Source organism: Flavobacterium laiguense (assembly GCF_003097655.1).
Lineage (GTDB): Bacteria > Bacteroidota > Bacteroidia > Flavobacteriales > Flavobacteriaceae > Flavobacterium > Flavobacterium laiguense.
On the sequence record NZ_QCZH01000001.1, the window covers coordinates 57,672 to 115,342 of the forward strand.

55 protein-coding genes and 1 tRNA gene (2 of these 56 cut by a window edge) are annotated in these 57,671 nt (G+C 34.1%); 24 read left to right on the plus strand and 32 right to left on the minus strand.

What is annotated here, in order from left to right; all coding sequences use genetic code 11:
- Nucleotides 1-1,610, minus strand: partial view of a DNA polymerase III subunit alpha gene (dnaE, locus tag DB891_RS00270; RefSeq protein WP_116759431.1) — the start only. The gene continues 2,914 nt to the left of window position 1, outside the view; the window shows 1,610 of its 4,524 coding nt (coding positions 1-1,610); its start codon is at nucleotides 1,608-1,610; its stop codon lies beyond the left edge, outside the window.
- Between the two features lie 652 nt (nucleotides 1,611-2,262).
- On the opposite strand from dnaE, the gene leuC reads away from it, so the two are divergent.
- The 7 genes from leuC to leuB all read left to right on the plus strand — a co-directional run bounded on the left by leuC (nucleotide 2,263) and on the right by leuB (nucleotide 8,966).
- Nucleotides 2,263-3,657, plus strand: coding sequence for a 3-isopropylmalate dehydratase large subunit (gene leuC, locus DB891_RS00275; RefSeq protein ID WP_116759433.1), 1,395 nt, complete (start codon nucleotides 2,263-2,265; stop codon nucleotides 3,655-3,657).
- 193 nt (nucleotides 3,658-3,850) lie between these two features.
- Nucleotides 3,851-4,447, plus strand: coding sequence for a 3-isopropylmalate dehydratase small subunit (gene leuD, locus DB891_RS00280; RefSeq protein WP_116759435.1), 597 nt, complete (start codon nucleotides 3,851-3,853; stop codon nucleotides 4,445-4,447).
- Between the two features lie 77 nt (nucleotides 4,448-4,524).
- Entirely contained in the window at nucleotides 4,525-4,827 is a 303-nt protein-coding gene (locus tag DB891_RS00285) for an antibiotic biosynthesis monooxygenase family protein (protein ID WP_116759437.1), read from the plus strand.
- Nucleotides 4,828-4,840: 13 nt separating this feature from the next.
- On the plus strand, nucleotides 4,841-5,632 hold the full coding sequence (locus DB891_RS00290; RefSeq protein ID WP_116759439.1) for a methyltransferase domain-containing protein: 792 nt from the start codon (nucleotides 4,841-4,843) through the stop codon (nucleotides 5,630-5,632).
- Between the two features lie 11 nt (nucleotides 5,633-5,643).
- Entirely contained in the window at nucleotides 5,644-6,150 is a 507-nt protein-coding gene (locus tag DB891_RS00295) for a GNAT family N-acetyltransferase (protein WP_116759441.1), read from the plus strand.
- A 46-nt stretch (nucleotides 6,151-6,196) separates the two neighbouring features.
- Complete coding sequence (locus DB891_RS00300) at nucleotides 6,197-7,720, plus strand: alpha-isopropylmalate synthase regulatory domain-containing protein (RefSeq protein WP_116759443.1); 1,524 nt, start codon at nucleotides 6,197-6,199, stop codon at nucleotides 7,718-7,720.
- 184 nt (nucleotides 7,721-7,904) lie between these two features.
- A complete protein-coding gene (gene leuB / locus DB891_RS00305) occupies nucleotides 7,905-8,966 on the plus strand; it encodes a 3-isopropylmalate dehydrogenase (RefSeq protein ID WP_116759445.1) in 1,062 nt (353 codons plus the stop codon).
- Nucleotides 8,967-9,095: 129 nt separating this feature from the next.
- On the opposite strand, the gene DB891_RS00310 is transcribed toward leuB, so the two are convergent.
- A complete protein-coding gene (locus DB891_RS00310) occupies nucleotides 9,096-9,461 on the minus strand; it encodes an RNA recognition motif domain-containing protein (protein ID WP_116759447.1) in 366 nt (121 codons plus the stop codon).
- A gap of 474 nt (nucleotides 9,462-9,935) precedes the next feature.
- Between DB891_RS00310 and DB891_RS00315 the strand changes: the two genes are divergently transcribed.
- The 3 genes from DB891_RS00315 (at nucleotide 9,936) to DB891_RS00325 (ending at nucleotide 11,847) form a co-directional block, all read left to right on the plus strand.
- A complete protein-coding gene (locus DB891_RS00315; RefSeq protein WP_116759449.1) occupies nucleotides 9,936-10,493 on the plus strand; it encodes a 30S ribosomal protein S16 in 558 nt (185 codons plus the stop codon).
- Between the two features lie 14 nt (nucleotides 10,494-10,507).
- Entirely contained in the window at nucleotides 10,508-11,032 is a 525-nt protein-coding gene (gene rimM / locus DB891_RS00320) for a ribosome maturation factor RimM (protein WP_116759451.1), read from the plus strand.
- Between the two features lie 107 nt (nucleotides 11,033-11,139).
- A complete protein-coding gene (locus tag DB891_RS00325) occupies nucleotides 11,140-11,847 on the plus strand; it encodes a tRNA1(Val) (adenine(37)-N6)-methyltransferase (protein ID WP_116759453.1) in 708 nt (235 codons plus the stop codon).
- A gap of 10 nt (nucleotides 11,848-11,857) precedes the next feature.
- On the opposite strand, the gene DB891_RS00330 is transcribed toward DB891_RS00325, so the two are convergent.
- The 10 genes from DB891_RS00330 to DB891_RS00365 all read right to left on the minus strand — a co-directional run bounded on the left by DB891_RS00330 (nucleotide 11,858) and on the right by DB891_RS00365 (nucleotide 20,862).
- A complete protein-coding gene (locus tag DB891_RS00330) occupies nucleotides 11,858-13,111 on the minus strand; it encodes a carboxypeptidase-like regulatory domain-containing protein (RefSeq protein ID WP_116759455.1) in 1,254 nt (417 codons plus the stop codon).
- A gap of 282 nt (nucleotides 13,112-13,393) precedes the next feature.
- On the minus strand, nucleotides 13,394-13,804 hold the full coding sequence (locus DB891_RS00335) for a hypothetical protein (protein WP_116759457.1): 411 nt from the start codon (nucleotides 13,802-13,804) through the stop codon (nucleotides 13,394-13,396).
- A gap of 159 nt (nucleotides 13,805-13,963) precedes the next feature.
- Nucleotides 13,964-15,280, minus strand: coding sequence for an HlyD family secretion protein (locus DB891_RS00345; RefSeq protein WP_116759461.1), 1,317 nt, complete (start codon nucleotides 15,278-15,280; stop codon nucleotides 13,964-13,966).
- Nucleotides 15,281-15,364: 84 nt separating this feature from the next.
- Entirely contained in the window at nucleotides 15,365-17,557 is a 2,193-nt protein-coding gene (locus DB891_RS00350; RefSeq protein ID WP_116759463.1) for a peptidase domain-containing ABC transporter, read from the minus strand.
- Between the two features lie 118 nt (nucleotides 17,558-17,675).
- Nucleotides 17,676-17,867, minus strand: coding sequence for a hypothetical protein (locus DB891_RS00355; RefSeq protein ID WP_124019475.1), 192 nt, complete (start codon nucleotides 17,865-17,867; stop codon nucleotides 17,676-17,678).
- 20 nt (nucleotides 17,868-17,887) lie between these two features.
- Nucleotides 17,888-18,082 carry a hypothetical protein gene (locus tag DB891_RS00360; protein WP_124019476.1) on the minus strand — a complete coding sequence of 65 codons (195 nt, stop codon included), beginning with the start codon at nucleotides 18,080-18,082 and terminating at the stop codon, nucleotides 17,888-17,890.
- Between the two features lie 201 nt (nucleotides 18,083-18,283).
- Nucleotides 18,284-18,439, minus strand: a complete 156-nt coding sequence (locus DB891_RS17515; RefSeq protein WP_189337070.1) for a hypothetical protein — start codon at nucleotides 18,437-18,439, stop codon at nucleotides 18,284-18,286.
- A gap of 76 nt (nucleotides 18,440-18,515) precedes the next feature.
- Nucleotides 18,516-18,692, minus strand: a complete 177-nt coding sequence (locus DB891_RS17520) for a hypothetical protein (RefSeq protein ID WP_189337071.1) — start codon at nucleotides 18,690-18,692, stop codon at nucleotides 18,516-18,518.
- 339 nt (nucleotides 18,693-19,031) lie between these two features.
- The gene (locus tag DB891_RS17525) at nucleotides 19,032-19,208 is read right to left on the minus strand and encodes a hypothetical protein (RefSeq protein WP_189337072.1); all 177 of its coding nucleotides are present in this window, start codon (nucleotides 19,206-19,208) and stop codon (nucleotides 19,032-19,034) included.
- Nucleotides 19,209-19,296: 88 nt separating this feature from the next.
- Nucleotides 19,297-20,862 carry a vitamin K epoxide reductase family protein gene (locus DB891_RS00365; protein WP_116759469.1) on the minus strand — a complete coding sequence of 522 codons (1,566 nt, stop codon included), beginning with the start codon at nucleotides 20,860-20,862 and terminating at the stop codon, nucleotides 19,297-19,299.
- 242 nt (nucleotides 20,863-21,104) lie between these two features.
- On the opposite strand from DB891_RS00365, the gene DB891_RS00370 reads away from it, so the two are divergent.
- The 3 genes from DB891_RS00370 to DB891_RS00380 all read left to right on the plus strand — a co-directional run bounded on the left by DB891_RS00370 (nucleotide 21,105) and on the right by DB891_RS00380 (nucleotide 23,632).
- Nucleotides 21,105-21,494 (plus strand): helix-turn-helix domain-containing protein, encoded by a 390-nt coding sequence (locus tag DB891_RS00370; RefSeq protein ID WP_189337073.1) that lies wholly within the window; start codon nucleotides 21,105-21,107, stop codon nucleotides 21,492-21,494.
- A gap of 82 nt (nucleotides 21,495-21,576) precedes the next feature.
- Nucleotides 21,577-22,755, plus strand: a complete 1,179-nt coding sequence (locus tag DB891_RS00375) for an acyl-CoA dehydrogenase family protein (protein WP_116759473.1) — start codon at nucleotides 21,577-21,579, stop codon at nucleotides 22,753-22,755.
- Nucleotides 22,756-22,846: 91 nt separating this feature from the next.
- On the plus strand, nucleotides 22,847-23,632 hold the full coding sequence (locus tag DB891_RS00380) for a DUF3050 domain-containing protein (RefSeq protein ID WP_116759475.1): 786 nt from the start codon (nucleotides 22,847-22,849) through the stop codon (nucleotides 23,630-23,632).
- A 47-nt stretch (nucleotides 23,633-23,679) separates the two neighbouring features.
- On the opposite strand, the gene DB891_RS00385 is transcribed toward DB891_RS00380, so the two are convergent.
- The 9 genes from DB891_RS00385 to DB891_RS00430 form a co-directional block, all read right to left on the minus strand.
- Entirely contained in the window at nucleotides 23,680-23,997 is a 318-nt protein-coding gene (locus DB891_RS00385) for a 2Fe-2S iron-sulfur cluster-binding family protein (RefSeq protein WP_035668621.1), read from the minus strand.
- A 46-nt stretch (nucleotides 23,998-24,043) separates the two neighbouring features.
- Complete coding sequence (locus DB891_RS00390; protein WP_116759477.1) at nucleotides 24,044-24,517, minus strand: hypothetical protein; 474 nt, start codon at nucleotides 24,515-24,517, stop codon at nucleotides 24,044-24,046.
- Nucleotides 24,518-24,833: 316 nt separating this feature from the next.
- Entirely contained in the window at nucleotides 24,834-25,073 is a 240-nt protein-coding gene (locus tag DB891_RS00395) for a NifU family protein (RefSeq protein WP_116759479.1), read from the minus strand.
- A gap of 34 nt (nucleotides 25,074-25,107) precedes the next feature.
- Complete coding sequence (locus tag DB891_RS00400; protein ID WP_116759481.1) at nucleotides 25,108-26,238, minus strand: Mrp/NBP35 family ATP-binding protein; 1,131 nt, start codon at nucleotides 26,236-26,238, stop codon at nucleotides 25,108-25,110.
- A 332-nt stretch (nucleotides 26,239-26,570) separates the two neighbouring features.
- On the minus strand, nucleotides 26,571-26,903 hold the full coding sequence (locus DB891_RS00410) for an MGMT family protein (protein WP_116759485.1): 333 nt from the start codon (nucleotides 26,901-26,903) through the stop codon (nucleotides 26,571-26,573).
- Nucleotides 26,904-26,906: 3 nt separating this feature from the next.
- Complete coding sequence (locus DB891_RS00415; protein ID WP_116759487.1) at nucleotides 26,907-27,542, minus strand: LysE family transporter; 636 nt, start codon at nucleotides 27,540-27,542, stop codon at nucleotides 26,907-26,909.
- Between the two features lie 111 nt (nucleotides 27,543-27,653).
- Nucleotides 27,654-28,328 carry a tRNA (guanosine(46)-N7)-methyltransferase TrmB gene (trmB, locus tag DB891_RS00420; RefSeq protein ID WP_116759489.1) on the minus strand — a complete coding sequence of 225 codons (675 nt, stop codon included), beginning with the start codon at nucleotides 28,326-28,328 and terminating at the stop codon, nucleotides 27,654-27,656.
- Nucleotides 28,329-28,414: 86 nt separating this feature from the next.
- Nucleotides 28,415-28,921: a nuclear transport factor 2 family protein gene (locus tag DB891_RS00425; protein WP_116759491.1), complete on the minus strand. Its 507-nt coding sequence runs from the start codon at nucleotides 28,919-28,921 to the stop codon at nucleotides 28,415-28,417.
- A gap of 81 nt (nucleotides 28,922-29,002) precedes the next feature.
- Nucleotides 29,003-31,480, minus strand: a complete 2,478-nt coding sequence (locus DB891_RS00430) for an AsmA family protein (protein WP_116759493.1) — start codon at nucleotides 31,478-31,480, stop codon at nucleotides 29,003-29,005.
- A gap of 325 nt (nucleotides 31,481-31,805) precedes the next feature.
- Here DB891_RS00430 and DB891_RS00435 point away from each other — a divergent pair, with 325 nt between their 5' ends.
- A complete protein-coding gene (locus tag DB891_RS00435) occupies nucleotides 31,806-32,351 on the plus strand; it encodes a porin family protein (RefSeq protein WP_116759495.1) in 546 nt (181 codons plus the stop codon).
- A 180-nt stretch (nucleotides 32,352-32,531) separates the two neighbouring features.
- Nucleotides 32,532-34,115, plus strand: coding sequence for a L,D-transpeptidase family protein (locus tag DB891_RS00440; RefSeq protein ID WP_116759497.1), 1,584 nt, complete (start codon nucleotides 32,532-32,534; stop codon nucleotides 34,113-34,115).
- Nucleotides 34,116-34,722: 607 nt separating this feature from the next.
- On the opposite strand, the gene DB891_RS00445 is transcribed toward DB891_RS00440, so the two are convergent.
- The 10 genes from DB891_RS00445 to DB891_RS00490 all read right to left on the minus strand — a co-directional run bounded on the left by DB891_RS00445 (nucleotide 34,723) and on the right by DB891_RS00490 (nucleotide 46,403).
- Nucleotides 34,723-35,037: an HPF/RaiA family ribosome-associated protein gene (locus DB891_RS00445; protein WP_116759499.1), complete on the minus strand. Its 315-nt coding sequence runs from the start codon at nucleotides 35,035-35,037 to the stop codon at nucleotides 34,723-34,725.
- Nucleotides 35,038-35,234: 197 nt separating this feature from the next.
- Nucleotides 35,235-35,753, minus strand: coding sequence for an ORF6N domain-containing protein (locus tag DB891_RS00450; RefSeq protein ID WP_116759501.1), 519 nt, complete (start codon nucleotides 35,751-35,753; stop codon nucleotides 35,235-35,237).
- Nucleotides 35,754-35,910: 157 nt separating this feature from the next.
- Nucleotides 35,911-36,336 carry a very short patch repair endonuclease gene (locus DB891_RS00455; protein ID WP_116759503.1) on the minus strand — a complete coding sequence of 142 codons (426 nt, stop codon included), beginning with the start codon at nucleotides 36,334-36,336 and terminating at the stop codon, nucleotides 35,911-35,913.
- A 97-nt stretch (nucleotides 36,337-36,433) separates the two neighbouring features.
- Nucleotides 36,434-36,889 (minus strand): hypothetical protein, encoded by a 456-nt coding sequence (locus DB891_RS00460; protein WP_116759505.1) that lies wholly within the window; start codon nucleotides 36,887-36,889, stop codon nucleotides 36,434-36,436.
- A complete protein-coding gene (locus DB891_RS00465; protein WP_116759507.1) occupies nucleotides 36,886-40,341 on the minus strand; it encodes a DUF3427 domain-containing protein in 3,456 nt (1,151 codons plus the stop codon). Before DB891_RS00465 ends, DB891_RS00460 begins: the two co-directional genes overlap by 4 nt.
- Complete coding sequence (locus DB891_RS00470; protein WP_116759509.1) at nucleotides 40,334-40,729, minus strand: (deoxy)nucleoside triphosphate pyrophosphohydrolase; 396 nt, start codon at nucleotides 40,727-40,729, stop codon at nucleotides 40,334-40,336. The genes DB891_RS00465 and DB891_RS00470 overlap by 8 nt, the downstream gene beginning before the upstream one ends.
- Nucleotides 40,730-40,972: 243 nt before the next feature.
- The gene (locus DB891_RS00475; protein WP_116759511.1) at nucleotides 40,973-41,185 is read right to left on the minus strand and encodes a helix-turn-helix domain-containing protein; all 213 of its coding nucleotides are present in this window, start codon (nucleotides 41,183-41,185) and stop codon (nucleotides 40,973-40,975) included.
- Between the two features lie 1,451 nt (nucleotides 41,186-42,636).
- Complete coding sequence (locus tag DB891_RS00480; protein WP_116759513.1) at nucleotides 42,637-43,641, minus strand: Gfo/Idh/MocA family protein; 1,005 nt, start codon at nucleotides 43,639-43,641, stop codon at nucleotides 42,637-42,639.
- A 442-nt stretch (nucleotides 43,642-44,083) separates the two neighbouring features.
- Nucleotides 44,084-46,201 (minus strand): prolyl oligopeptidase family serine peptidase, encoded by a 2,118-nt coding sequence (locus DB891_RS00485; RefSeq protein ID WP_116759515.1) that lies wholly within the window; start codon nucleotides 46,199-46,201, stop codon nucleotides 44,084-44,086.
- A gap of 128 nt (nucleotides 46,202-46,329) precedes the next feature.
- Nucleotides 46,330-46,403, minus strand: a tRNA-Ala gene (locus tag DB891_RS00490).
- A gap of 127 nt (nucleotides 46,404-46,530) precedes the next feature.
- Between DB891_RS00490 and DB891_RS00495 the strand changes: the two genes are divergently transcribed.
- From DB891_RS00495 to DB891_RS00505, 4 genes are read left to right on the plus strand one after another with little or no spacing between them, the layout of a single operon-like run.
- Nucleotides 46,531-47,289 (plus strand): enoyl-CoA hydratase/isomerase family protein, encoded by a 759-nt coding sequence (locus DB891_RS00495; protein ID WP_116760301.1) that lies wholly within the window; start codon nucleotides 46,531-46,533, stop codon nucleotides 47,287-47,289.
- A gap of 2 nt (nucleotides 47,290-47,291) precedes the next feature.
- Nucleotides 47,292-47,462 (plus strand): hypothetical protein, encoded by a 171-nt coding sequence (locus DB891_RS17530; RefSeq protein WP_189337074.1) that lies wholly within the window; start codon nucleotides 47,292-47,294, stop codon nucleotides 47,460-47,462.
- A gap of 20 nt (nucleotides 47,463-47,482) precedes the next feature.
- Entirely contained in the window at nucleotides 47,483-48,487 is a 1,005-nt protein-coding gene (locus DB891_RS00500; protein WP_116760303.1) for a hypothetical protein, read from the plus strand.
- Nucleotides 48,447-50,708: a hypothetical protein gene (locus DB891_RS00505; RefSeq protein WP_116759517.1), complete on the plus strand. Its 2,262-nt coding sequence runs from the start codon at nucleotides 48,447-48,449 to the stop codon at nucleotides 50,706-50,708. Before DB891_RS00500 ends, DB891_RS00505 begins: the two co-directional genes overlap by 41 nt.
- 3 nt (nucleotides 50,709-50,711) lie before the next feature.
- On the opposite strand, the gene DB891_RS00510 is transcribed toward DB891_RS00505, so the two are convergent.
- Entirely contained in the window at nucleotides 50,712-51,395 is a 684-nt protein-coding gene (locus DB891_RS00510) for a ComF family protein (RefSeq protein WP_116759519.1), read from the minus strand.
- A 516-nt stretch (nucleotides 51,396-51,911) separates the two neighbouring features.
- On the opposite strand from DB891_RS00510, the gene DB891_RS00515 reads away from it, so the two are divergent.
- The 5 genes from DB891_RS00515 to DB891_RS00540 all read left to right on the plus strand — a co-directional run.
- The gene (locus DB891_RS00515) at nucleotides 51,912-53,453 is read left to right on the plus strand and encodes a glycine--tRNA ligase (RefSeq protein ID WP_116759521.1); all 1,542 of its coding nucleotides are present in this window, start codon (nucleotides 51,912-51,914) and stop codon (nucleotides 53,451-53,453) included.
- A gap of 460 nt (nucleotides 53,454-53,913) precedes the next feature.
- Nucleotides 53,914-54,888, plus strand: a complete 975-nt coding sequence (locus tag DB891_RS17680) for a LytR/AlgR family response regulator transcription factor (protein WP_223256015.1) — start codon at nucleotides 53,914-53,916, stop codon at nucleotides 54,886-54,888.
- 173 nt (nucleotides 54,889-55,061) lie between these two features.
- Complete coding sequence (locus DB891_RS17535) at nucleotides 55,062-55,322, plus strand: 3-oxoacyl-ACP reductase (protein ID WP_189337075.1); 261 nt, start codon at nucleotides 55,062-55,064, stop codon at nucleotides 55,320-55,322.
- Nucleotides 55,323-55,422: 100 nt separating this feature from the next.
- Complete coding sequence (locus DB891_RS00535) at nucleotides 55,423-57,471, plus strand: ATP-binding protein (protein WP_223256016.1); 2,049 nt, start codon at nucleotides 55,423-55,425, stop codon at nucleotides 57,469-57,471.
- A protein-coding gene (locus DB891_RS00540; protein WP_116759523.1) for a response regulator crosses the window boundary here: on the plus strand, nucleotides 57,468-57,671 show its 5' end (the start). It continues 492 nt past the right edge of the window; only the first 204 of its 696 coding nucleotides appear in the window; its start codon is at nucleotides 57,468-57,470; the stop codon falls past the right edge of the window. The genes DB891_RS00535 and DB891_RS00540 overlap by 4 nt, the downstream gene beginning before the upstream one ends.

Consider the following 57,671-nt stretch of genomic DNA (forward strand, 5'->3'; position numbering starts at 1 on the left):
TCAGCAAAGAGCTGTTTCATCTCCTCTCCCGACTTGAAATAATACTCTTGATTAGGCAAACCATAACGATAGCCGCGACCACGACCTATAGGTGTGGTTTGCTTTTCGCCATCCCGCACACAGAGCAAAATATCGTGTGCGTTGGCATTTTCTTTGTCGATATAAAAAATATTGTTGGTCGCAATCAATTTTACTTCGTGCTTTCTGGCCAAAGTAATCAAAGAGGTATTCACACGATTTTCATCCTCTTGATTGTGACGCATCAACTCAATATACAAATCGTCTTGGAATTCATTTTTCCACCAAAGCAAAGCTTCTTCGGCTTGATTTTCTCCCAGATTTAAGATTTTGCTTGGTATTTCTCCATAAAGATTCCCAGACAAAACAATAATATCTTCCTTATACTGCTGAATAACTTTTCGGTCTATTCTGGGTACATAATAAAACCCTTCGGTATAGGCGATAGAAGACATTTTGGCCAAATTATGATAGCCTTTTTTGGTCTTCGCCAAAAGTACTATTTGGTATCCATTGTCCTTAACCGATTTGTTTTTATGGTCTTCACAGACAAAAAACTCGCAACCTACAATTGGCTTCATAGGAACTTCGGTAGGCTCCTCGCCGTTTTCTATAGCTGCTTTATTTTTGGATTCGGCTGCTTTATTATGGTATAAAATATCACGAACAAAATGGAAAGCTCCCATCAAATTGGCGTGATCGGTCATCGCCACCGCAGGCATTTTTTGTTGTGCCGCCGCTTTGACCAATGCCGCAATACTGATGGTGGATTGCAAAACCGAAAACTGTGTATGGTTGTGTAAATGCACGAAAGGCGCATCGACTAATACCTTTTTGTTCTCATTCAGTTCTTCTTTGGAAACTGAAACCGCTTGTTTTTCCCCAAATTGAAGTCGGATTTTGTCCGAAGCTTCTTTTAGATTGATATGTTTTAAACCAATCAGCTCAATTTCATGTGGATTTTTACTTTTAAAGTCCTTGAAATAACCTACCTCAACATCAAGTTCTTCTTTGGTAAAAATATCTCTACGGATTAATTCCAAGAAACAACGCGTGGTTGCCTCGACATCGGCAGTGGCGTTGTGCGCTTCCCCAAAAGGTTTGTTAAAAAGATAGCTATGTAATTCTGTTAGCGTTGGTAATTTGAATTTCCCACCACGTCCACCGGGTAGTTTTAATAAAGATGCGGTAGCCTCAGTACAGGTATCTAGGATTGGCATTGAACTCATCGGACTTTCAATTCCCATTCTATAGAATTCGCATCCCATAATATTGATATCAAAACCTAGATTCTGACCCACAATAAACTTGGCTTTACCCAAAGCGACATTGAATTTTTCTAAAACTTCGCCCAACGAAATTCCATCGGCTTCGGCCAACTCGGTAGAAATTCCGTGAATACGCTCGGCATCATACGGTATATTAAATCCCTCGGGTTTTACCAAATAATCCTGATGCTCGATGAGTTTCCCCATATCATCGTGCAACTGCCATGCGATTTGTATACATCTTGGCCAGTTGTCTGTGTCAGAAATGGGTGCGCCCCATTTCTTGGGTAATCCTGTGGTTTCGGTATCGAATATTAAATACATAACTGAATGTGAGGTGTTTGCAATTCTAGAAAATCACAAAAAATGAATTTCAAAATTAGGTTATTTTTTGCTGAAATTTATTCTCTTAAAAAAATATTTATCTACAAAAAATTCAATCACAAAATAAAACCTTAGCTCATTTTCAAATTATGCTTGAATAATAAAAAACCCTCAAATATTCATTTCTTCTCCTTTTTGGACGTCGTAGTTTTTACCAAAAAAAAGGTGGCCTCAAATCTCCTATAAAGCTTTATTTACAGCTAAATAAATTGATTATTTAATTCATTTTTATCAAACAGTCAAAATGCAAACCACAACAACAATCACGATTATTAAAGATTTTATGGTTGTTTTTTAAACAAATCTCCGTTTTACATGCTGTTTTTACGATAAATTTACGAATTACAAAAAACACAACAAACAGCATCAAGTCAACTTTGAAAAGAAATTCAAAGTCAAATTGAAAAGAGTGAATTTTAGTCAAAAATGATCAACTAAACCACAATAGAGTTGTAAACACCTTTTGGGTATCGTATATAAGCGCTTTTCGAAATTGACGACTCTCTTTTCTTTTCTAAATTTGTTGCCAATGATATAATTTTAAGGAAAGTATCCTGATTATAAAAGAGAAATACACTAAAAAATAGTTAAAATGAGTACTACATTATTCGACAAAGTATGGGATTCGCACGTGGTGCGTAAAATAGCAGATGGACCAGATGTGTTTTTTATTGACCGTCATTTTATTCACGAAGTAACTAGTCCTGTTGCTTTTTTAGGTTTAAAAGAAAGAGGCATTAAGGTTTTATACCCTGAGCGTACTTTTGCAACTGCCGATCACAATACACCTACTATAAATCAACACTTACCGGTTGCTGATGCTTTATCTGCCAATCAATTGAAAGCACTTGAAGATAATGCAGCTGAATATGGTATTTCACACTGGGGATTGGGACATCAAAAAAATGGTATTGTTCACGTTGTAGGTCCTGAAAACGGAATTACTTTGCCTGGTGCGACTATCGTTTGTGGTGATTCTCACACTTCTACTCACGGTGCTTTTGGAGCTATTGCTTTTGGTATCGGAACTTCTGAAGTGGAAATGGTTATGGCTACTCAATGTATTATGCAGCCAAAACCAAAGAAAATGCGTATCAACGTAAACGGAACTTTGAGCAAAGGTGTTGGACCAAAAGATGTAGCACTATATATTATTGCACAATTGACTACTTCTGGTGGAACTGGATATTTTGCGGAATACGCAGGAAATGTTTTTGAAGAAATGTCTATGGAAGGCCGTATGACGGTTTGCAACTTGAGTATCGAAATGGGAGCTCGTGGTGGTATGATTGCTCCAGACCAAAAAACATTCGATTTCTTGGAAGGCCGTTTGTATGCTCCAAAAGGAGAAGCTTGGACAAAAGCGGTTGAATATTGGAAAACTTTAAAAACAGATACTGATGCTGTTTTTGATGCTGAATTGAACATCGATGCAGCGGATATTGAACCAATGATTACTTATGGAACTAATCCAGGAATGGGAATTGGTATCTCAAAAAATATCCCCTCTGCCAACCAAGTGGAAGGTGGTGAGGAAACCTATAAAAAATCTTTGGCCTATATGGGCTTTCATGAAAATGACGTAATGATTGGGAAACCAATTGATTTTGTTTTCTTGGGAAGTTGTACCAATGGTCGTATTGAAGATTTTAGAGCTTTTACAGAAATTGTTAAAGGAAGAAAAAAAGCAGACAACGTTACCGCTTGGTTAGTTCCAGGTTCTCATGTTGTAGAGGCTCAAATCAAAGAAGAAGGCCTCCTAGATATTCTTACAGAAGCTGGTTTTGTATTACGCCAGCCAGGATGTTCGGCTTGTTTGGCAATGAACGATGATAAAGTTCCTGCAGGAAAATATGCTGTAAGTACATCAAACAGAAACTTTGAAGGTCGTCAAGGTCCTGGTTCAAGAACGTTATTGGCTAGTCCAATTATGGCTGCTGCCGCTGCTGTTACAGGAAAATTGACGGATCCTAGAGATTTGATGTAAAAAAAATTGAGATTGAAGATTAACGATTTTTGAATTCAGATTTCGTCAAATCAAAAGATCTCAGATATGCTTTTTCAACATTCAGTTTACATTATACAATTTATAGATTATAAAAAACATTAGCGTTTCAGATTTACTTTTCTACACAGAAAATCTAAAATCAGAAATCGTTAATCAAAAATCAGAAATCACAATGGCATACGATAAATTTACCATCCTTACGAGTAGTGCAGTGCCACTACCAATAGAAAACGTGGATACCGATCAAATCATTCCAGCTCGTTTCTTGAAAGCTACAAAACGTGAAGCTTTTGGTGACAACCTTTTTAGAGACTGGAGATACAACGGAGATGATACTCCAAAAGCAGATTTCGTTTTGAACGACGCAACATACAGCGGAAAAATATTAGTAGGCGGAAAAAACTTTGGTTCGGGTTCTTCAAGAGAACATGCAGCTTGGGCTGTTTACGATTACGGATTCCGTGCAGTTGTTTCGAGTTTCTTTGCAGACATTTTCAAAGGGAATTGTTTGAACATTGGTGTTCTACCTGTACAAGTAAGTCCAGAATTTGCTGATGTTATTTTCAAAGCTATCGAAGCTGATCCTAAAACAGAATTGGAAATCAATTTACCTGAGCAAACGATTACTTTAAAAGCTACAGGTCAAAAAGAATCGTTTGATATTTCTGGATACAAAAAAGACAATATGATTAACGGATTTGATGATATTGACTACTTGCAAAACATTAAAGAGGAAATCACGGGATTTGCAGACAAACTGCCTTACTAAAAATAAATACAATTAGTTTTAGTTAAGAGACCCGACACATTTTTTTAAATCTGTCGGGTTTATAAATAAAAACAGATATGATTTTAGAAGTGGCTATTCTGCAGGTAATAAAAGAAAAAGAGGCTCATTTTGAAAGAGACTTCGCAATTGCCAGTCAGTTTATAGAATCGATTCCAGGTTATGTAAGCCATAGTTTGAGAAAATGTTTAGAGCAGGAAAACAAATACATATTGCTCGTTGATTGGAAAAAATTGGAAAATCACACCGTTGGATTTAGAGAATCTGAAGCATATTTAGAATGGAAAAAATTGTTGCATCATTATTATAATCCATTCCCTGTTGTGGAGCATTATGAAATGGTTTTGGAGAATAAAAGATAATTTTAAATCATAAATGAAATCAAACAAACACATACAAAGGGACGGACAAGAAGCCACTAAAATATTTGATGACAGAAGTCTGCAAAATGATTACAGAAATCTAACATCAATTTTAAAACCAGGTATGAAAGTTCTGGATGTGGGTTGTGGGACAGGTTCTATTTCAAAAGACATTGCAACCATAGTTGGTAAAAACGGAAAAGTTACAGGAATTGACAATACCGAAAGTTTCATTTTAAGCGGAAGTGAATCTCATCAAAACATTAAGAATTTAGAATTAATTCACGTTGATTTATTTGATTTCAATCCAGAAGAAAAATTTGATTTAATTATTTCTGCTAGAGTATTACAATGGTTGAGTAATCAAAAAGAGGCTTTATTAAAAATGAAATCACTTTTGAAACCAAACGGTCAAATCTCCATTTTGGATTATGACCATACGAATCTAGATTGGAATCCGTCGCCGCCGGAAAGTATGCAGGAGTTTTATAATACTTTCCTAAAATGGAGACAGGACGCCGGAATGAATAATAAAATTGGGGAAGATTTACCTAATTTATTGGAAGAAGCCGGTTTTCATTCGATAGAGAAAATCAATTCGGATGAGTTTTATAATGAAGAGCGAATAGATTACAAATCGAAAATAGGCATTTGGTCGAAAGTGGCAGGTTCTCTTCAAATGGTGGAAGAAGGCTATTTAGAAAATGAATTGCGATTGAAAGCCATAGAAGAATACAACCATTGGATAGAAACAAAAGCAATTTCTATGACCATGAAACTAAATGAAGTGCGAGGAAAAATATAAAATTTATAAAAATGGACTTCAAACCCAGCACGATTGGAGATATAGACAGCATTTTTGAATTTTATGATATGGCGATAGCCTATCAAAAAACCAAGTTCAACAAACAATGGCAAGGATTTGACAGAGCATTGGTAGAAAAAGAAATCTCAGAAAATCGCCAATGGAAAATTACAATTGACGATGAAATTGCCTGTGTCTTTGCTATAACATTCGAGGACAAAAGCATTTGGAAAGAGAAAAACAGTGACAAAGCGGTTTATTTTCATCGAATAGTAACGCATCCTAAATTTAGAGGGCAGCATTTTGTAGAAAAAATAATCGATTGGGGATTGCCCTTTGCAAAAGAAAATAGTTTGGATTTTTTGAGAATGGATACTTGGGGAGATAATGAATCCTTAATTGAATATTATCAAAAATGCGGTTTTAATTTCCTTGGAATTATCACCCCCGATTATGACGGTTTACCCAAACATTATGAAGGAATAACATTGAGTTTATTTCAAATTGAAGTAAAATAATAAAACATACAATACTCCTTAAAAAAAGGATTTATAGAACAGCAATATGGAAAAAAGAAAAATTGAAATAATGGATACTACACTTCGCGACGGTGAACAAACCTCGGGAGTGTCTTTTTCTGCTGCAGAAAAATTAACCATTGCGCAATTATTGCTGGAGGAATTAAATATTGACCGTATCGAAGTTGCCTCTGCTCGTGTAAGCGAAGGTGAATTTCAAGGCGTAAGCGGAATTATGTCCTGGGCTACCGAAAAAGGATATACCGATCGAATTGAAGTCTTGGCTTTTGTCGATGGCGGAATTTCTATCGAATGGATGAAAAAAGCGGGAGCCAAGGTGCAAAATTTATTGACTAAAGGCTCTTTAAATCATTTGACCCATCAATTAAAAAAAACACCGGAACAGCATTTTGCCGAAATCGCTCAATCTATTGCTTTGGCCAATGAAAATGGAATTGCCACCAATGTTTATCTCGAAGATTGGAGTAACGGTATGCGCAATTCTCCTGAGTATGTTTTTCAATATTTGGACTTTTTGGTAACACAGCCCGTTAAAAGAATATTATTACCCGATACTTTAGGCGTCCTTATTCCATCGGATACTTTTGAATTTATATCTAAAATAACAGCAAAATATCCCAATATTCATTTTGATTTTCACGCCCATAATGACTATGATCTAAGTATTGCCAATGTGATGGAAGCTGTAAAAGCAGGTATCAGCGGTTTGCACGTTACGGTAAATGGAATGGGAGAACGCGCCGGAAATGCCCCGCTTGAAAGTACCGTTGCCGTTATTAATGATTTTATGCCCGAGGTAAAAATCAACATCAAAGAATCCTCTTTATACTCGGTAAGCAAACTCGTTGAAACTTTTACGGGCTACAGAATCCCTGCCAACAAACCCATTGTAGGCGATAATGTTTTTACACAAACCGCAGGAATTCATGCTGATGGTGACAACAAAAACAATTTATATTTTAATGATTTACTTCCGGAACGTTTTGGAAGAAAACGAAAATATGCTTTAGGGAAAACATCGGGCAAAGCCAATATCGAAAAAAATCTTCAAGAATTAGGATTAAAACTAAACCCTGAAGATTTAAAATTGGTTACCCAACGAATCATCGAATTGGGAGACAAAAAAGAAACCGTTACCAAAGAAGATTTACCATACATCATTTCGGATGTATTGGACAGTCAATCTTATGAAGAAAAAATTGTAGTCGAATCGTACATATTGGTTCATGCCAAAGGATTACGTCCTTCGACCACGCTTTGTTTAAAAATTGATGGTGAAATTATAGAAGAAAATGCACAAGGTGACGGTCAATTTGATGCTTTTATGAATGCGCTTTCCAAAATTTACAAAACCAAAAAAATGATTTTGCCTAAATTAGTCGATTATGCAGTTCGTATTCCTCCAGGCAGTAGCTCGGATGCTTTATGCGAAACCATTATCACTTGGATCCATAACGGAAAAGAATTTAAAACCAGAGGACTTGACTCCGATCAAACGGTTGCCGCTATTATTGCCACACAAAAAATGCTGAATGTGGTAATTATTTAAATTTTAAAATACAATTTTAAAATATCTTGAACCATTAAGATATTAAGAAAATTAAGGTTTGTAGCTTTTCTTATTAAAACTTAATACCTTAATGGTTTTAAAAAAATAATGAATGTTCACAACATTTCCAGTAGAAGTAAAAAAATTAAAATTCAATTAAAAATATAATTAAAAATTAAGAACAATGAAATTCAATATTGCCCTTTTAGCCGGAGACGGAATCGGACCAGAAGTAATTAACGAAGCAGTTAAAGTTTCGGATGCCATTGCCAAAAAATTCAACCACGAAATCACATGGACACCTGCACTTACAGGTGCTTGTGCCATTGATGCAGTTGGTGTTCCTTACCCAGACGAAACACACGAGATTTGTATGGCTGCCGATGCTGTTCTTTTTGGAGCTATCGGACACCCAAAATACGATAACGATCCAAGTGCACCAGTTCGTCCAGAACAAGGGTTATTGTTAATGCGCAAAAAATTAGGTTTGTTTGCCAATGTACGTCCAACCTTTACTTTCCCTTCTTTAATTGACAATTCTCCGTTAAAAAGAGAACGCATCGAAGGAACGGATTTGGTTTTCTTAAGAGAATTAACTGGAGGAATCTATTTTGGAGAAAAAGGAAGAAGAGACGATGGAGAAACTGCCTTTGATAATTGTGTGTACACTAGAGTCGAAGTGCAACGTTTGGCTAAAAAAGGATTTGAACTAGCCATGACACGTTCTAAAAAATTATGTTGTGTGGATAAAGCCAATGTTTTAGAAACTTCTCGTTTGTGGAGAGAAACGGTTCAAGCTATGGAAAAAGACTATCCAGAGGTTGAAGTATCTTATGAATTTGTTGATGCGGTTGCGATGCGATTGGTACAATGGCCAAACTCTTATGATGTATTAATCACCGAAAATTTATTTGGAGATATTTTGACTGATGAAGCTTCTGTTATTTCAGGATCAATGGGATTAATGCCATCGGCTTCAGTAGGAGAACACACTTCATTATATGAACCAATCCACGGTTCATATCCACAAGCAACTGGATTGAATATTGCTAATCCATTGGCGACTGTTTTATCGGCAGCGATGATGTTTGAAGATGCTTTTGGATTAAAAGAAGAAGCCGAAGCAATAAGAACTGTTGTGAACCAATCATTGGAACAAGGAATTGTAACCGAAGATTTAGTGGCTAAAGGTGTAAAAGCTTATTCTACAAGCGAAGTGGGAGACTGGTTGGTTGCCAATTTGTAAAATCAAAAAATTTGTAGAGTCACACTGCGTTGTGTTTCTACAATAATAATAAATGATTACAAAATAGAATGCAACAAAAAAGGTGTCAATTTACATTGACACCTTTTTAATATATGATTGAAAAGAATATTAATATCTTCCTCCTCTGTCTCCACCTCCACGGTTGTCTCCACCACGGCTGTTTCCACCACCATAACCACCACGGGAATCTCCACCACGGCTGTTATTGTTAAAACTTCTTCTTTCACCTTCTGGTTTTGGTTCAGATTTGTTTACAACGATTGCACGTCCTTGAACAGTAGCTCCGTTCAATTCGTCAATTGCTTTTTGAGCTTCATCATCGTTTGTCATTTCAACAAAACCAAATCCTTTACTTCTTCCTGTAAATTTATCTGTGATAATTTTAACTGAATCAACTGCTCCGTAAGCCTCGAAAGACTCTCTTAAATCTGCTTCCTCAATACTGAATGGAAGGCTTCCAACAAAAATATTCATAAGTACTTATTTATAATAATTGAAGCAAATGTACTCTATTTTTATTCTAAACAACTATAAATTAGCATATTTGTGAAATAATTTATGATATAGAGCCTTTTAACTTTTTAACGAATCACTATTTTATTGTTGACAAACTATCTTTTATCCCTTTATCAACTTCATAATCAGCCTGAATAATACCGTTAAGACCTTCAACTATTTTTTTTTACAGTACTAAAATCCGTTACCATCTTATTATATTACCAAATCTCCCTTCAAAACCAAAAAAAGCTATAATCGAAAAAACTGTACTCATACTCAATTGATTTTAAATAAATTAGTTGCCTTTTCAACAAAAACAAAAGATAGAAACACTCCTAACGTACTATCAATCATTAAAGTAATAATCAAATTAGTTTGTTTCGATAAAAGATGTATCTTTGCACCCTTAATTAATCGAGGTCGAGTACCTCAAAATTTAATCACAAGATTATGTCAGTAAAAATTAGATTACAAAGACACGGTAAAAAACAAAAACCTTTTTACTGGGTTGTAGCAGCAGATGCTCGCTCAAAAAGAGATGGTAAATACTTAGAGAAAATCGGTACTTACAATCCAAATACTAACCCAGCAACTATCGAATTAAACCTTGATAGTGCAGTAAAATGGTTGCACAATGGTGCACAACCTACCGATACTGCTAAAGCAATTCTTTCTTACAAAGGTGCTTTATTGAAACACCACCTTGATGGAGGTATTCGTAAAGGCGCTTTAACTCAAGAACAAGCTGATGTAAAATTAGCGGCTTGGTTAGAAGCTAAAGCTGGAAAAGTTGATGCTAAAAAAGAAGGTTTAACAAAAGCACAAGCTGATGTTAGAGCTAAAGCTTTTAAAGCAGAACAAGACGTAAACGCAAAACGTTTAGCTGCTGCTGCACAAGCAGAAGCGGATGCTATTGCTGCTGCAACTCCTGCTGTTGAAGAAGAAGTTGTTGCTGAAGCTGAAGAAGCTCCTGCTGCTGAAGAAAATAACGAAACAACTGAAGCATAATTTAGAAGGCGAAGATGCGTAAAGAAGATTGTTTCTATTTGGGTAAAATCGCCAAAAAATTTAGTTTCAAAGGAGAAGTTCTGGCTTATTTAGACACGGACGAACCTGAGTTATACGAAAACTTGGAATCAGTGTTTGTTGAATGCAACAAACACTTGGTTCCTTTTTTTATTGAAAATAGCTCGTTGCATAAAAATGACTTCCTTCGAATTCGTTTTGAAGATTTAAATACCGAAGAAGAAGCCGACGCCATTATTGGTAACGACCTTTATCTTCCATTAAAAATGTTACCTAAACTTTCGGGTAACAAGTTCTACTTTCACGAAGTTATTGGCTTTGAAGTAGAAGACAAACGTCTTGGATTTGTTGGAGAAATTCAATCTATCAACGACACCACTGCTCAACCTCTTTTTGAAGTACTCAAAGGAGACACCGAAATTTTAATTCCAATGATTGACCATTTCTTGGTTAAAATAGATCGTGAAAACAAAAAAGTTGTCATGGATCTACCTGAAGGTTTAATAGAAATGTATTTGTAGAAAAGTTTATTTGATTAACCAAATAGGACAACTTTTCTACACTACTTCCCAGTTGTTACATTTTTAAATCAAAAATCAGCTATCGTTAATCTTCAATCAAAAATCTAATGTTTCAATTCAAACAATTCTCCATTGAACAAGACCGTTGTGCCATGAAAATTGGAACCGATGGTGTTTTGCTTGGCGCTTGGGCTCCAATAGACAACAATCCTTTTAGCATTTTGGATATTGGCACAGGAACTGGTATTATTGCTTTAATGCTTTCGCAAAGAAGTAATGCACAACAAATCGACGCACTGGAAATTGACGAAGACGCTTACGAACAAGCAGTCGATAATTTTGAAAATTCTCCTTGGAGCGATCGCTTATTTTGCTTTCATGCCGGATTGGACGAATTTGTCGAAGAACCTGAAGATGAATACGACTTAATTATTTCCAACCCTCCCTTTTATACCGACGATTACAAATCCGAAAATGAACAACGGGATCTCGCGCGTTTCGCCGATGCCATGCCTTTTGAAGATTTGGTCGAAGCTGCCGATTTATTGCTTTCAGAAAACGGAATTTTAGCGGTAATCATTCCTCATAAAGAAGAAGGTAACTTTATTGCTTTGGCTAATGAATATGAATTGTATCCTATAAAAATCACTAGAGTCAAAGGAACTCCCTCCACCGAAATCAAGCGTAGCTTATTGGCTTTTAGCCGAAATGAAACTGCAACTGTACTTACAAATGAATTAATTATCGAAACGGCTCGACACGTCTATACTCCTGAATACATTGAATTCACAAAGGATTTTTACTTGAAGATGTAAATTCACATCTTTAAAAATCTACTTTCCCCTCTTCCAAAATAAAATTATTGTTTTTCCAATATTCTGGATCTTCTTTGAGCTTTACGTCTAGTTTTAATCGATCGATGGGCCGAGTGATTATTTCTACATTGTCAGTATTTATATCTACAGACATCAAATCGTAATTAGTATTCGATTTACTAACTAATTTTCTGTCAGTTTTTGAATAATAATTATCCTCAACCTTTTCATTGCAATAATTTATAAAATACTTACCATTCACTAATTTATAGGTTTGTGTAATTTTCAATGTAGATTCAATTCGAATATCATCACTTTCATTAGGCCTGTATGGTGTTAAAACAACATATTGCTCAAATTTCACCACCGCAAAAGAAATAGTGTCTATATAAATAAATCCAGTTACCGATTTAGGAGATGGGTCTCCAAAGCCCGTAGAGAAAACATCTGGCGCTAGATTTGTAAAGCTAATGACATACACTTTTTTACCATTATACTCCAAAGTTCCTTCTTTTTTTAGATCAAATGAGGAAGTCTCATAAAGCACGTTCCGATTACTTAATAAGATATTTCTAAAAATGACAACACCAAAATAACCTATGCCTTTCCAATTCTCTTTAGCTATTTTATACGGATCCCCTCCAAATTGCAATATTTCACCATAATAATCATTAACTGCATCATCTGAAACTTTAATTCCATTGGGACTATAGGTTTGGATAGATGCTTCTTCATTAACAGTAACAAGACTGTCTTTATTGGTCTGTGCCCTAAAAAAGAATTTCTGATTAAAAGGCTCCTGAAAATAATTATCTTCTATATTCTCCTTTGCCTTTTTTAAAATTGATTTCGCTGAAATTGATTTCGCTTTGCTTTTAGCCGATAAAACCACCAATCCATTCAATGTTATTTCCGCATTAGTTTCTTTATTTAGCTTTATAAACAAAAACTCATTTTTAGTCTTTTCCAATTGAGAAACCGAAATGGTATCTGAATAATATCCCAAAACTGAAATGATTAACTTATCATTAAAACTACTTTTTGGAATGTTAAATTGAAATTCCCCTTTACTATTGGCAACAACACTATTATTACAATTCATTAAATACAAATCAGCATTCGAAATTATAGAATCTGTTTTTGAATCTATAATGCCTCCTGAAATTCTGAAAGTTATCTCCGTTTTTTGAATTTCGGATAATTTTTCTTGGGCAAACGCACATTGAAACAATAGAATAAGTAGAAGCAAGATGTTCTTTTTCACTTTGAAAAGGTTTGATTAATTTATAATATGAGAGATTTAAGTGATTCTCAAAACATTATAATCACTTGAAAGCCCTTTCAAATATATAAGATTTTTTAGATAAAAAAACCAAATTAATCGTAGGTAAAAACGACTAATTTGGTTTGTAAAAAATCTTAAATTTATTCTGTTCTAATTCTTCCGAAAAAGTATTAAAATTTGGTTGTCATCCCGATAATTATCGGCAGCTTTTTTATTTTAAAGGAAGAAAATTTCTTCTTGGCGGTTTCATTTAACTATCAACTACTTTGCTAGACAGTATGTGCTACCTGGATCAACATCTCCTTCCGGAAAATTTTTACCATAAAAAGTTCTTTTAACAGTGAAACAGTCGTCGTCAATACTCACAATTGTCATGATAATTCTGTCCCCAATTTCCATCTGAGACTCTCCAAGCTTTTTAACGCAAGTGATTTCATATTCACAGTCGCTGATCCACTTAACACTCCAGGCTAATTGAAGTACACCATTGTCGTAACTTTCTTGAGTGGCACCTTTTACCTCAAAAGTCCTTTTAGGGTAGTCTGGATTATACGCTTTGATGTTTTTGAATTTACTGCAATCCAGTGTTTGTGTTTGTGCTTGTGTTTGTGTTTGTGAATACCCGATTGATCCTGCTAATACTAATAAAATAAGCGCTATTTGTTTTTTCATAATTTTGATTTTGGCTGATTTGGGGAAAACAGCTGATTTACATCTATTAATTTATCCCCCAATATTACAAAATTGTAGCGCTCTATCCAACACTTCTTGTTTACTTTCTTACACCTTTTAATTGTCAGTTTTGTTTTTGTATAGGAGGTAATCCAAATACTACTCTGTCTTAAAAACATCCCTAAACTGGTAGAGAATACGCTCTAACAATCTCAAATCTTCGGTCACAATATCTGCCGAGCCTTTCATTTCTTGCTGAAAAGGAATTTGTTTTTTATAGGAAGACTCTAAACCCTTTGGCAAAGACACATCAATTAATAAATTACCCTCTTTGTCTGGCACCAATGAAATGTTATTTACTTTTCCTCTCAATACTCCAAACTCTCTATCTGGAAAATTAAACAAACGAATATTAACTTTTTGTCCTACCTTAATTTTTCCGGAATTCAATGTAGGAGCTTTCACTTTACCAACGTATCCCTCTTTTATTGTGGGTATGATAGAAAACACATTGTCTCCCGAAGCTATGGATTGGTTCTTTGTCCAAACTTGCAAAAAAGTAACCACACCAGAAACAGAAGACTTCAAAGTATAGGTCAACTCCCAATCTTTTATTGCTTTTTTTAATTGATAAAAAGCTTGCGTCACACTTCGGTCCAAATTGACCGTTTCTCTAGTCCCATTTATTTGAGAGTTTTGACTTGATTTTGTATTATCAATTAAAGATGATTTTAATTGAGAGATTGAGGATAATAAACTTTTATAATTCTTATCAGCTTGTAGATACCCGAGTTTTTTATTTTCGAAATCCTGTGTAGAAACAACTCCTTTATTATACAAAACTTCAAAACGATTGACATCGTTTTTTTGGAGTTGCAATTCGCTTTCATTTATTATTTTTTGTTGTTCCAGTAATCGCAAACGCTCTTTTATTTGAGTATTCTCAGAATGTTGTGCTTTGTTTTCCATTTGAAATGGTTGCAGCTGCGTATTGAGTTCTTCGGCGGAATATTCTTTCTGAAAAATGGCATACGCACTTTCTATATCTCCTAATTGTGCTTTTTCCAGTAAATGAAACGGGAATTTTGCAGTTTCGTTTAAATCAAAATGATCGATACAGTTCTTTAAAATAAATACATCTTTATAATTTGCATTATTCTCAATTATGGCAAGTGTCGTGTTTTCTAAAACTGTTGCTTTATCTTTTACTAAAATAGCTTCAATTCTTCCAGTGGTTTTAGCAACTATTTTTTCTGGTGGAATTGTAGTTGTAATAACAATTTCTGTGCTTACCACATCTGGATATTTTAAAAACCAAGACACGAAAAAAAGCATCATGATGATTCCAAAAATCAAAACGGTTCCCCAGCGAATCATCCAGTGCGGTACGCGGGTAAGAATATCTTGAACTTCTTCACTGCGAAGCTGGAAGTCGGGAGTTTGAAGTTGGGAATTTGAAGTTGGTAATTCAGGCATTTTTATTGTTTTATTTTATATATGACTCTTTTTATGATAAAGTTGGAAGTCTGAAGCAAAAACTTCCAACTTCCTTCTTCTCTCTTAATTCCCTAATTGCAATTGATTTCTAACCAATTCAAAATAATTCCCTTTTTGTTCTACCAATGCCGAATGACTTCCCATCTCGATAATTTTTCCTTTGTCAAGCACCACAATTTGATCGGCATTCATTACCGTACTCAATCGATGCGCAATAACCACTACCGTTTTATTCTTAAAAAAAAGATCCAGTTTACCCATAATCACTTTTTCATTATTGGCATCCAAGGCCGAGGTGGCTTCGTCAAAAAATAGCATTTCCGGATTTTTGTAGACCGCTCTGGCAATAAGTAATCGTTGCTTTTGTCCGGTACTCATCCCTACTCCTTCACTACCTATTTTAGTATTGTATCCTAATGGTAATCCTAAAATATATTCCGTGATATTGGCTACATCAGCTGCATACACCAGCCGTTCTTTATTAATTAAATCCACTCCTACCGCTATATTATTGGCGATTGTATCATTAAAAATAAAGCCTTCTTGCATTACAGCTCCAATATTGGCTCTCCAAGATTTTTGTGCAATGTTTTTGAGTTGGGTATTTCCTAAATTAATTTCTCCTTTGTCTGGATCATAGAATTTAAGCAATAATTTCATTAAAGTAGTTTTCCCGCTTCCGCTAACGCCCACGATAGCGGTAACTTTTCGGGCAGGAATCGTTAAATTCAAATTGTCTAGTACAGGAATATCTGAACCCAGATAACGATAACACAAATTCTTTATAACAATATCACTGTCTTTTGGGATATCATGTGTTTGATGCATTTCTTGTTGTGATTCATCTTCTTTTTCATGAATTTCAGACAAGCGAGCCAAGGAAATTTTGGCATCTTGCAATTCGCGGACAAACTCAATCAGTTGGGTAATTGGACCATTCAAACTCCCTACAATAGAGCTTATTGCCATCATCATCCCTAAAGTAATGGATCCATCTATGACTAATTTTGCCGAAAGGAAAATAATAAAAATGTTCTTTAACTCATTTATTACCGATGAACCAATGGTTTGTGTTTGTTCCAGCACCAATCCTTTTATAGAAACCCGAAACAATCGCGCCTGTACATACTCCCATCCCCAGCGTTTTTGTTTTTCGGCATTGTGCAGTTTAATTTCCTGCATCCCGTTGATGAGTTCCATCACTTTACTTTGCTCCTGACTTACTTCCGAGAATCGTTTGTAATCCAGTTCTTTTCTTCTCTTAAGAAATAAAGTAATCCAACCAAAATACAGAATACTCCCTGCAAAAAACACAAAGAAAATTTGAAGGTTATAATAGGCCAATACCCCTCCCATAATAAACATATTGATTACAGAGAACAATACATTTAAGGAAGAAGTAGTCAGAATTTTTTCTATACGATGATGATCGTTTATGCGCTGCATAATATCTCCCGTCATCCTAACATCAAAAAATGAAATGGGTAAATTCATTAATTTAATAAAGAAATCGGAAATTAAGGAAATGTTTATCCTCGTAGAAAGATGCAAAAGTATCCAACTCCGAATGAGCTCTAGTCCTGTTCTTCCCGCAAAAAGAAACAATTGCGCAAACAATATGAGATAAATAAAATGAATATTTTGATTCTGGATCCCAACATCGACAATACTTTGTGTCAAGAAAGGAAAAATAAGCTGCAACAAACTACTGGCTAATAAACCAACACTTAACTGCATTAAGAAGGATTTGTATCGCAATACATATTGGGACAACAACCCGAATCCAAATCCCTTATTTTCTTCCTTGTCAAATTCCGACTGGAAGAACTTTGGCGTAGCTTCTAGTAATAAAGCGATACCCTCCTGAGTCGTATCATCGGCATTGTTCCCTATCCAAAATTTTATAAAATCGGATTCATTATACTCTATTAATCCAAAACCGGGATCGGAGATAAAATATCTTCCTTTTTTAACATTATATAGGACTACATAGTGTTCTTTATTCCAATGCAAAATACAAGGCAAAGGCACTTCTTCCAAGCTTTTTAAATTCAGTTTTACTCCTAAGGTTCTAAAGCCTATTTTCTCAGCAGCATCACTTAGAAATAATAAATTACTTCCTTCTCGAGTAGTTTCGCTAAAATCACGCAACTCTTGAATGTTTATAGTTTTACCGTAATGTTTCGCTATTATTTTTAAACAGGTGGGGCCGCAGTCCTTAGAATCTGCTTGTTTGTAATTTGGGAATTTTTTCAATTTTAAACTTATTTTTTCGACAGCAATTTAGTACAAAATATTTTCTTTTTCAATATTAAAAACAATAAAGAGGAAATAAATTTCCTCTTTATATAATTATAAAATTTAACAACCTTTATTATACGCAAATGTTTTCTTTTACTGCGCATTTACCAGTGCTTGCATTATATATCCCACCTTCTTCAGCACACTCAGCGGCTGTCATTGTCCAATAAAAGGTTCTAATGCATCCAAATCCTCCATTAATTGATTTTTGCTCCTTTTGGGTTAATTTTTGAGCGCCCTTTAAATCTAAAATATTTTTTAACATCATTTTACAATTTTAGGTTATTAATAACAACATTTTCCACAGGCAACAAGTGCAAACTCATCATCTATTGTTGGACATGTTGCAGTTGTTTTTGGAATACAATACATTGTAGCCCATGCATTAGCACAAGCCTCGGTAATACCTCCATTAATTGATTTTTGCTCATTTTTAGTCAATTTTTGAGCTCCTTCTAATTTTAAAATGTTTTTTAACATGATTATAGTTTTTAAAAGTTTGGTTAATACCCCAATCATTTTGAGACACTTGGGGTTTTGTCTAAAAAAAGTAGTTATTATATTAGAGTTTAATATAATAACTTTAAATAAGTCGAATTATTAATCGAATGCCTTAACAAGAAGGAGCTAATAAAGAAAATTTAATAGCTCCTAAAAAAATGTTTTTACAATAACATTATATTATTGTCCTAAACAAGCGTCATCCCATAGAGAACAAACTCTAGTTCTAGGATTCCAAGTTAAACAACACATTGGCACATACCCACCCGAAATACTTTTTTGCTCCTTTTTAGTCAATTTTTGAGCTCCTTCTAATTTTAAAATGTTTTTTAACATGATTTATAGTTTTTAATAATTTGTTAATGCCCCAATCATTTTAAGACACTTGAGGTTTCTGTCTTTAAATTTTTATTTAAATAGCGTCACAATAAGCTTTACACTTTCTTAAAAAAGGGTCATTAAGGTAATTTGGATCAGCACATACTTGCCAACTACAATATGACGGCCAATATGCTCCTCCATTAATGCTTTTCTGCTCATTTTTACTTAATTGTTGAGCACCTTCTAATTTTAAAATGTTTTTTAACATGATTATGGTTTTTTAATATTTAGTTAATACTCCCAATTGCTTAAAGACACTCGAGGTTTATGTCTGTGACCAAATAAATATTAGAAATTTAATATTGTAACTCTGGACGGCATGGATTAGCACAAGCTAAACTGATGTACTTGCATGTATTTGTCATCGGGTCGATACAATCCTTTAAGCCTCCATTAATACTTTTTTGCTCCATTTTAGTCAATTTTTGAGCTCCTTCTAATTTTAAAATGTTTTTTAACATGATTATAGTTTTTATTATTTGGTTAATACCCCAATCATTTTAAGACACTTGGAGTTTATGTATTACTTTTTATTAGAAAAGGCTAGTTAATAACAAATACATCCTTTATAACACGAGTTAGAATTTGGGTCGTTACAAAGAACACCTCCAGCAATACCACATATATCTGGACTTGAACAATAAGGACGTCCTCCATTAATACTTTTTTGCTCATTTTTAGTTAATTTTTGAGCACCTTCTAAGTTTAAAATGTTTTTTAACATGATTATAGTTTTTTATAATTTATAACACCCCAATCATTTTGAGACACTTGAGGTTTGCGTCTATCCTTGCAAGAATATTTTTTATATTTTAAAGTTGTACTAAACTTTCTATTTCTACGGTATCTTTCTTCACAGAAAAATCATTTATAAAATATTTTAATTCACTGATACTGTATTCATTTGGATATAATTTTCCATTTACAATCTTAACCGGAGTATAGTTGAATTCATTTTTTAAACACCAATCGTATTGCTGCTGAATTTGTTGGTTCACTTTCATTGAGATAACACCTACTTTCCATTTCTTTAACCATGGATCCAATCCAATTTTACGAATATGCCAATCCGAAATGGCTTCTTCCATTTTTTCAGGAAACGTATTATTGATTTCCAGTAAGTTTTCAACTATTGCTTTGTAAGGATTGTCATTGTTCTCTGGGTTAATATTAAATAGAACATTCAAAAATACTTTCTCAGGATATTTATGAACTAAGTCAATGGCCTCTTCAAATGCTTTATGACAATGACCACAACTTGGACTAAGGATAATCGTAAGTGCTATACTCGATTTAGGATTCCCGAACTGTAACCCTTGCAATCTAGCGAACCCATCCTTTACAGGAACTTCTTTTGATAAAAATTCAAAAACAGGGTAACTTCTTTTGAACTTTTTCAATTCTTTTACTTCATTTTCTGCTTTAAACTTAGACTCTAATACCGGTTTTATCATAAACCATAACGAAGTGCAGACAACTATAGAAAACAAGTAACTAAAATCATTAAAAACCACATTCGAAAGTAAAGGTTGTTCTAAAAAGTAACCAACCAAACCTTGCAGAACAAGTATAGCAGACACTACCAAACAGAGCATACACCACTTTTTGATTTGGAATTTTTGAATCGAAATAGAATATGCAATAACTGGAAATGACAATACACTTAGCCAACCAATTATAACGGCAGAAGAGCTAGGATTTAAAAGCAAAGCAACTATATTAATGCTGAAAAAAAGCAATGGCAAATCTGTAAAACTCACCCATTTATTAATCTCCCCTTTTTGAGATTGAATAACCGAATCACAGGAAGTATTGGGATTGATATTGCAAAATTTTGAAACTATTTCATTTTTTAATCCAAACTTTTCTTGAATAATAAAAATACTGACCAGAACACCAACTATAGAAGTAAAAAGCAATATCGAATTACTTACACTATAACTATTGTAAAAAATCGACAAAAGGATTAAGCTTATAATAGGAAAGCTGTATGCTATCCATCTAACATTCGCTTTTCCTTCTGTTGTAATCGCTTGATTGGGTTCTACTGCTACTATTATTCCATTCCACCCTTTGCAAAAATCATCTATAGCCAAGATAGATTTTACTCCCTTTTCAGTCTCAATTTGAATAGTCTTTCCATTTTTGGTCACCAGAACTAAATCATCATTAAAAATGGCAAGAAAAGAATCAGGTAATTCACCTAGTTGTTCTTTTGGGACTTTTATCGCTATATTCTCTATAGACAACATATCTAAAGAATCGGTTATAGCAAATACACTTGGATAGTTGGGATGGGAAAGAAATGATTCTTCAAACTCTTCTTTTATATTTAAATAAAAGTTTAAACTAAGATATTGGTTTACTAATTTTATCATTAATCTGATTACTATTTTACTTCTTTAATTCAATTCCTAAAGAAGGATGGTTGGTTATTATTGATTAAAAACTATATTTTTTTCAATCCTTTTTTATAGAACTTATTACGATAAAAAAAATATTAGTTTTCAAATATATATTTATAAACAAAACATATGTCTACACAAAGCAAACATTTTTCGTACATTTTTTAAACATATGTAAAAAATATCCTTACATTTGTGATGAAACATCAATGTTTATGGAAAAATCAAGATTGATTAAAATTCGAAAAAATCTAGGATTAAGCTGTAAAGAAATAGCAGATTCGCTATGCATAGAAGAATATTCGTATAGACGCAGAGAAAATGGAAAAACCAAAATTAGCAATCAGGAATGGAAAAAATTAGCTAGTATTTTATCCGTTCCTTTTGAGACTATTTTTGAAGCTGAACGTGTGTCAATTGACAATTCTAAAAATACTATTCCCGAAATAAGTTCTAATCACTATTATAGCATCCCTAAAGAAATGGTGGACAATCAACAAGAGTATATTAATATTTTAAAAATTGAAATCGATTCTTTGAAGAAGGAAAATCTTCAGTTGAAAGAAAAATTATTAGCCGAAAAGGAGAAAAAATACTACATTTGAGTATATTTAAAGAAATATAACAATTTACATTGCTTTTGTTATATTTCTTTATGTAAATTTGTTGCATTAAAAACCAGAAACTATGAGACCCGATTTATTTCAAGCCCCAGATTATTACAATCTAGATGATTTATTAAGTGAAGAACACAAACTAGTTCGTGATTCTGCCCGTGCTTGGGTAAAACGCGAAGTTTCTCCTATCATAGAAGAATATGCTCAAAAAGCTGAATTCCCAAAACAAATTGTAAAAGGTTTGGGTGAAATAGGTGGTTTTGGTCCCTATATTCCTGTGGAATATGGTGGAGCTGGATTAGACCAAATCTCTTATGGATTAATCATGCAAGAAATTGAGCGTGGTGATTCTGGAGTTCGATCCACTTCTTCTGTACAATCTTCTTTGGTAATGTATCCTATTTGGAAATACGGAAACGAAGAACAAAGAATGAAATATCTACCAAAACTAGCCACTGGTGAATTTATCGGTTGTTTTGGGTTGACAGAACCAAACTATGGTTCAGATCCAGGAAGTATGATTACCAACTTTAAAGATATGGGAGACCATTATCTTTTGAATGGTGCCAAAATGTGGATTTCAAATGCTCCTTTTGCAGATATTGCCATTGTTTGGGCAAAAAATGAAGAAGGAAGAATACACGGTTTAATAGTAGAGCGCGATATGGAAGGCTTTAGCACTCCAGAAACGCACAACAAATGGTCACTTCGTGCCTCATCTACTGGAGAATTGATCTTTGATAATGTAAAAGTACCCAAAGAAAACTTACTACCGAACAAATCAGGATTGGGAGCGCCACTAGGATGCTTGGATTCGGCTCGTTATGGAATCGCTTGGGGTGCCATTGGTGCTGCAATGGACTGTTACGACACCGCTTTGCGTTATGCTAAAGAAAGAATTCAGTTTGACAAACCTATTGCTGGTACTCAATTGCAACAAAAAAAACTAGCCGAAATGATTACTGAAATCACCAAAGCACAGTTATTAACCTGGAGACTTGGGGTTTTAAGAAATGAAGGAAGAGCAACAACTGCGCAAATCTCTATGGCCAAAAGAAACAATGTAGATATGGCTATCCATATTGCTCGTGAAGCTAGACAAATGTTAGGCGGAATGGGAATCACTGGAGAATATTCTATCATGCGTCACATGATGAATTTAGAATCGGTAATTACCTATGAAGGAACTCATGATATCCACTTGCTTATCACAGGAATGGATGTTACCGGAATTCCGGCTTTCAAATAATACAACAACTATTAAAATATTTATAAAATTGACAGTAAAAGCTTCTTGGTAACGAGAAGCTTTTTTATTTTTACACAAAAAAAGAGCCCCAATGAATATTGCAACGATAAACACAAGCATTCAAACCCAAAAACAACAATTATTAAATCATCCTTTATACCAAAAAGTAAATACACTAGAAGATTTACGTCGATTCTTGGAAAATCATGTATATGCGGTATGGGATTTTATGTCATTATTAAAAGCCTTACAAACCAAATTGACTTGCACCACAACTCCATGGTTTGCAACAGCTAATCCAGAAACCAGATATTTAATCAATGAAATTGTGCTTGCAGAGGAAAGTGATTTAAGTATTGACGGTCGTCGTCTGAGTCATTTTGAAATGTATGTCGAGGCCATGCAAGATTGCGGAGCCAAAACGACAGGAATAGAAGATTTTTTAGAAGAGATTCATTCGCTTCATAATATATTTGTTGCGATTAAAAAAAGTGATCTACATCCCAACATTAAAGCATTTCTTGATTTTACTTTTAGGGTAATTGAGGAAGGAAAGTCACATGAAATAGCGGCTGCCTTTACCTTTGGCAGAGAAGATTTAATTCCGGGTATGTTTACCGAAATACTGAGAAATTTTCAAGCCAATTTCCCTGATAATGATTTAAGTAAATTAATTTACTATTTTGAAAGACATATCGAATTGGATGCTGACGAACATAGTCCAATGGCGATGAAAATGATTACTGAGCTTTGCGGAGAGGATCCGAAAAAATGGTCAGAAGTTGAAGAAATTTCGATTTTAGCTTTAGAAAAAAGAATAGGCTTATGGGATGCCATTGAAGAACACATTCAGGAACAACATCTAGCTTTACAATAAAAACAAAAAACCTGATTCCTATGAGATAAGAATCAGGTTTATATTTTTTAATTCTCTGGTGCTAATTCTAATTCTAAGCCTTCTAGACTTTCGGTAATTGGAATTTGGCATCCCAAACGGCTATTTGATTTTACATAAAAAGCTTCTGAAAGCATCGCTTCTTCATCATCTCCCATTTCAGGCAAAGCGACATCATTTAGAACATAGCATTGACAAGAAGCGCACATGGCCATACCTCCACAAGTACCCTCAACAGGAAGCTCGTAGGCTTTACATAATTCCATTATATTCATTGCCATGTCCGTTGGAGCCTGCAATTCATGAACAACTCCTTCTCTATCTTTGATCTTTATTAAAACATCCATTCGTGTAATTTGTTTTTTTTTAATCGAAGCCGTTTATACCCCAATTTTAGTCCTTTATTTCAAGATTTAATATGTATTCTTTTCTATTTTCGAGATTAGTAATTTTTAAGCCAATAATATCTGCTTGATTCACTATAAAAGTAATTTTTAAAGTGGGGGCATAAACTCCATCATGGGTTTTAAATATCAACTTCCCTTCAAAGGTTAAATTTACTAAACCATTTTTTTCTGTTTTTTCTTTAGTCAGAGTCTGTGAGGTAAATTCGGCTGAATTGTACGCACTTCCCTCTAACATTGAGGCTTTACCTCCACTAAGTTCAGTCAAAAACTCAGCATTGGCTATCTTTAATTGTCCTTTTCTATTGGACGAAACATTAACCATAGAACCATAGTTTACCTCACTCCATTCTTCATCAACAATAGTTAAAGTTTTGGATACAAATGAATCTTGCATCGGTTCTTGCCCATAATTTATATAAAAGCATAGAAGTAAAATAATTAATAAGTACTGTTTTTTCATAATTTAAGTTTGTAAGTTAGTGTTGCAAATGTAAATTTTTATTTGAATTTTCAAAGAAAAAAAACTTGAATTATTAGCATGATTTTTTACTTATAATAGAAAAAACCGCTGTTTTATTGGTAATTCACTAATGATAATCATTTAAAAAATCTATTTTTATTGAGATTTAACAAGTACGAACAAAAGCTTTAACAAGTGGTAAACTGACTATTATTCTTTTATAACAGTATTTATTTTATTAAAATTTTCTGTTATAGCACTCCTTATCTAAAAAAGAGACTGTCATAAACAAACAACAGACTCTTTTCCAATGCTTTTACAAAACATTAACAACCGTTTCTATTTGAGGCGCATACTTCTTGATAGTCGTTTCCACTCCAGCTCTTAAAGTCATCTGGTTTACGCTACAACTAGTACAGGCTCCTTCAAGACGGACTTTTACGTGTTTTCCTTCATCAATTGAAATAAGCGTAATATCTCCTCCATCTGAATTCAAAAAAGGCCTGATTTCGTCTAGCGCTTTTAAAACATTGTTTGTTAATTCTTCTGTTTTCATGATTTTTTATATTCTTCTATGGAAGTTTAGAGTTTTATTTCTTTACAGCTGAACATCCAGCCATTGTTGTAATTTTAATAGCTTCAGTCGGCGCTAGGTTTTCGTTTCTCTTCACTACTTCGCTTACTACATTACGTGTAATTTCTTCAAAAACACTTTCAATTACAGATCCTGTTTGCAATGCTGCCGGACGACCGTAATCTCCAGCCTCACGAATAGACTGCACAATTGGAACTTCTCCTAAAAACGAAACTCCAAGATCTTGAGCCAAGTCTCTTGCACCCTCTTTTCCAAAGATATAATATTTATTGTTTGGCAATTCTTCAGGTGTGAAATAAGCCATATTTTCGATGATTCCCAAAACCGGCACATTTATCGCTTCCGATAAAAACATAGAAACTCCTTTTTTGGCATCGGCAAGAGCAACAGCCTGTGGAGTACTTACCACAACGGCACCCGTTACAGGCAACGATTGCATAATCGAAAGATGGATATCTCCTGTCCCTGGAGGTAAATCAATTAGCATAAAGTCTAATTCTCCCCAATCTGCATCAAAAATCATTTGGTTCAAGGCTTTAGATGCCATTGGCCCTCTCCAGATTACAGCTTGGCTTGGAGAAGTAAAAAACCCTATAGAAAGCATTTTAACTTCATAACTTTCAACCGGTTTCATTTTTGATTTTCCATTTACCTCAACAGAAATCGGTTTCTCATTTTCTACATCAAACATGATTGGCATCGATGGCCCATAAATATCGGCATCCAAAACACCAACAGAAAATCCCATTTTAGCCAATGTTACCGCTAAGTTTGCCGTCACTGTTGATTTCCCAACTCCTCCTTTTCCGGAAGCTACAGCGATAATATTTTTTATTCCAGGAATGGCTTTCCCTTTAATCTGATTAGGATTTTCAGCTGCTTCTACTTTTATATTTACTTTAATTTTGGCATCTGGAGAAACTAATTCCAATATCGTTTTTCTGATATCGTCCTCAGCTCTTTTTTTGATGTGCATCGCTGGTGTATGCAATACCAAGTCCACAACAACTTCATCTCCAAAAGTGACTACGTTTGCTATGGCTCCACTTTCTACCATATTTTTTCCTTCACCAGCAACAGTTATTGTCTCTAATGCTTTAAGAACATCTTTTCTATCTAATTTCATGCGTAGTTACTATTTGTTTTTATTTACAGCGATACCATTCTTCCGAAAAAGTATTTAAAATTTGGTTGTCAGAAACCGCTTTTTCATCTTTATAGGAAGAAAAATTCTTCATGGCGATTTCAATTATAATTTTAAATCAAGTTTCGACTTTAAAAAATTATCTTTATTTAAACTCATTTTAGATTGCAAAGATAGCGGATTAAGTTCTAATTTTAAAGGATTTGGATTGGATTTATTGATAGTAATCAATAATAAAAACTATAGTAGAAACTGCATTTTTAAAGGTTATGCACACTATTAAAAACCAAAGAACAAACCTGCTCAATAGTGATTCACCCTACCATTTCGGGCTCCCAAAAAACAGACTCGAAATCCATAATCTGATTGTCAATCACCACTATCCCCTCGTTTTCCAGTAATTGTTGCATGAGATTGGTTCCGTCAAAATGGTGTTTCCCAGTAAGCAACCCTTTTCTATTAACCACCCGATGTGCTGGAACATCCTCTAGACTATGGGCTGCATTCATGGCCCAACCCACCATTCTGGCTGAACGTGCAGATCCCAGAATTTTTGCAATGGCGCCATAAGAAGTGACTTTCCCGTATGGGATACGTCTTGCTACTGCATAAACCCTTTCGAAAAAATTGTCGCTGGTAGTTTCCATTTTTTATCCTAAATAAACGGTAATCAATTTGAATAGTGTAAATAAGGAAACTAATCCGGTAATGGTTCCTATAATGTAATTTCCATTATTCATTAAAAAAGAAGATTTAGACTCTCTTTTTTTGAAAAACAAGATATAAAGATAGAAAACCAAAAAAGATCCGATAACTACACCCGAAACAAAAGATAAAATAAATCCTTTATCGAAGAAAAAATATCCATAGGATGATAAAGTAATACTTATGAAAACATAATATGGAATCGGGAATAAATTCAAAACGGAAAGCAACATCCCCAGAAAAAATCGATTGGTTTTACTACGGGTTTTCGTTTCGGATTTTGCGCTTTTGGGTCTTTTTGCTTTCCAAAAAAAATAAATGGTCAATGCAATAAAAATAAAAAGTCCAAATTCTTGCAGCTTATTTATAATATCGGGTCTGCTATCAATAAAATTAGCGAACAGTAAGGCCAAAAAAGTTTGAAAAAATACAATTATGGTAGCGCCAATGGCAAAAGAAATCGCTTCGTTTCTGCCATCTTTCAAGCTTACTTTTGCCGCCGTCATATTAATCAATCCAGGCGGCGTAATACCAACTGCAGCGGCAATGAATCCAAAAAAAAAGGGAAATACTATAGCCATTTTTTGTTTTTAGTCTCTCCCGATAAACTATCGGGATCAGTCTTAGTTTTCAGTTTATTCTCTACAATAATTTGCTTTGGCAAACAAAAAAGGAATACTGTAATCTAAATACTATTTTATTTTAAAACGAATATACGTAATTGCTTTGTTAATTTCCAAATATTGTTTTTCATAAAATGTCTGAAAGGCAGTAACTTCTTCAGGACTTCCTTCGTTTACATACACATTATGGTTCGCATATAACACCTCATGACCTTCACCATGCAACAATCCTAATGTATATCCGTGCATGAACTCGCTGTCGGTTTTAAGATTGACAACCCCGTCTTTTTTCAAGATTTTTTTATACAATTGCAGAAACTCAGAATTGGTCATTCTGTGTTTGGTTCTTTTGTATTTAATTTGAGGGTCTGGAAAAGTAATCCAAATTTCATCGACTTCATTTTCGGCAAAAATGTGATTGATTAATTCGATTTGAGTTCGAATAAAAGCCACGTTATGCAACCCTGTCTCTACGGCAGTTTTTGCACCACGCCAGAAACGAGCTCCTTTGATATCGATTCCCACAAAGTTTTTATTGGGATATCTCTCGGCCAAGCCAACAGAATATTCACCTTTACCACAACCTAATTCCAACACCAATGGATTCTCGTTTTTAAAAAAATCTGAATTCCATTTACCTCTAAGCGGAAATAAATCGCCTACTACTTCTTCTCTTGTTGGCTGAAAAACATTAGTGAATGTTTCGTTTTCTTTGAACCTCTTTAATTTATTTTTACTTCCCACGATATAATTACAATTTCGGCAAAATTAAGGAATTATATAAGACCGAAAGCTTTAGGCTTTGTTAAAAACGAAAAAATCAAAAATTATCATTTGGATTGTGCTTTTTGAATCAGTGCATCTTCAATAGGTGCGATGATTTTGATCACTTCATCGGTATTGTCATTTGGGATGGTCATAGACAAAACATAGTGTTTTATTTTCCATGCTGCACCTATTTTGACAAGTACCCCTGAACCCCTGCAGATTTTCATTTGGGTATTTAATAATTCATCAAACCAAGCTAATTTTCCAGATTTATCAAAATAAATATGGCGTTCCATGGCTTTAAAATTCCAAGCTTTTCCTTTATCAAAATACGGTTTTGCAAAAACTTGAAAGGCTTTTAAATTCCAATTCTCCGTTGGATCCGTTCCGATAAAAATAGCATCATCAGTCATCATCCCAAAATAGGCATTATAATTGGCTTCGGCAGCGGCTTTGTGCCATGCATCAAGTGTTGTGTTAACCTTTTCTTTTTCTTCCGACTCCTTATACTGCAAAGAATCAAAACTAACTAATGCCAATAGGGCTAAACTTAAAAATAATGTTTTCATGTGTATTTGTTTTTCATTGTTTTTGGTTATAATTCTAATCCTGAATTTCTAAGCAAATCTAATCATTTGGCTATTCACCGATCACTTAAACGTTACTCTATTTTTATCTGGAAGACTTCCCATTTTTATTTTCATTTCTCCATCTTTACCATCCACAACCACCAAATGTAGCACTATTCCTTTGTAACGCAAAGCATCTCTTTTGGTTTTATCTTTAATTCCAGCATCATCTTTAGGATTTCTAAGCGGAATCGTCAAGCCTAAATTAGTTCCTTTCTTAAAGGAATAAATACCTTCTACATCAAAATTCAAAACATTCGAGCTCACTTTAAAGTAATCAACATTCACTTTACTACCATTCATGTTTAATCGCCCAGACAAATCATTAAATACGATATGTTTTACTTCTCTATTAGGAAAAGCAAACTTCCCTACTTTCATAATGGGTTTAAAATCCGTTAGCGACCCTTTTTTTATGTCATATTGCAAATTTCCTTTCACAGATTCATCTACCAAATCACCGTTTACTGTCATTTTTGCTGATAAGTCTGCCGTTGCCGAAAGATTCCCGTTTATATTTTTGGGTTGAAATGATGTAATTCCAAAATTCTTGAACGAAGTTAAAAACTGAGGAATATCAACCGTCGCAATATTCACATTAGCTTTTACATTAAATAATTCGCCTTGTGGAATCAATTGGGAAGCAAACGTAATTTTTCCACCGCAGGTTTCGATTGACCCTTGCTTGATAAAAAACTGTCTATTCTTGGCCACAATAATAATTTTAGCATTTTTGGCAGTCAAATTAGAATACACCATTTTGTCTAAATCCAAATTCAAAACCACTTGGCATTTTTGAACAAGAGCTATTCTTTTTCTAGTATCTGCCTTGGTAGTCGCTTTTTTAGCTTCTGTCTTTTTCTCACTAGAAGCCAAAGTAGCCATCAATTGTTTGACATCCATAAATGGGCTTTTGAGGTTGAGCACAGCCACCATATTTTCTGGATCATCGTAATAGAGATTAAGAAAATTGTCTATTCGTCCATCCAAAAAGGCAATGTTTTTGTCTCTTTGGTACTTAATATTTCTAATGAATAAAGCTTTATCGGTAAAATCAAGAAGAATGTTCGTTTGAAAAGTAAGGTTTTTGGGTTTGTAAAGCATATTGGCTTTTTCTATATTCACTTTACCTGTAAAACGAGGTTTAGAAATCCGCAAAGCCACAATATCCACATTAAATTTCAAATCGACATTGGCAGTTCCTCCATTAAATTTAAAGACATCCTCTCCAAAAACATTTCCTAATTTTTTTACTTCAAATTCAGAATGAATATTCCCTGTCGCTATAGGTTTTTCCAAATTATTGATGGCAGCTGCTGGAATAGAAATTGGAATTCCCTCATAATTCCCTTTAAAGTTTTTAATGATAACCGCAGAGTTGATGTCATTGTACCCCAACCCGTTTTTAAAATTATTGATATATCTACCCGAAAAATTACAGTCGGTAACTGTGCCATCCTGAGTAACCAAAACATTGTCTTTTATTTGGGCATCAACAATAATTTCGGGATCTCCCTCGGCATTCATGTCCCCTATAATACTACATTGAGCATCGAGTGGTTTAGTAATGTCAAAATGATTTAGAATTTTAAACAAATGCGGGTCTAACAAATGAGCGGCGTTCAACCATAAAATTTTGGTTTTTATGTTGATGTTCATTATTGGGTGCTCTTTTTCTAGACCAAAACTCGCTTTGATATCAAAATCATCGTCTCCAATCCCAAGTCCTTCGGTAAGCACGTCAATTCTATTTTTTTTCTTCGAAAATTGAATAGCCAATTTTCCTTTTAGTCTTTTGTCTTTTATAAAACTCCCCTTGATGGTATTGAAAGCCATGCTTTTGGCAAAAACATCCAAAAAAAGATCGGTTTCCCAGCCGTCATCCGTGTAATCGATTTTGCTTTTTAAAGAAGCCACTTCAAAATGAAATAATTTATTTCTTTGTAGATTTTGGGAAATAAAGACCACATTCTTAAAGTCTACCTCATCGATTTCGGTCTCTGTTTTGCTTTTCGGTTGGTTTGTTTTGGGTTTGGGTTTAAAAATATTGGAATTGGAAACTCCATTTTTATCCTTAAACAAATCAATTTTAGTATCAATCAACACCACCTTTTCGATATCTACTTTTTTATTCAATAAACTCAATACATTCAAGCGCACTTCAATTTCTTCTGCTTTAAGCACACTTCTTTTATGAACGGCATACAAGCTATCTTGAAGTTCTACTTTATTCAGTACCACCGTAAAATTGGGAAAACCAATCAAGAACTTATATCCCACATCGCCAATACTGGCATGACCTGAAATGTTATCATTGATTTTCTGATTGATTTCGGTCATTATAGCCGCTTTATTTTGGTTGAAATAAACCCTCAAGCCAATAAAGAAAATAAGGATTAATCCCAAAAAGCCAATAATAAAAAACCCGATTCGTTTTAAGATTTTTCTAAATCGATCCGTTTTTACAAACGCTGTCCCTTTTTCTACAATTTGATTCATGTCTGTTAATTTTTTTGGCTCCTAAAAAATACAATGGGTAAAAAACATCTCCTTATACCACATCAAGTCAGGCAATTGTTTTAAAAAAGCGCAACTCACCCTTAAACCAAAGTTAGCATAATTAAATCCAATTTCATTCGTTATACCTGAAAAATCTTAACAATATAGTATTCCTGTTTTTAAAACTAAAATGGTGGTTTTATCCCTATCCAGATGCCTTTTTTAATGGTGTTTTATTCTAAATTCACAAAAGAATATTAAAATTTATAGTACTTTTGGGCTCAATAAACCCTACAAATGGGTTGTTAATCTAAAAACAAAAACTATGCGATCATTAAAAATTTTATTGTTAAGTGCTTTTATAATATTGGCATCTAATGCAGTTTCGGCACAAGCATTCGGAGTTAGAGCGGGAGCCAATATTTCAGATATTAGCGTAAATGGTTTGAACACTGACGCCAAAACTGGACTTTATGTTGGTGTCTACAAAGAAATCCCTTTAGTAAAAAGTTTGCTTTTCATACAACCTGAAATACAATACTCACAAGAAGGATTTTCAACTCCAACAACAGATGTGAAAATAGATTACATTACTGTGCCAATTTTAGCCAAAGTATATGCTGTTAAATTATTGAGTTTTGAAACAGGTCCTCAATTTGGTTTCCCAATTTCTGATAATCTTGACAATTTTGTCGCTCTTAAAAATTTAGACACCAATAGTGTTGTGACTTCATGGGCATTTGGAATGTCTCTTAATTTACCACTAGGACTATCTATAAACGGAAGATACATCTCTAGTTTGAATGACACTTTCGACAATGTTGATGGTAAAAATCAAGTTTTTCAAGTAGGTGCTGCTTTCCAATTTTAAGAAAGCATTCAACATTTCTTACTACTAAAAAAGTTGCCTTAAAGTACATTCTTTAAGGCAACTTTTTTTTGTATATAAAGCATTCATATTGATTTTAATAGTGCTTTTATTTTTGTAATTTTATGCAATATCTAATAAAAAACTACAATCGGGATTCCATAAAACAAATATTACCTTGACATGAAAAAGTTACTGTTATCCCTCTCTATAATTGGCTTTGGTTTTTCTTTTTTCTTCGTTTCCTGTGAAAAAAAAAGCCCTAACCGTTCTGAATCATCCATAAAAGTAGCTAAAGTCAACAACTTGCCTTCTTTTGACAGCACTTTAGTCCGTCCGTTTTTTAAAAAATATCCTGAATTACAAGAATACCAACAAGAAGTAATCCAATTGTACCTTAAACGCAACTACCAATACATTTGGTATGACAAAAAAGGAATTTTGGAAGTGGGACATTTGTTGTATAATAAAATCAACCATCTGGAAGAGGAAGGGGTTAAAACCACCATTCCCTACAAAGAAAAACTGGAAGCTATTTTTCAAAATCCGGTAGCCCTTTCAAAACCGAATGCAACGGATGAGTTATTCATGTCGTCCTATTATTTCCTATACGTCCATAAAGTTTTAAAAGGTTTGGACACCAAAAAAACGATCGAATTGGGCTGGTTTTTACCTCGAAAAAAACTATCCTACGTTAATTATTTAGACTCTATAATGGCCAATCCTTCTTTGATTGAAAAGAACGAAAAAGAAGTGTTTAGTCAATATTACAGTTTAAAGGAAGTACTTCAAAAATATAAAAAATTAGCAAAAGACAACTCTTGGGATCCTATTGAGACCGACTCTAGTTTTATTGCTTTTAAGCCTGGTGATTCCTCCCAAACTATTGCCCAAATAAGACACCGTTTGTTTATTCTGGGTGATTTAACCAAAGATTCTGAAAGCAGCATCTATGACGATTCTCTTATTACCGGAATTTTGAAATACAAAAACCGAACAGGAAGTCTCAAAAACAATCATATCACAGAAAAAACCATTGCATCCCTGAACGTTCCTATTGTAGACCGTATCAAAACCATTATGGTCAATATGGAACGTTGTCGTTGGATAACGGCCGACATTGCATCATCCAAAGAATTGATAGTGGTCAATATTCCTTCCTATGAGCTGACTTATTTTAAGGATGGAAAAACCGTTTTGACATCGAATGTTGTAGTGGGGAAAGACTTGAATAAAACCGTGATTTTTAGCTCCAATATGCGCTATATCGTTTTTAGCCCGTATTGGAATATACCCTCTAGTATTATCAAAAAAGAAATCAAGCCGGGCATAGCCGAAAACAAAAATTATCTTGAAGAACACAACATGGAGCGGATAAACGGCATTATAAGGCAAAAACCAGGTCCCAAAAATTCGTTGGGATTAGTAAAATTTTTGTTTCCCAACCCCTACTCTATTTATTTACACGACACTCCGTCTAAGGGATTGTTTAACCGAGAGAAAAGAGCTTTTAGCCACGGCTGTATTCGTGTAGCGAAACCTGTAGAGTTGGCAAATGAAATCCTGAAAGACGACCCAAACTGGACTCCCGAAAAAATAGACTCCGCCATGAATAAAGGCAAAGAAAACTGGTATACTCTAAAAAGTAAAATTCCGGTGTTTATTGGTTATTTTACCGCTTGGGTAGATGCAGATGGCACGATTCATTTTTATGATGATGTGTACCAAAGAGACGAGCAATTGGCCACTTTGCTGTTTGATGAATAGTTTCTCTTGACTATCCGTGACTATAATTTTCGTCACAGATTTGCAGAAAGCGGGTTTGGGACTTTGACAAATGAGAGCTAATTCTAATGATGTCTAAAATAATTTTAACCGCAAGGATCGCAAAGATTTTTGTTTTCTTGAAAAACGCAAGGAACGCAAAGCTTTGCGACCTTTGCGGAATACATATAAAGCGATGAAAACCATTGCGCTCTTTGCGGTAAATAAAAGAGTTAGATAGAATTTAAAAGATTTTCACAGATTAAAAAAAGTGAATTAGATTTATTAGAAAAAATCAGTGGAAATCTTTTAATCTCGATATCTATCGGGCAATGTCATTAGGTTAAACTGTTTCAGTCGTCACTTCGAGTGATTTTGAACATTAATGCGATAGCTTTAATGTTCAAAATTGTATCGAGAAGCTTTCAAAACGTAAAGGTTCTCGATACTTCGTAAAAATTTTCTATCGCAAATTATTACTCAACTCGAACTGACGAATCCTTAACTTAATGACAATGATCTACCGGGAGTGGCAAAAAAGCAAGAGAGGCTGTCTATATGTAGACAGCCTCTCTTTTATATATGCTTTCGCTCTTTAGCGTTGTTGTTTTTAATATACTTTTTGTTTTTCAAACGCAGTAGACAACGTTTTTTTAATTTTATCCAAAGCACCATTAAATGCTTTTTCGATCGTTTCGGCATATTCTGTTACCGCTATAGGCTGCATGTTGGCCGGTCGGGCTTCAATAAGACAACGCTTATCGTGTAATCCGAATTTTGCGCTATTCTCATCTCCAAAATGCACTTCTATACGGGTAACTTTATCATCAAAACGGGATAATACTCTTTGTATTTCACTTGAAAAATAAGCATCAAGTCTTTCGCTACCTTCTACATTCTTGTCTGTGTTGATTTGTACTTTCATATGTATTGATTTTTTGATATATCTCAAAGTTAAAAATTATTCCCTAAAACATTTCCTTTTTAGCAAAACATTATGAAAGAATACAGCCATTTTTTTGACTATCGATCGAAGAGACTGAAAACGAAAAGGATAGTGTTATTTTTGTCGTAAAGCAATTTCTTGTTGTATTATGGCAATACAATTCTCTAGATTTTTTTCTATTTATAACCTATTTTTTTTCTTGGCTCTGTATTGCCTTTTTTGTCCATTAATTCATCGAGATAGTTAAAAACCAATTCTATATTTTTGCTGTGATTCGTGAGTTTCTTTTTAATCTCTTCGATTTCCAATTTCATACCCAAACTATCGGTAAGCATTTCTCTTACTTTGGTAAATACACGGATGATCTGGATACTAACTTTTATAGCAGTTGGACTGTTTAATACAGTCGATAACATCGCCACGCCTTGTTCTGTAAATGCCATAGGCATATATCTTGTACCACCCCAATTTGAGGTGCCAAATTGGCTCCTCAAGATTTCAAACTCCTGTTGGCTAAGTTCAAACATAAAATCTTCGGGGAATCGTTCCATATTTCTACGAACTTGCCTTTTGAGCTGTTTGGTTTCTACTGCGTAAAGTTCTGCCAAATCCCTGTCTAACATCACTTTTTGCTCTCTTATCAAGTAAATTTTACTGCTGATAATTTCGTCTGGAATGATAATTTCGTTACTCATATTCATGATTTATTTTGTAAAAGTAATCCTTCTATTTTAACATCGCAAATGATAATTTTAGATGTATTTACTTTTATTATATAGGATAAAAATTACTAATCATTTCATACAGACATTCCAAATCGCCTTGTTTCCAAAGTCAGACTGTGCTTTGTTCTTATCTTTCTTTTTGTCGTAAAGCGATTTCTTGTTGGATTATGGCAATACAATTCTCAAGATTTTTTTCTATTTCATGACTCCAAAAACGGATTACTTTCCAGTTTTGAGATTCTAGATAATTGTTTACCTCAACATCGCGTTGGCGGTTTCGTTCTATTTTCTTTTGCCAAAACTCAGTATTGGTTTTGACACGGTCTTTTTGGGTTTCCCAATCCTTGCCGTGGAAGAATTCACTGTCTACGAATATGGCAATTTTGAGTTTTTTGAAGGTGAGGTCAGGTTTGCCGAAAACGGTTTTGTTGTTTTTACGGTAGCGGTAGCCAAGATGCCACAACGCTTTTGCCAATCGCACCTCATCTTTGGTATTAGTGCTGCGAATGGCACGCATGTTTTTGGAACGTTGCTGTGGGGTTAGACGATCCATGACGTAACAATTTAAGAACTGTTACTGCAAAGTTAGGGACTTTATTTGGGATGTTGTTTAAGAGGATTTTTTTTTATAAAGTATCAATTGTGAATGTTCAAGCATATTTAATGTCAAAATAATTTTCCATCGCTTTTTGCATAATGGCTTGATCGAGTTTGAGTAATTCGGCTTTTACATCCCAATCTTTAATCATCTCTTCATCTTCTTCACAGATTTCTTCGCCTTCTAGTTTTCTAGCTAAAATATCGCTTAGTAAAATTTGGTCGCAAGAATAGTAATTTGGATAATAGGTTTCTATGAAAGGCCAGTAGTTCACATTACTTTTTCGAACATCTAGTGCCTTATTTTTATCAAAAATAGACTTATTGAAATGTATATTTTCAATTGCAAGAGAACCTGTATATTGAGATACAAATTCCAAATCATCCAAAAGTGTTCCAAAAGACGAGGCAATCAAATATTTTTGTATTGCATCTTCCCTTGAAATTCCACGCTCATTTCCTTTATGTTCACCATTCTTGTAAATAGCAAATAATTTTAGTTCTTTCATTTTTCAAAATTATCTGAAATTATCGAAATAAACTCACCAACAACCCTCATTTCCGCACCATTTTCTTCATTGATGATAATATTTTTGTAGGAAGTGTCAAATGAATTTGGTCTTAAAACAATTGAAGTGTGTTGCCAACCTTCTTTAGATACTACTTTTTCACTTGAATACGTTTTAATAGTAAAAGCAGAATTGAAATCTTGATCTTGAATATCAATGTTTTCAACTAAAACTATTTTTCCATTTCTACTGCCACCGGTATAAGGTTTAAATAAACAAAGTGAACCATTAGGAATTACTCTATTCATTGATTCACCAACTATTTTACAAGCAAAATAATCACCATTAGTGTTACTGTTTTCAGGGCCTTCTATTAAAGTAAAATCTTTTTCAGATTGAATTTCACTAAATGTTCCTGCAGCTGCATAGAAATCATAAAGAGGGATTGGGTTTCTTAAAATTGGTTCAAAATTTATAACGCTTTGTTCTTGAATAATACTAACACTCTTTCTCTGCTTATTATCTTTAAAAGCTCCATTTTCTTCAAAATAGTTATACATAGAAGCAGAAACAGAGGTTGCCAAATTGAAACGAATTTTCACAACCGAAACCTGTTTCCCACTATCATTACTCATAGTCGTTTGTTCCGTCTGATTCAATTCAGGACTTACTTCTCCCATATAATAAAAGTCCATTCCTTCATCATTATTTTTTTTAATAAAAAGAGGAAGCCTTATAGCTCCATTTTTGCCTAAAATAGATTGAACGTCATTACTATTAATTTTTCTATTAGATTTTGACATCCAGTCAAATTCTCTATTATTCACAAACTTATCCTCATATTTTGTAGATTCAGATATATCTTCTGCCTTATGATAATTTACAAAAATAGGACAATGAGAATTATCGGGACTAACCAAATAACCTCCTACGTTCTGAGCGACAGGGTTTTCTGCGGTATTTAATATTCTAAATACATCTTTACGAGAGTATTTTCGATAAAGTACAAATCCTTTCTGCCAATTATCAGGTTCAAATAGTTTATCAAATTCATAAATGGAATAATCCGTAGAATCAACTAGAAATGTCTTAAATGATTGTTGGTTTAAATTTGAAAGAAAAGTGTTTGAAAACACGAAACTGTCATTCTCCAATTTTATAATGTCTAAATTATTAATTTCTTTTACTGAAATCAATTTACCTCCTTTTTTTTCTCTAATAAATTCAAAATTTAAATTGGAAATACAGGATTGAATTGTTTCGTCGGAAATTGTGTATAGATATTTTTTAGAAATAGTATCTTTTAAATCATTTAGGGAAAGTTTTCCATATTCTATTAATGATTTGATAATTAAGCTTTCCTCAACTCTTTTTGAATTATTTATTTCTTTAGAAAACAGTTCTAAAAGTTGAATTTGCTGTATAGATAAATCTAAGTTGAATTCTTTCTCAACTTTTACGATGAAATTATAATACGAATTGGAATAATTCACATACAAATAAGGGTCTCTTGAACCATGTTCAATAAAATCCATCATCATTGGAATTCTACCAAGCTTGAATTTCAAAAGATTGTAATCTTTCTTCAAATCAGAGAACAATTGCATGTTCGCAGAATCAATGGATTGAAATATTTTTTCTCTGGTAATCTCATCAAAATTAATCGTTGAAGCACCAGGAATCATCCTACTGCCCTCTGTAATTAATTTTCTTAAAGAATCCTTATTGTAAGTTGTGTCTCCATATAATGCAATAGGAATTAGATAATTATTTTCATAATTACCAATAAAATCGATAACAGTTACATAACTTTTCCCTTCAACTTTTCTTAACCCTCTGCCTAGTTGCTGAATGAAAATAATTGCTGATTCTGTAGGTCGAAGCATAATAATTTGATTGATTTTAGGAATATCAATTCCTTCATTAAAAATATCAACCGTAAAAATGTAGTCTAACTTTTCATTTAAATTATCCGATTCTAATTTTTCAATCGCTTTTGCTCTTTCTTCTTCAGAACAATCACCTGTTAGAGCAACAGTTTTAAATCCATTCAAATTAAATAAAGTAGAGAGTTCAATTGCTTCTTTTTTTCTTGAACAAAATACTAAGCCTCTAGTTATTCCATTATCACTTCCATAAAAAATGGCTTGTTCAATTATTCTATTAACTCTTTCGCTTGAGATTAATAAATTAAAATCTGCTTTGTTATCAATCTCATTATTATCAATTAGTATATCAGTTACTCCATAATAATGAAATGAACAGAGCATTTCTTCTTCCATTGCTCTGTTTAATCTAATTTCATAAGCAATGTTGTGGTCAAATAATTGAAAAATGTCATTGCCATCAGTTCTTTCAGGAGTTGCGGTCATTCCTAAAAGGAACTTAGGCTCAAAATAATCTATCAATCGCAAATATGAATCTGCGCCAGACCTATGAGTTTCATCAATAATTATATAATCAAAATGATCTTTCGAGAAGTTTTCTAGGTGTGTGGACTTTGAAATTGTTTGAATTGTTGAAAACACAAAATCACAATCTAAGTCCCTTTTTTCTCCTGAATACAATCCCATTGTTTTATTTTTTCCAAAAACTTTTTTGAAAGTTTTTAATGAATCTTTTGCAATGGTTAATCTATGAACTACAAATAATAATTTCTTGGGTTTAAAGGTTTTTGCATCAAAAGCTGATAAATAGGTTTTTCCTGTTCCAGTAGCAGAAATAATTAAAGCTTTATTCTTTTTATCTTCTCGTAAATTTTTTAAGTTTTCCAATGCTTCGATTTGCATTGAATTAGGTGTTATAATTATTTGGGATTCAATAAAAATTTCACTAGAATTTTTATTGTTTAGAAGAAATTGGTTTTGATAAATTTCTTCGTAATACAATATAAATTCTTTCGTTACTTGTGTAGCTTTTTGAAAATCAGATTGAAATTCATTGATTACTTTTTCAACAATGCCACTCTCATCTATTGCAGAGACTTTAATATTCCATTCTTTATTAGTTGACAAGGCCTGAGCCGTTAAATTACTGCTGCCAACAATTAGATTGTAATGTTCATTATTTTTAAATATATATCCTTTTGCATGAGCGTTTCCTGTTGTAGCAATTCTTAAATCTATATTTTTGAATTGTAATAATCTTTTAAGCGCTTCAGGTTGTGTAAAATTTAAGTACTGTGAAACTAAAATTTCGCCTTTTATTTCCCGATTTTCTAGTTCTTTTAATTTATTGATTATAGTAGCAACTCCACTTGTTGTAACAAATGCCACAGAGATATAAAACTGATTACAATTTTCAAGTTCTTGAAGTATTGTTGAAAGAACTTTTTTTGGTGGATTTTTTTGATTAACAAGCAGCTCAGGTTGATAAGCAACGTCAGATATAATGTTTTTATCAATATAACCAGTTTGTAAACTGGAATTGAAAATTTGAATTAATTTATCCATTCATTACTAATTTATTTACTATGGGAATATCAGCTGCAGCCCAATCAAGTTTATTAAGTTCATTTAGATTTAACCACTCTTGTGCTATATGTTCATTAAGATGGAGTTCTTTTGTTTTTACTTCACAAATAAAACTGTGCATTGTCAATTCAAAATCAGGATATTGATGAACAACTGTACTAAAGAAAGTTTTGATGTCAGTTATAATATTTAACTCTTCAAATAATTCACGCTTTAAAGCTTCTTTTTGTGTTTCGCCTTGTTCAATTTTTCCGCCAGGAAATTCAAACTTCTCAGATATATATGAAAACTTATTTTTAGGTCTTTGTACACATAAAATTTTATCCTCAAAATATATTATTGCAGCTACTACTTCAATTTTCTTCATTCTTAATTTCTGATTTAATTAAATGTATATGTAATTTTTTCAAAACTATTTTCTTGTAATACTTCCTTTCAAACAATCGCGATATTCCTTGACTTTGTTATGTTTGAAATAATCAAGAGCAGTTTTTTTAAGGTGACACATGCATCCTTATTCATTTCTACATGCGCAATTGGTTCAAATCTCTCTGATATAAAAACCTCTGAGAGCCAGCCTGCTCCTGTAAAAAGATCTGTATAGGTTAGCTTATTCTCTATTATCAAATAATTCTTGAATGTTTACTTCGAGTGCTTTTGCCAGTTTTTCGATGATGAGTAGTGATACATTTCTTTTCCCTTTCTCGATATCTGAAATATAGGTTCTGTCGATGTTGGCAATATTCGCCAAAAACTCAATTGAGAAACCTTTTTGTTCTCTTAGTTCTTTGACTTTAGATCCGAATTTTTCCTTTATATTCATAGCTTATAAAAATAGTTTTATGAGGACAATTGACCTGCTTACAATAGTCCTCGTAGGTAAATAGTTTTCAATTTGTTTTCAGACAAAAAAAACGCCAATCTTTTGACTGGCGTTTTTGAAAAATCGAAGTTTTTCATTTTGATTTTTCATTAGTATTCTTAAATAGCTGATCTCTTATCTAAATTGCCATCTATTTTAATTAATGAGAATCAGCGGTCAAAATGCCTCGCTATGCAACTACTAAGGACAGAAGAGTAATTTTGTTCCGCTTTTTTAGTGTTTTATCCTATAATCTTACTTTTTTATCAAAAAACATGGTGTTAAGTACCAATACTGCAGGTGCTTAATACCTCTATTGTTGGTGCGAAGTACCTCTTCTATTGGTTTTAAGCACCAATAGTATTGGTGCGAACTACCTCTATTATTGGCGCGAAGTACCTCTTCTATTGGTTTTAAGCACCAATAGTGTTGGTGCGAACTACCTCTATTATTGGTGGGAAGTACCTCTACTATTGGTTTAAAACACCAATAGTGTTGGTGCGAGCTACCTCTACTATTGGCTCGAACTACCTCTGTTATTGGTCTTAAGCACCAATTATTCTGATATATGCGAGATAAGGACTTTATTTCCTTGGCTGTAGTCTAAATAAATGGTGTTACATTTTTTATTATTTATACTTAACTTTAACAGTGAGCTATTAATTGAGCAAAATGTAAAGTCCCTACGGGACAACAGCATGTGCGTAAATTTTCAGCTACCTACATTTAATCCCTACGGGATATTGCTCCGTAGGGAGCTAAATGTTGGTAGAAAAACAAATTCACCGTGCCAATTGTCCCGTAGGGACTATACAGGACTAATTTATGTAGCTGTCTTTAATGTGAATAACAAATTTCATCAGCAACATTCTTTTAGACTACATCCATTTCCTTTGAGAATTCTTCTCAAAAATTAAACCTTCCATTTTAGATTGAATAAGGATTACCATTCATCCCTTTTTAAACCAAAAAATGGATGGTTGTTAAAGAAAAACCTGCCTTGGATTATGGATTTAGCACGTGAGATTGCTTCGTTCCTCGCAAAGACTAACACACGCAAAGTCATTGCGAGGAACGAAGCAAACGCACTAAAATAAGAATACACAAAACGCGATTTTATCTTGACTATCAAGACGAATGACTAGCTTACACTGTTCCCAACTCAATTGTGTCCCAGTGCGGACACAATTGGAAAGGTGCGAAGAAGTCCCTTAAATTATAATTTTGTTTTTCATAATCCTGTATCGGTTTTTCAAAACCAAAACATTCAATTATTGATTCGAACAAGGCGAATACATGATTTTAAAAAATAAAGTACTGTATGAAACGGAATGCCCTAGCCCTGATGGAAGCGACATCCTTTTGTGCCGGTGTTCGGCACAAAAGATATAGCGGACAGCAGGAAATAGCTCCTACTTATTCGGTTTATGGTTTTGACGGTATTCGTTTAAGACTTGATCCATGACCCAAGTGGTTCGAGCCGCAGTGGCACCTGTAGAAGGACAATCTGCCTCTCCCAAAAGTTCCTTTATGACAGTCTCGATAAGGGGTTGCTGAATGTGTTCCGGATTTTCGACAGTTATGGTTTTTGTCAAGCCGTGGGCGTCATACACCAAAATGGGGCCGTCGCCAAAGGTTGCAAACGTAATCTTGCCTTGGTCGCCCACAATCTCTACAGTATCGAGGCGGGTGTGGCTGCCAAAATTCCACATGCCACTACCGTGCATTCCGTTTTCGAAAAGAAGAGACATAGAAACGGCATCTTCGGCCGGATACGCATTTTGTTGCGATGTGGCATGTCCGCGTGCCGAAACAATGGGACCAAACAGATAATCTAAGAGATCGAGCGTATGGCAAGCCAAATCGACAAAGATTCCACCACCTGAGATTTCGGGTTGCACGGTCCATGGGAGTTGCTGCGGATCTTGATAACGGGTTTCCAACGAATGATACAACACACAGTTGACATGGCGTGGCGTACCAATGACCTTATCCTTGTGTAGTAGCTCCTCGATTTTTAGGAATCTGGGAAGTCGTCTTCGGTAATATGCCACAAAGAGCGGAACCTGATTTTCTTGACAAGCGCTTATCATTTCGTTACACTCTTCAAAAGTCATGGCCATGGGTTTCTCGACATAAACTGGTTTTCCGGCTTTGGCACACATTACCGTATATTCCTTGTGTGCGGAAGGTGGAGTGGCAATATAAACAGCATTTACCTCTGGATCATTAATGAGTTCTTGTGCATTTGTATACCATTTGGGTACATTATGACGACGGGCATAATCCTCGGCCTTTGCAGGATCGCGGCGCATGACGGCAACCAACTGAGAGTTGGGAGTTTTCTGGAGTGCTGGCCCACTTTTGACTTCGGTGACACTACCACATCCTATGATTCCCCATTTGACTGTTTTCATTTGCTGCTTTTTTACATTTATGTTTCAAATATCGGTAACTTTTTTATAAAAAAATTGTGCCTTTTGTAATTAAAAAATTAACTACAAAAGGCACAAAATCTGGTTTCCTAAAAAGTATTAGGCTCTGTTTTTCTACCAATGACTTTTTTTAACATCCCTACGATCCGCAAACTTGTCATGCTGACGAAGGAAGCATCCCCGCAAGACACGAGCGACAGCGAATTGGCGAAGCAAACTCCGTGGTCAAAAGCATCAATCTTTGTCGATCTAGCAACGGAGATCTCTCCTTCGTCGAGATGACAATATTGGGCATAGGTATTACGTAATATCAGACTACTTGAACGTTATTCTATATTGCTTTTTGATAAAAAATTTCACCTCGTAAAGTCGCAAAAATTAAACTTTTTCTTTGCGTCTTAGCGCCTTTGCGGTTAAACTGTTTTTATTGGGGCAATTCTGTAAAACCCATATTATAGAGCGTAAAAGCCTGAATATCGACATTTTCCTGTATTGTTGCCGCAACCGATTTTCCGGCTCCATGACCGGCATTGATATCGATTCTGATTAAAACGGGGTTAGCTCCTGTTTGCTTTTCCTGCAACTCGGCAGCATATTTAAAGCTGTGCGCTGGTACCACTCTATCGTCATGATCTCCTGTAGTTACCATAGTGGCTGGATATTGAACTCCAGTTTTTACGTTTTGAACCGGTGAATACGATTTTAGATATTCAAACATTTCTTTGCTGTCTGACGAGGTTCCGTAATCAAAAGCCCAACCTGCTCCCGAGGTAAAGGTGTGGTAACGTAACATGTCCATTACGCCCACTGCTGGCAAAGCCACTTTCATTAAATCTGGACGTTGAGTCATGGTCGCACCTACCAATAATCCTCCGTTTGATCCACCGCGAACGGCCAGAAAATCAGAAGAGGTATATTTTTGGGCGATTAAGTATTCGGCTGCTGCGATGAAGTCATTGAATACATTTTGTTTTTGCATTTTGGTTCCTGCATCGTGCCATTTTTTACCGTATTCTCCGCCTCCACGAAGGTTAGCAACAGCATAGATTCCGCCGTTTTCCATCCAAACGGCATTCGAGATTCCAAAACTTGGAGTCAAACTAACATTGAATCCTCCATATCCATAAAGAATAGTTGGGTTCTTTCCGTTAAGTTTCAATCCCTTTTTATGAGTAATGATCATCGGGATTTTGGTTCCGTCTTTAGAAGTATAAAACACTTGGGTAGAAACAAAATCTTCGCTTTTGAAATCTACTTTCGGCTTTTGATACACTGCTGATTTTCCTGATTTTGCTTCAAAAGAATATATCGTTCCCGGTGTGATATAATTGGTAAACGAATAATAAAGTGTCTTTTCTTTTTTCTTGGCACCAAATCCTCCTGCTGTTCCCAATCCCGGTAATTGTATTTCGCGCATTAACTTCCCAGAATAATCATATTGCTTTACAATAGATACGGCATCTTTCATGTAGTTGGCAAAGATGTACCCGCCTCCTGTAGATGGGGACAAAACATGCTCGGTTTCGGCAATAACATCTTTCCAGTTTTCTGGTTTTGGGTTATTCACATCTACACTCACAATGCGTTTGTTGGGTGCGTTTAAATCGGTTACTATAAACAGTTTTTCACCCTCGTTATCAATAATGTGATTGTCACTGTTGAAGTTGTCTACTATCATTACAATAGGACTGTTGGGCTTGGTTAAATCTTGTATGTACAATTCGTTTCCGTAAGTAGAATTGGCAGCAGAAATAACTAAATAATGATTGTCTTCGGTAACTCCACCGTTTACGTAACGCCTTTTTAGGTCTGCGCCAAAGATAACTTTATCCTCTTTTTGTGCAGTTCCTAATTTATGGTAATACAGTTTATGTTGGTCTGTTTTGGCAGAAAGCTCACTCCCTTTTGGTTTGTCATAACTGGAATAATAGAATCCTTCATTTCCTTTCCACGATACTCCACTAAATTTTACATCGACTAAAGTATCCTCTAAAATCTTAGCATTATTGACATCCATCAAGATTACTTTTCGCCAATCGCTTCCTCCTTCGGAAATAGCATAAGCCACTTTTGAACCGTCTTCAGAGAAATCGACTCCACCTAAAGAGGTTGTCCCTAATTTTGAAAAGGTATTAGGATCCAAGAAAACTTCTTCCTTTCCTTTAGCATCTTTTCGATACAAAACAGACTGATTTTGCAATCCGTTATTTTTATAATAATAAATGAAATTCCCTTCTTTGAATGGCGCTCCTATTTTTTCATAATTCCATAGTTTTTCTAGTCTCGCTTTTAAAGCATTACGAAAGGGAATTTTGTCCAAATAATCATAGGTAACTTTATTCTCTTCTTTTACCCAAGCGGCTGTTTCTGGAGATTTATCATCTTCGAGCCAACGATAAGGATCACCTACTTTGGTGTCAAAATAAACATCAACAGTTTCCCCTTTTGGAGTCTGAGGATAGTTAATACTTTTTTCTTTTGGGCTCTGTCCAAAAGAAGCTATAGAAGTAGATACAGCCATTAGCAATGCAATTTTTCTCATTAGGAGTTAGTTTAAGTATCTAACAAAAATAGGAAAAGTTTTTTAGTAAATTGGAGTTGGAGGAAATGGACGGAAATAAAAAACCCTAAAGTTCACGAAGAACATTAGGGTTTTACTTTCTTATTTTGTGGAGAATACCGGATTCGAACCGGTCACCTCTTGCCTGCCAGGCAAGCACTCTAGCCAAATGAGCTAATCCCCCAAGATGATGTCGCAAATATAACATTTAATTATTGCAATATGCAAATTTCAAAATGACTATTCTTCAAATCCAAAAAAAACAAATTACTTCCATTCCTTTTTTTAACTTTACGTCAAAATTTTGCATTATGCTATCACTAGATAAAAACGGAACACTCTTAACAACCATAGAGAATAAAATTGCAACGGTTCAATTTGGGCATCCTGCCAGTAATTCTTTTCCAAGAGTATTATTGGATCGATTAACAAATGAACTAACCTTTTTGAGCGACAACCCTGAAATTTCAATTGTTGTTTTAAAAAGTGAAGGCACTGGTGCTTTTTGCGCAGGCGCATCGTTTGATGAATTACTTGCCGTAACAACTCTTGAAGAAGGCACTCGCTTTTTTTCTGGATTTGCGAATCTGATCAATGCCATGCGTAGTTGCAAAAAATTAATAGTAGGACGCATTCATGGAAAAGCCGTGGGTGGAGGCGTTGGTATTATTGCAGCTTGTGATTATGCATTGGCCACTACCGAAAGCTCGGTCAAATTATCTGAATTGGCAATTGGTATTGGACCATTCGTTATTGAGCCCGCCGTAAGTAGAAAAATTGGAAAAATAGCAATGTCCGAAATGACTTTGGCCGCTCACGAATGGAAAACAGCTGCTTGGGCCAACCAAAAAGGACTGTATGCCAAAGTACTGGAAACTCAAGAAGAATTGGATCTAGAAGTAACTACTTTCTCCAAAAGATTAGCCAATTACAATCCAGACGCTCTTGCCGAAATGAAAAAAGTAATTTGGGAAGGAACAGCCCATTGGGATAAACTATTAAAGGAAAGAGCTGCCATTTCAGGAAAACTGGTACTTTCTGATTTTACCAAAAACGCTTTAATCAAATAAAAATGAGACCCTATTTTCTAGTGCTTCAAAATGTAAACATTGAAGAAAAAATTAAAGACGCACCTAGCGAAGCTTATCAAATAGGCGTGCTAATTGGTTCATACCTCCCATTTGTTTTACTGGTAATACTGGCCTATTGGACATACAGTCGTGCCAAAAAAAGAAAAGAGTAACCTATAAAAACAATCTCTCTTTGAAAAAATTATTGCTTTTTGGTTTTATTATCTGCCTCTTTTTATCTTGTCAACAAAAAGAGAAACCTTCTATTTCCTTTTATTACTGGAAAACCATATTTAGGCTTTCGCCAAAAGAAAAAAACACCTTGAGCACAAACCAGGTTAAGAGACTTTATATTCGGTATTTTGATATTGACCTAAGCCCAGAAACACAAAAAGCGTATCCCAAAAGTCCCATTCGTTTTGAAGAAACAACCTCCAATTTTGAAGTCATTCCTGTGGTCTACATCAAAAACAAGGTTATGCTCAATCCGAAATTAAACGTGCTGGATTTGGCAAAAAAAATAAATAATTTCATTCAGCAAATCAATGCAAAAAACAATATTAGTGTTCAGGAAATCCAAATTGATTGTGATTGGACCCTTACGAGCAAGGACAATTATTTGAGATTTATTGAAGCCTTTAAAAAAGTATCTGATAAAAAACTCTCGGCTACTATTCGCCTACACCAAATAAAATATTTTGAAAAAACGAAAATTCCCAATGTAGATCGAGGTGTGCTGATGTATTATAATATGGGCAAAATAGCTCCAGATTCTTTAAATTCAATCTATGATCGTAACATTGCCAGCCGTTATTTGTCAAGTCTAAAAAACTATCCATTACCTATAGACATCGCATTACCCATTTATTCTTGGGGCATACATATAAGAGACGGAAAAATAATTGGTCTTCGGAACAAAATAGACCTAAATAAATTAAAAAATAACAGTAGTTTTGTTCTTACAAAAAACAATTGGTTTACGGTTACAAATTCTAATTTCAAAGATGGTATCTATTACAAAGAAAACGATCTGTTAAAAATAGAAACAATTACTTCAACGGATTTGCTAGAAATGGCAACCGATCTTGAAGAAAACACAGTACAAAATCCTAAAGAAATTATCTTTTACGATTTAGACGAATTCAATATTAAAAATTATGATACAGCCCTTTTTGAAAAAATTATTGATTGCTTTTAGCGGCCTTACCCTTTTAGTTTATGGAACCATTTATGCTTGTGCAGATGGAGATTGGGGTTGGTCATTTGACTCTAATTTTACTCCGGAAACTTTTGTAGATAAATCCTATTCTCCACTTTTTTTATCTAATGATATTTTTTACGGAATTGGTTTTGATACTGAACATCGGACAAGATTCAACTCCGAGAATGTAAAAGATTGGTCGGCTTACCTTGAAGGGAAAATCAACGAGAAAGATTTGACTTTTTTCCTGACCGATTCCAGCAGCGCTGATGTTGCTGATCTAATCCTCTATTACAAAAATGGAAAGACAAATAAATTTTCGGAAAAGTGGAATAAAAAATTCAAATTAAATGACAGCCAAATAAAAGAGTTTCTGTTGTTTTTGAATGATGCCCAAACTGTTGAAATCTACTCAACCCAACAATATGATTCTTGGAATTATGACGAAACCGTACAACCCGAAAAATTAACCAATTTAAATTGGATTAAATCCATCGAAAAAAAATACAACGACTCGAAAGATTCTTTCTTAAAAAACAGGTATTGGTTTTTGGTTATAAAAGCAAGTTTCTACAGTGATCGACAAGTAAACGGGGTAAGCTTTTTTTACCAAAGCGAAAAAACAATACCCAAAAATACGTTGTATTATAGAGCACTCGCTTATGTGGCAGGTGTAGAATACAAACAAAAGAATTATGCTAAATCCAATTTTATCTACAGTCAGGTGTTTGATAAATGCCCTACTATGAGAATCGTTTCGGCTTATTGTTTTCATCCCCAAGATCAAAAAGACTGGAAACAATCGTTAGGCATGGCCAAAACTGATGATGACAAAGCCGCACTTTGGGCCATTCAGGGTTATTATAATGACGAAGAAAAAGCCATTGCCGAAATCTATAAAATACAACCCAAAAATCAACATTTAGATTTTTTATTGACCCGATTAGTCAACAATCAGGAAAATAAAATCGATCAGTCTTTCAAAGACAAAACCGTTCTTGAAAACAAAAAAAGAACCAAAGACAGCATCCATAAATCAGCTATCGATCTGGTTACCAAAATTGCACAATCAGACAAAACATCAAAACCGTATTTGTGGAATGTCGCTGCTGGATACCTAGAAACCCTAAACGGAAATTTCAAGCAAGCCGACAACCATTTTGACAAAGCCGAAAATAAAATGCCCAAAACACCTTTGGCTATTGATCAAGTTCGTTTGCTTCGATTCGTGAATAATCTTAGTAAAATTGATCAACTCAGTCCAGAAAACGAAAAAACCATACTAGCCGATTTATCTTGGTTGTATTTTGAATTGCCTAAAAAAGCTGTTGAAAATTTCCGCTACGAAAACGCCTCACAATGGAGCAAAAACTATTTGGCCGCGCTTTACCGTTCTCAAAAAAACACCGTGATGACCGAAGTTTTCAATCATGAGCCCAGTTTTTATGACAATGAAAAACAGCTGCTAGCCATGAAGGCTTTTCTATCTAAAGAAAACAAAACCGAAATAGAAAAAATTGGTGCATCTATTTATGAAATAAAACTAGCCGACATTAATTATTTTCAAGGGGTTAAAGCCACGTTCGAAAACAAAATTCCAGAGGCCATTGCGTTTATGAAACAATCGGACAAACTTCAAAACACTGTTTTTTATGGGAATCCATTTCTGGGTAACATCAAAGATTGTCACGATTGCGACCATCAGGCACCGCAAAAAAAGAAATATACGATGATTGATTTTCTGACGATTATCAAGAAAATGCAAGACAACGTGGCTAAACAAGTCGATGTTTATAACAACAATCTATTACTCGGTCATGCTTTTTACAACATTACACATTTTGGCAACGGCCGACTGTTCTATGAAGGGAATATTGCTGGATCTGGTTCTACCCCTGATTTTTTCAGAGATCCTATTCGAAATATGATTACCAATTGTTCTTTGGCAAAAGCCTATTACGAAAAAGCTTTTTTGGCTACCAAAAACATCGAACAAAAAGCCAAAACCCAATACATGATTGCCAAATGTGAGCGCAACGACTATTACAACAAAAAATACTATTCGCTTAATTTATCAACTTGGGACATTCAGGACGACGAGACCAATTTTATTGCTTGGCAAGGTTTCAAGATTCTAAAGGCAAATTATTCAAAAACGAAATACTATAAAGAAATCATCAACGAATGTGGGTATTTTAAAACGTATGTTCGAAAATAGGAATCAGGAATGCGCCATCGCCATACAAACAATACTAATCTTAGCACCCGGAATTTTAAGCAACGCTCTCGAACAGGCTTCGAGAGTGGCACCGGTAGTTAGCACATCATCAATCAGGAGATAGTGTTTATTCTCATCTTCTTCGGTGAAAGCAACATCAAAAACAGTCTCAATTCCTTCGGATCTTCCCAAAAGATTTTTCTTTGATTGGGTTTTAGAATACACTTTCCGAAATAAAAGTTGATCATTTAAAGGGATTTTGAAACTCTCGGATAATGCCAAACCAAAATTCGTAACCTGATTATAGCCTCTCTCTTTCAACCTTTTTTTATGTAAAGGAACCGGAATAATCACATCTACATTTTTTGCTATTGCACTGTTCTTTAAATCGGCTGCATACCATTCGCCCAAAACAGTTCCTATCTCTTCATGTCCTTTGTATTTCAAATTATGAATCAATTCCTGAACGATTCCCTTTTTATGAAAATATAACAAAGCCGAAGCATATTCGACTGGAATTTGACCATAAAATTTCTTGAAAGCTTCATTTTCAGGATTCAGATGATGGTTCGTTAAGGGTAATTCGTGTCGGCAAACCGTACAAATCACATATTCATTCGTGCCTATAAATGATTTACAGCCAGCACAAACCTTTGGGAAAAACAAATTTATCAGGGAATTAAACATAAAAAATAGATTTATCTATAAAAATTAAGTCGAATTACTTAAATACTAATACAGAACCCGTTGGGTGTAATTCAAAAAACATTTCTTTTTACCACATAGAAACATAGAAATAAAACTTCTAATTAAAGAAATAATAGAAAATAGCACTATTTTTCGCATAGCTTGACTATGTGAAAAGTAAAACATCTATCAAATTCTTTTAAATACTATAATTTCTATGTTTCTATGTGGTGAAAAATCAGTTACACCCAACGGGTTAATACATAGTCTAATGTAATCAAACTTTGCTGTAGTTTTTAACTAATGTAGCTATTTTAGGCTAACATTTTTAAAATGAAATATTTGCGTTTAAAACAAAAACACACATCCAAACCCCTCTCAAGAGGGGAATTCGACCCCGCTAACATTTAACTTTAGTTGTTTTTTAAGTAAATAACTCGAAAAATAAGAAACCCAAGCCTTCAAATTTCATTTTTTTTCTTTTTTTAATTTCTCTTTTTATATTTTTGCAGTATTATGGCAAAACAAGAAGATTTATTTAAGAATGTAGTTTCGCACGCAAAAGAGTACGGATTTATTTTTCCGTCAAGCGAAATATACGATGGTTTAAGTGCAGTCTATGATTATGCACAAAACGGAGTAGAATTAAAAAAGAACATACGCGAATATTGGTGGAAATCGATGGTTCAAATGAACGATAACATCGTAGGACTAGACGCGTCTATATTGATGCACCCAACCACTTGGAAAGCGTCCGGTCACGTAGATGCATTCAATGATCCATTAATAGACAACAAAGATTCGAAAAGAAGATACAGAGCCGATGTCCTGATTGAAGATTATGCTGAAAAGCTGAATCAAAAAGCAATCAAGGAAATCGAAAAAGCCAGAGCTCGTTTTGGAGAAACTTTCAACGAACAGGAATTTGTAACCACCAACGCAAGAGTGATGGAATACAAAGCCAAGGAAAGAGAAATTCTGGAAAGAATGGCTCGTTCTCTTGGTAATGAAGACCTTGATGATGTAAAAGCGTTAATCGAAGAGCTAGAAATCGCCTGTCCAGAATCAGGTTCTAGAAATTGGACTGAAGTACGTCAATTCAACTTGATGTTTGGAACCAAACTAGGCGCATCTGCTGATTCGGCTATGGATTTGTATTTACGTCCAGAAACCGCTCAAGGTATTTTTGTAAATTTCTTAAATGTACAAAAATCAGGAAGAATGAAAGTTCCTTTTGGTATTGCACAAACGGGTAAAGCCTTTAGAAACGAAATCGTTGCAAGACAATTCATCTTCCGTATGCGTGAGTTTGAACAAATGGAAATGCAATTTTTTGTGCGTCCAGGCGAAGAAATGCAATGGTACGAACATTGGAAAACCACTCGTTTGAACTGGCATTTATCGCTAGGTTTAGGAAAAGAAAATTACCGTTTTCACGATCACGAAAAACTAGCCCATTATGCCAATGCAGCTGCCGATATTGAGTTTAATTTCCCTTTTGGTTTCAAGGAATTAGAAGGAATTCACTCCAGAACAGACTTTGACTTAAAAGCTCACGAACAGCACTCGGGTAGAAAATTACAATATTTTGATGCCGAATTGAATCAAAATTATGTTCCTTATGTGGTAGAAACTTCAGTAGGATTAGATAGAATGTTCTTGGCAGTTTTCGCCACTTCCCTAAAAGAAGAAACGCTAGAAGATGGTTCTACCAGAACAGTATTGAAATTACCTGCTGTTTTAGCTCCAACCAAAGCAGCTATATTTCCTTTGGTTAAAAAAGATGGATTGCCAGAAATCGCACATAAAATTATCGAGGATTTAAGATGGGATTTCAACGTAGCCTATGATGAAAAAGATGCCGTAGGACGTCGTTACAGAAGACAAGATGCTCTAGGAACTCCATTTTGCATCACTGTTGATCATCAAACGATAGAAGATCAAACGGTAACCATTCGCCACAGAGATACCATGAAACAAGATCGTGTAGCCATTGCCGATTTGAAATCAATTATCGAAAACGAAGTTTCCATGAAAAACTGGTTAATGAAAATGTAATCACTGATTCTATGTTAATACAAAAGGTGCTTCCCAATTGAGAAGCACCTTTTTTTTGATCATTGAATGGACGAAAAATTTATTCCTAGCGTTTTTCTTATTTATCTTTTGCTTGAAAAATATTAATACTATTTCGATTGTTTTTTTACTGCTAAAAACATGTAATTTATCGCATTTATAAGTACTTAATCGTAATCTATTGACAAATAAGCTTAAAAAAAATTGATTTGCGTAATTTTATTTTGTTGAAACCGCTATGAAGAAATTTTCTTCCAATAAAAATGAAAAAGCGGTTCCTGACAACCAAATTTTAAATATTTTTTTTCGTAAGAAATAGCATCATTTCCAATTTTGAATTACAATTAGTTAATTTTTTCTCATTAGTCTCAATGAAATACCATAATTAACTAAAGCAAAAATCTACCAGAAGAACTACAGTTCACAAATAGGTAAACTACTAATGAGTTATTCGTACATTATAATTGACGATGAACCAGAAAGTGTTTTGAAAACTAAAGCTATTGCTGATGGTTTTTCAGAGCTCTACTTTATAGCGGTAGCCTATAATTATACTGATGCCTTAAATTTAATTATAGAACATAACCCCAAATTAATTTTTCTAGAAATAGACCCAGCCAACAAAAAAAGCGATCTCTCCTTGAATCTAATTAATGCACTGTATAGATACTTAAAAGTAATTCCTAAAATTATTATAACCACCACAAAAAAAGATTTAGCCTTTGAGGCCATCGAATACGAAGTAACCGATTATTTGATAAAGCCATTAAAATCTATCGATTTTAAAAAGTTAATTTTAAAACTGGAAAAATCACATTGCGATGATGAGATTATTTTATTTCAATCCAACAATTTAGAAGAAAATGAATCCTCAAACTTAAAAGCCGATGATTCACAATCTGATGAAAATATTATTTTATTTCAATCCAACAATTTAGAAGAAAACGAATCCTCAAATTTAAAAGCCGATGATTCACATTCCGATGATGAGATTATTTTATTTCAATCCAATCATTTAGAAGAAAACACACCATCAGCTACAACTATTGAAACCCCAACCAAGAAAAAAAACCCTGTTTTATGTGTCAAATCGTATGGAGATCATCGGTATATTGATTCAAAAGACATTTGTTATTTACAAGCCGATAATAATTCAACCGATATTCATCTAAATAACGGTGAAGTAATCACCGCTTTCAAAACTTTGAAACATTTTGAAGCCGTTCTAACAATCCCATTTATTAGAATTCACAACAGCTACATTATCAATCGCAATTATATATCCAGGATTCACACCGGAAATTCCGTTTGCTATATTAAGAACACCACAGTAAAACTTCCGTTTTCTAAGTCCTATAAAAAAAATATAGATTTCATTATAAGTGACTTTTCCAACGAAAACTACATAGAGATCTAAAAACCAGTCATTTACCCTGATTTGATGCTCATTCACTAACAAACCAAGGTCAACTACCACAAACGCTTTTCAATGTAAGAAAAATTTAAGTTTCTTATGTAGTTTTACAAAAGAAATTCCTGCAAAATGGAACTAAAATCGTAAAACTTTAAAAAACATAAAAACTAGAAATCATGAAAAAAGCTACCTTAACAATCGGATTATTTACATTAGTAATGGTATTAACTTCTTTTACTACACCAGAAACAACTGCTTCAACAATTGCTGACAATACTACTAACTCCCCTATTGATGGGAATGGAGGACAAGACACTGGAGGCAATCGAAAACACGATTTTACAGGTGATGCAACAATCACAGTCTCAACAATTCAAATAGCCGACATTGACGGAAATGGCGGGCAAGATACAGGAGGCAATCGAAAACACGATTAATGCTATTTTCAAAATTAACACAAAGGGGCTGTCATTTAATTGACAGTCCTTTTTTTATATCAAAAGATTTAGTATTTTTGATACAACTCAAAACCTACTATTGAAAAAATATTCCTTCATATTATTATTTTTTCTGATTCTTCTAATTGGCTGTACCAATAAAAATAATCCAGAACGAAAAGTCACGCCCTCAGAAGATAGTCTATCATCTTACCTATCGCTAGCCAATGATCTTCGTTTACCACTTGAATTTAAGCAGAAATACAATCGGAAAGCATTTGAAATCATCATTAACCAAAAAGACGATTCCATAAATAGAGTGAATTTATTCAAAATAGCTAATCGCTATTACAACATGAACGATTGGAAAGGTTATTTTTATACTTCCAAACTCATTTTAGAACGATCAAAAAATAGCCATGATACAGTCAATATAGCTAAAGCTTATACCTATTTAGGAGATTACTATGGTGCAAAAAACATTTCGGATAGTGCTTTTTATTATTATTTTAAAGCTGAAAAACAATACCTTAATCTTAATGACAACTACAATCTTGCCAAAACACGAATTAGTAAAGCAAATTTACAATACAGTGAAAACGATTATTTTAATAGCGAAATAGCAATTTTTAGAGCTTTACGGGCTCTAAAAGAAGAAAAGGCCAATGATTTACGTTATGAATCATACAACCTTCTGGGTATTTTATACAATCAAAGAGAAGAATACGACAAAGCTTTAGAATACCACAACAAAGCTTTATTAAGTATCGACGACAAATCAATACCGCCAGATTTTCAATACAAAGCATCTTCCTTAAATAATATGGGGTATGTGTATTTGAACCTGAAAAATTACAACCAAGCCAAAAGCTACTTCCAAAAAGGATTAGAAGAACAAAACTTATTTGTAGATAAACCCAAATTATACGCCATGTTATTGGATAATTTGGCTTATGCCAAATTCAAACTTAACGAATCTAATGGACTTCCGGAACAGTTTTACAGGGCTCTTAAAATCAGAGATAGTTTGAACCTCACCGCAGGAGTCATTATCAACAAAACCCATTTATCCGAGTATTTTGCATACAAAAAGGACACTTTAAAAGCCGTTCGATATGCCAAACAAGCACTTGCTTTGTCTAGAAGCACCAACCGTCTAGGAAGTATCCTGGAAACCCTTAAACAGATGGGGGTCGTAGATCCCAAAAATGCTTCTAAATATTCTAAAGAATACATCCTTATCAATGATCGTTTACAAAAAGCTGAACGAAAAATGGGTGAAAAATTTTCTAGAATAGAATATGAAACGGATCAAATTAAAGTTGAAAACATCCATTTAGAAGATAAAAATAAGAAATTATTGTTTATTTTTGGCGGATTAGCCATTCTAGCCGCTTTATTGTACATCATTAAAGCACAAAAAACCAAGCAACGAGAATTGTTGTTCATTCAACAACAACAACAAGCCAATACCGACATTTATAACTTACTAATTTCACAGCAAAACACTATAGAAATCAATAGTATAAAAGAGAAAAAAAGAGTGGCACAAGAATTACACGATGGTGTTTTGGGAAGGATGTTTGGTGTTCGAATTAATTTGGATAGTTTAAATAAAATTAAAGATGACTCCGGAATAGAAAAAAGACTCAATTACTTAACCGAACTAAAAAATATCGAACAAGATATACGTGAAATTTCACATAACCTGAATAGAGAGAAGTCAGAATTAATCAACAACTTCGTCGCGATAGTCACTAATTTATTTGAAGAACAAAAGAAAACCTATAAATCTACATTTGTTCACAGTATTGACACTGCCATAAAATGGGATCAGATTGACAATGCCATTAAAATTAATTTATATCGAATTCTTCAGGAATCCTTACAGAATTGCAACAAATATGCTAATGCGACAACTATAAATGTTGAAATCGAAAAACAGGATATGGATTTGGTTCTAAAAATTATTGACAATGGAATAGGGTTTAATGTAAACCGGGCCAAAAAAGGGATTGGATTACTCAATATAAAGTCACGCACAAATGAATGTAAAGGTACCCTAGAACTAAAATCAAAAAAAGAGGAAGGTACCTCCGTTACTATAATTGTCCCGATAGAACAAACACATAAAACGACAACAAAATGATAGTTGACTCAAACGTGGAACCATTAATTAAGAAAAATATTTTAATAGTAGACGATCATCCCTTTATCATCGACGGCTATAAAAATGCAATTACGAGATACAATCCCAACCTATACGAATACTTTTTTTCTCAAGGCAAGGACTGTCAGTCAGGATATGAAATCATAACAAATCCTGAAACAACTCCTTTTGACGTTGCT

What these genes read in the sequence shown, in the direction of transcription:
- leuD (WP_116759435.1), top strand. Translation starts at nt 3,851, where the DNA reads ATGGCATACGATAAATTTACCATCCTTACGAGTAGTGCAGTGCCACTA.
- DB891_RS00300 (WP_116759443.1), top strand. Translation starts at nt 6,197, where the DNA reads ATGGAAAAAAGAAAAATTGAAATAATGGATACTACACTTCGCGACGGT.
- DB891_RS00495 (WP_116760301.1), top strand. Translation starts at nt 46,531, where the DNA reads ATGCTATCACTAGATAAAAACGGAACACTCTTAACAACCATAGAGAAT.
- DB891_RS00380 (WP_116759475.1), top strand. Translation starts at nt 22,847, where the DNA reads ATGAATATTGCAACGATAAACACAAGCATTCAAACCCAAAAACAACAA.
- DB891_RS00335 (WP_116759457.1), bottom strand. Translation starts at nt 13,804, where the DNA reads ATGAAAAAACAAATAGCGCTTATTTTATTAGTATTAGCAGGATCAATC.
- DB891_RS00415 (WP_116759487.1), bottom strand. Translation starts at nt 27,542, where the DNA reads ATGGCTATAGTATTTCCCTTTTTTTTTGGATTCATTGCCGCTGCAGTT.
- DB891_RS00395 (WP_116759479.1), bottom strand. Translation starts at nt 25,073, where the DNA reads ATGAAAACAGAAGAATTAACAAACAATGTTTTAAAAGCGCTAGACGAA.
- DB891_RS00510 (WP_116759519.1), bottom strand. Translation starts at nt 51,395, where the DNA reads ATGTTTAATTCCCTGATAAATTTGTTTTTCCCAAAGGTTTGTGCTGGC.
- DB891_RS00440 (WP_116759497.1), top strand. Translation starts at nt 32,532, where the DNA reads ATGAAAAAGTTACTGTTATCCCTCTCTATAATTGGCTTTGGTTTTTCT.
- DB891_RS00460 (WP_116759505.1), bottom strand. Translation starts at nt 36,889, where the DNA reads ATGAAAGAACTAAAATTATTTGCTATTTACAAGAATGGTGAACATAAA.
- DB891_RS00325 (WP_116759453.1), top strand. Translation starts at nt 11,140, where the DNA reads ATGTTTCAATTCAAACAATTCTCCATTGAACAAGACCGTTGTGCCATG.
- DB891_RS00505 (WP_116759517.1), top strand. Translation starts at nt 48,447, where the DNA reads ATGATACAGCCCTTTTTGAAAAAATTATTGATTGCTTTTAGCGGCCTT.
- DB891_RS00455 (WP_116759503.1), bottom strand. Translation starts at nt 36,336, where the DNA reads ATGGATCGTCTAACCCCACAGCAACGTTCCAAAAACATGCGTGCCATT.
- DB891_RS00375 (WP_116759473.1), top strand. Translation starts at nt 21,577, where the DNA reads ATGAGACCCGATTTATTTCAAGCCCCAGATTATTACAATCTAGATGAT.
- DB891_RS00315 (WP_116759449.1), top strand. Translation starts at nt 9,936, where the DNA reads ATGTCAGTAAAAATTAGATTACAAAGACACGGTAAAAAACAAAAACCT.
- DB891_RS00355 (WP_124019475.1), bottom strand. Translation starts at nt 17,867, where the DNA reads ATGTTAAAAAATATTTTAGATTTAAAGGGCGCTCAAAAATTAACCCAA.
- DB891_RS00515 (WP_116759521.1), top strand. Translation starts at nt 51,912, where the DNA reads ATGGCAAAACAAGAAGATTTATTTAAGAATGTAGTTTCGCACGCAAAA.
- DB891_RS00475 (WP_116759511.1), bottom strand. Translation starts at nt 41,185, where the DNA reads ATGAATATAAAGGAAAAATTCGGATCTAAAGTCAAAGAACTAAGAGAA.
- DB891_RS17525 (WP_189337072.1), bottom strand. Translation starts at nt 19,208, where the DNA reads ATGTTAAAAAACATTTTAAACTTAGAAGGTGCTCAAAAATTAACTAAA.
- DB891_RS00290 (WP_116759439.1), top strand. Translation starts at nt 4,841, where the DNA reads ATGAAATCAAACAAACACATACAAAGGGACGGACAAGAAGCCACTAAA.
- DB891_RS00465 (WP_116759507.1), bottom strand. Translation starts at nt 40,341, where the DNA reads ATGGATAAATTAATTCAAATTTTCAATTCCAGTTTACAAACTGGTTAT.
- DB891_RS00410 (WP_116759485.1), bottom strand. Translation starts at nt 26,903, where the DNA reads ATGGAAACTACCAGCGACAATTTTTTCGAAAGGGTTTATGCAGTAGCA.
- DB891_RS00285 (WP_116759437.1), top strand. Translation starts at nt 4,525, where the DNA reads ATGATTTTAGAAGTGGCTATTCTGCAGGTAATAAAAGAAAAAGAGGCT.
- leuB (WP_116759445.1), top strand. Translation starts at nt 7,905, where the DNA reads ATGAAATTCAATATTGCCCTTTTAGCCGGAGACGGAATCGGACCAGAA.
- DB891_RS00385 (WP_035668621.1), bottom strand. Translation starts at nt 23,997, where the DNA reads ATGGATGTTTTAATAAAGATCAAAGATAGAGAAGGAGTTGTTCATGAA.
- DB891_RS00295 (WP_116759441.1), top strand. Translation starts at nt 5,644, where the DNA reads ATGGACTTCAAACCCAGCACGATTGGAGATATAGACAGCATTTTTGAA.
- DB891_RS17520 (WP_189337071.1), bottom strand. Translation starts at nt 18,692, where the DNA reads ATGTTAAAAAACATTTTAAAATTAGAAGGTGCTCAACAATTAAGTAAA.
- DB891_RS00365 (WP_116759469.1), bottom strand. Translation starts at nt 20,862, where the DNA reads ATGATAAAATTAGTAAACCAATATCTTAGTTTAAACTTTTATTTAAAT.
- DB891_RS00345 (WP_116759461.1), bottom strand. Translation starts at nt 15,280, where the DNA reads ATGCCTGAATTACCAACTTCAAATTCCCAACTTCAAACTCCCGACTTC.
- DB891_RS00430 (WP_116759493.1), bottom strand. Translation starts at nt 31,480, where the DNA reads ATGAATCAAATTGTAGAAAAAGGGACAGCGTTTGTAAAAACGGATCGA.
- DB891_RS00470 (WP_116759509.1), bottom strand. Translation starts at nt 40,729, where the DNA reads ATGAAGAAAATTGAAGTAGTAGCTGCAATAATATATTTTGAGGATAAA.
- DB891_RS00360 (WP_124019476.1), bottom strand. Translation starts at nt 18,082, where the DNA reads ATGTTAAAAAACATTTTAAAATTAGAAGGAGCTCAAAAATTGACTAAA.
- DB891_RS17530 (WP_189337074.1), top strand. Translation starts at nt 47,292, where the DNA reads ATGAGACCCTATTTTCTAGTGCTTCAAAATGTAAACATTGAAGAAAAA.
- leuC (WP_116759433.1), top strand. Translation starts at nt 2,263, where the DNA reads ATGAGTACTACATTATTCGACAAAGTATGGGATTCGCACGTGGTGCGT.
- DB891_RS00400 (WP_116759481.1), bottom strand. Translation starts at nt 26,238, where the DNA reads ATGAAATTAGATAGAAAAGATGTTCTTAAAGCATTAGAGACAATAACT.
- DB891_RS00450 (WP_116759501.1), bottom strand. Translation starts at nt 35,753, where the DNA reads ATGAGTAACGAAATTATCATTCCAGACGAAATTATCAGCAGTAAAATT.
- DB891_RS00425 (WP_116759491.1), bottom strand. Translation starts at nt 28,921, where the DNA reads ATGAAAACATTATTTTTAAGTTTAGCCCTATTGGCATTAGTTAGTTTT.
- DB891_RS00390 (WP_116759477.1), bottom strand. Translation starts at nt 24,517, where the DNA reads ATGAAAAAACAGTACTTATTAATTATTTTACTTCTATGCTTTTATATA.
- DB891_RS17535 (WP_189337075.1), top strand. Translation starts at nt 55,062, where the DNA reads ATGAAAAAAGCTACCTTAACAATCGGATTATTTACATTAGTAATGGTA.
- DB891_RS00310 (WP_116759447.1), bottom strand. Translation starts at nt 9,461, where the DNA reads ATGAATATTTTTGTTGGAAGCCTTCCATTCAGTATTGAGGAAGCAGAT.
- rimM (WP_116759451.1), top strand. Translation starts at nt 10,508, where the DNA reads ATGCGTAAAGAAGATTGTTTCTATTTGGGTAAAATCGCCAAAAAATTT.
- DB891_RS00435 (WP_116759495.1), top strand. Translation starts at nt 31,806, where the DNA reads ATGCGATCATTAAAAATTTTATTGTTAAGTGCTTTTATAATATTGGCA.
- DB891_RS00485 (WP_116759515.1), bottom strand. Translation starts at nt 46,201, where the DNA reads ATGAGAAAAATTGCATTGCTAATGGCTGTATCTACTTCTATAGCTTCT.
- DB891_RS17680 (WP_223256015.1), top strand. Translation starts at nt 53,914, where the DNA reads ATGAGTTATTCGTACATTATAATTGACGATGAACCAGAAAGTGTTTTG.
- DB891_RS00445 (WP_116759499.1), bottom strand. Translation starts at nt 35,037, where the DNA reads ATGAAAGTACAAATCAACACAGACAAGAATGTAGAAGGTAGCGAAAGA.
- DB891_RS00370 (WP_189337073.1), top strand. Translation starts at nt 21,105, where the DNA reads ATGGAAAAATCAAGATTGATTAAAATTCGAAAAAATCTAGGATTAAGC.
- DB891_RS17515 (WP_189337070.1), bottom strand. Translation starts at nt 18,439, where the DNA reads ATGTTAAAAAACATTTTAAAATTAGAAGGAGCTCAAAAATTGACTAAA.
- DB891_RS00480 (WP_116759513.1), bottom strand. Translation starts at nt 43,641, where the DNA reads ATGAAAACAGTCAAATGGGGAATCATAGGATGTGGTAGTGTCACCGAA.